The sequence below is a fragment of the Nocardia sp. NRRL S-836 genome (assembly GCF_001279525.1).
In the GTDB taxonomy this organism is placed as follows: Bacteria; Actinomycetota; Actinomycetes; order Mycobacteriales; family Pseudonocardiaceae; genus Lentzea.
Genome location: NZ_LGDY01000117.1, coordinates 1 through 57671, shown reverse-complemented (window position 1 = coordinate 57671; position 57671 = coordinate 1). Strand labels below are relative to the sequence as shown.

General features: G+C 71.9%; 24 protein-coding genes (1 of these 24 running past the window's edge). 5 read left to right on the top strand and 19 right to left on the bottom strand.

Translation table 11 applies throughout. The annotated features are described in order from the left end of the window. Window positions 1-6179, bottom strand: partial view of an SDR family oxidoreductase gene (locus ADL03_RS30380; RefSeq protein WP_053737011.1) — the 5' portion only. Its footprint begins 415 nt before the window's first position; only the first 6179 of its 6594 coding nucleotides appear in the window; the start codon lies at window positions 6177-6179; the stop codon falls past the left edge of the window. Then, the gene (locus tag ADL03_RS30375; RefSeq protein ID WP_053737010.1) at window positions 6176-7447 is read right to left on the bottom strand and encodes an acyltransferase domain-containing protein; all 1272 of its coding nucleotides are present in this window, start codon (window positions 7445-7447) and stop codon (window positions 6176-6178) included. The genes ADL03_RS30380 and ADL03_RS30375 overlap by 4 nt, the downstream gene beginning before the upstream one ends. A gap of 299 nt (window positions 7448-7746) precedes the next feature. On the opposite strand from ADL03_RS30375, the gene ADL03_RS30370 reads away from it, so the two are divergent. Then, window positions 7747-10218, top strand: coding sequence for a helix-turn-helix domain-containing protein (locus tag ADL03_RS30370; RefSeq protein WP_369809037.1), 2472 nt, complete (start codon window positions 7747-7749; stop codon window positions 10216-10218). A 46-nt stretch (window positions 10219-10264) separates the two neighbouring features. On the opposite strand, the gene ADL03_RS30365 is transcribed toward ADL03_RS30370, so the two are convergent. The 15 genes from ADL03_RS30365 to eccD form a co-directional block, all read right to left on the bottom strand. Then, complete coding sequence (locus ADL03_RS30365; RefSeq protein ID WP_053737008.1) at window positions 10265-10852, bottom strand: LPXTG cell wall anchor domain-containing protein; 588 nt, start codon at window positions 10850-10852, stop codon at window positions 10265-10267. Between the two features lie 51 nt (window positions 10853-10903). Beyond that, a complete protein-coding gene (locus ADL03_RS30360; RefSeq protein WP_053737007.1) occupies window positions 10904-11149 on the bottom strand; it encodes a hypothetical protein in 246 nt (81 codons plus the stop codon). 223 nt (window positions 11150-11372) lie between these two features. Further along, entirely contained in the window at window positions 11373-11798 is a 426-nt protein-coding gene (locus tag ADL03_RS30355; RefSeq protein WP_053737006.1) for a hypothetical protein, read from the bottom strand. Between the two features lie 42 nt (window positions 11799-11840). After that, entirely contained in the window at window positions 11841-12542 is a 702-nt protein-coding gene (locus ADL03_RS30350; protein WP_157529486.1) for a hypothetical protein, read from the bottom strand. Further along, a complete protein-coding gene (locus ADL03_RS30345; protein WP_053737004.1) occupies window positions 12542-32473 on the bottom strand; it encodes a hypothetical protein in 19932 nt (6643 codons plus the stop codon). The genes ADL03_RS30350 and ADL03_RS30345 overlap by 1 nt, the downstream gene beginning before the upstream one ends. Before the next feature lie 76 nt (window positions 32474-32549). Then, window positions 32550-33632, bottom strand: coding sequence for a hypothetical protein (locus ADL03_RS30340; protein ID WP_053737003.1), 1083 nt, complete (start codon window positions 33630-33632; stop codon window positions 32550-32552). Window positions 33633-33674: 42 nt separating this feature from the next. Continuing rightward, window positions 33675-34004 (bottom strand): hypothetical protein, encoded by a 330-nt coding sequence (locus tag ADL03_RS30335; RefSeq protein WP_053737002.1) that lies wholly within the window; start codon window positions 34002-34004, stop codon window positions 33675-33677. Window positions 34005-34014: 10 nt separating this feature from the next. Then, entirely contained in the window at window positions 34015-35997 is a 1983-nt protein-coding gene (locus ADL03_RS30330) for a hypothetical protein (protein WP_053737001.1), read from the bottom strand. A 5-nt stretch (window positions 35998-36002) separates the two neighbouring features. Continuing rightward, a complete protein-coding gene (locus ADL03_RS30325; protein WP_197288769.1) occupies window positions 36003-36413 on the bottom strand; it encodes a YbaB/EbfC family nucleoid-associated protein in 411 nt (136 codons plus the stop codon). Further along, a complete protein-coding gene (locus tag ADL03_RS30320) occupies window positions 36352-38526 on the bottom strand; it encodes a hypothetical protein (RefSeq protein WP_053737000.1) in 2175 nt (724 codons plus the stop codon). Before ADL03_RS30320 ends, ADL03_RS30325 begins: the two co-directional genes overlap by 62 nt. 5 nt (window positions 38527-38531) lie before the next feature. Further along, window positions 38532-39038, bottom strand: coding sequence for a hypothetical protein (locus tag ADL03_RS30315; RefSeq protein WP_063798751.1), 507 nt, complete (start codon window positions 39036-39038; stop codon window positions 38532-38534). A 33-nt stretch (window positions 39039-39071) separates the two neighbouring features. Then, window positions 39072-39377: a WXG100 family type VII secretion target gene (locus ADL03_RS30310; RefSeq protein WP_053736999.1), complete on the bottom strand. Its 306-nt coding sequence runs from the start codon at window positions 39375-39377 to the stop codon at window positions 39072-39074. 31 nt (window positions 39378-39408) lie between these two features. Beyond that, window positions 39409-39765, bottom strand: a complete 357-nt coding sequence (locus tag ADL03_RS30305; RefSeq protein WP_053736998.1) for a WXG100 family type VII secretion target — start codon at window positions 39763-39765, stop codon at window positions 39409-39411. Between the two features lie 129 nt (window positions 39766-39894). Continuing rightward, window positions 39895-41304, bottom strand: coding sequence for a type VII secretion protein EccB (eccB, locus tag ADL03_RS30300; RefSeq protein WP_053736997.1), 1410 nt, complete (start codon window positions 41302-41304; stop codon window positions 39895-39897). A 2-nt stretch (window positions 41305-41306) separates the two neighbouring features. After that, window positions 41307-42680: a type VII secretion integral membrane protein EccD gene (eccD, locus tag ADL03_RS30295; RefSeq protein ID WP_053736996.1), complete on the bottom strand. Its 1374-nt coding sequence runs from the start codon at window positions 42678-42680 to the stop codon at window positions 41307-41309. Between the two features lie 119 nt (window positions 42681-42799). Here eccD and eccCa point away from each other — a divergent pair, with 119 nt between their 5' ends. Beyond that, window positions 42800-46768, top strand: a complete 3969-nt coding sequence (gene eccCa / locus ADL03_RS30290; protein WP_231642479.1) for a type VII secretion protein EccCa — start codon at window positions 42800-42802, stop codon at window positions 46766-46768. A gap of 106 nt (window positions 46769-46874) precedes the next feature. Here the strand turns inward: eccCa and ADL03_RS30285 are convergent, their stop codons facing one another. Next, window positions 46875-48011 (bottom strand): S8 family serine peptidase, encoded by a 1137-nt coding sequence (locus ADL03_RS30285; RefSeq protein WP_197288768.1) that lies wholly within the window; start codon window positions 48009-48011, stop codon window positions 46875-46877. Between the two features lie 141 nt (window positions 48012-48152). Between ADL03_RS30285 and ADL03_RS30280 the strand changes: the two genes are divergently transcribed. From ADL03_RS30280 to ADL03_RS30270, 3 genes are all read left to right on the top strand, one after another. Continuing rightward, window positions 48153-51446 carry a right-handed parallel beta-helix repeat-containing protein gene (locus tag ADL03_RS30280; protein ID WP_053736995.1) on the top strand — a complete coding sequence of 1098 codons (3294 nt, stop codon included), beginning with the start codon at window positions 48153-48155 and terminating at the stop codon, window positions 51444-51446. Window positions 51447-51596: 150 nt separating this feature from the next. Beyond that, window positions 51597-54755 carry a right-handed parallel beta-helix repeat-containing protein gene (locus ADL03_RS30275; RefSeq protein ID WP_053736994.1) on the top strand — a complete coding sequence of 1053 codons (3159 nt, stop codon included), beginning with the start codon at window positions 51597-51599 and terminating at the stop codon, window positions 54753-54755. A 116-nt stretch (window positions 54756-54871) separates the two neighbouring features. Further along, on the top strand, window positions 54872-57328 hold the full coding sequence (locus ADL03_RS30270; protein ID WP_157529484.1) for a helix-turn-helix domain-containing protein: 2457 nt from the start codon (window positions 54872-54874) through the stop codon (window positions 57326-57328). On the opposite strand, the gene ADL03_RS30265 is transcribed toward ADL03_RS30270, so the two are convergent. Beyond that, a partial coding sequence (locus ADL03_RS30265) for a sigma factor-like helix-turn-helix DNA-binding protein (RefSeq protein WP_053732988.1) occupies window positions 57329-57671 on the bottom strand: 343 nt, incomplete at its 5' end. It abuts the gene before it with no gap.

The following is a 57671-nucleotide window of genomic DNA, read 5'->3' as shown; positions in this document are numbered from 1 at the left end:
AGGAACCCGGAAGCGCCGTACCGCAGGAGATCGATGACGTCGGCGCGCCCGGCGACGTACCCGCCGAACGACGCGAACGCCTTGGAGAACGTGCCCGACCACAGGTCGACCGCGTCGCGCGGCAGCCCGAAGTGCTCACCGAGCCCTCGCCCGGTGGCGCCCAGCACACCGACGCTGTGCGCCTCGTCCAGCATGACCATGACGTCGTGCCGGCGCGCGACCTCGACGAACGCCGGCAGGTCCGGGATGTCGCCGTCCATGCTGTACACGCCTTCGAGCACGAGCAACGCCCGCCGGTACTGCCCGCGGAACCTGGTGAGGAACCGTTCGAGCGCCGCCGGGTCGTTGTGCGGGAAGCTGCGAACCGCGGCACCGGACAGCACGCCACCCTGCTTGACGCTGATGTGCGCGTACGCGTCGTGGATCAGCAGATCACCATCGGAGAGCAGGGCGTCGATGGCCGTGACGTTGGTGAGGTAGCCGCCGGCCAGCACGAGGCTGTCGTCGCAGCCGAGGAAGTCCGCCAGTTCCTCCTCGAACTCCTGGTGCAGCGGCGTCTCGAGCACCAGCCTGCTCGCCGAGCACGACGTTCCGTACCGGTCGAGCGCGGCCTTGGCGGCGGCGATGACCTCCGGATCGCCCGCGAGGCCGAGGTAGTTGTAGCCGGAGAACGACGTCTGCCGCACCCCGCCGGAGGTCATCCCGTCCCGCTCCCGCTCCACCACGGGGAAGCACGGGTTCCAGCCGGTCTGGTCCCGCCACCGCGCGATCCGGTCACGCAGGGGCCCGACCTCGGGCAGAACAGCGGCCGGTGCGGTCGCAGCGGCAACGGCGGGTGCGCGCTCAGCCGGAACAGCGGGCGCGGCTGCCGGTGCCACGACAGGTGCTGCGGCGTCCGGTGCCGTGAGCAGGCCCCCGGCCATGCCTTCGAGGCGGACGAGCAGGCGACCCCGCGCGTCCACCGCCGTCACCGTGCCCGCCGCGACCGAACGTCCCTCCGCACTGCCCTTCTCGGCGAACAGCAACGCACCGTGCGCACCGGCGTCGTCGGCCGGGCCGCAGGTGATGCGAGCGATCCGCTGCGGTACCGCGACTCCGTCCGTGGCGGCGCCGAGGCCGAGCTGCACGGCGGCGTCCACCAGCAGCGCGGGGGTGACGAACCCGGCAGGCCAGGAAGCGCCCGGAGCGAAGCCGAACCTCGCCCACCGGCCGCGGGCACCCGCGCGCACGTCGTGCAGCGAGGCGAACGGCCCGGTCAGCGCGAGCGGGCCGGAACCGCCCTCAGCCGGCGGAAGCCCGTCCACGGCGGGCAGGTCGAGCGTCACGGCCTCGACATCCTCCGCGAGGTGCACGGTCACCTCCGCGTCCACCCGGTCGTGCACGAGCACCCGGCCGTCAGGCGCCACGACATCGCCGCTGACGGTGACCGTCACCTCGGTTCCGTCGAGACGACCTTCGACGCGCTTCACCGTGGTCCGGCCGTCCTGCAGGCTCATGAACCTGTGCAGCACCAGGTCCGTGAAACGCGCGATCCGCAGTCCCGGCCGCAGCGCGAGCGCGGCCTCCGCGGCCATCTCCAGGACGAACGCGCCCGGCAGCGTGGGTCGCCCGCGCACCAGGTGCCCGGACAGGTAGGCCTCGTCCGCCAGCTCGCACACGGCCGAGATCCGGCAAGCGCTCTGTGCGGTGATCTCGCGCAGGTAGAAGCCGGACCACAGGCCGGCCGCACGCCTCAGGTCGCCGAACGGAGCGGCACGGTCCGGACCGGCGAACACGGACGCCGCGGCCCGGAGGGGGTTGTCCAGCTCGGCCAGGAAGTGGCGCACACCCTCCTCTGTGGACAGTGCGGCGACACCCTGGCGGGTGAGGCGGTCGACGAGGGCGGCGGCGAAACCGGTGTCGCGCCACACGCCGAACCCGATCGTCCACTCGCCGTCGCCGTGCGCTGCCGCCGACTGCAGGAAGGCGTTCGCGCTGGCGTAGTCGCTCTCACCGAGCTGCCCGGCGTACCCGATGATCGAGCCGCAGTTGAACCAGAGCCGGGGCTGCCGGGCGCCGAACGCGCGCTTGAGGTTGAGGTAGCCGCGCACCTTGGTGTCGCGCACCGCCTCGAAGCCTTCGACGGACTTCACCGCCAGGGCGCGGGCGTCGTTGATGCCGGCGATGTTGAGCAGCAGATCGACGGTTCCCGTCTCGGCCAGCACCTGGCGCGCGACGGCCTCGACCGCGTTCTCGTCCCGCACGTCGCAGGTCAGGTACCGCACCCGCACGCCGCGGTGCGCACGCAGCCGGCGCAGGGTGTCCCCAGCCTCCGCGGCGCGCACCAGGGCGGTGTGCTCGCGGGCGGCCTCCGCCGGGCTGACGCGGTCCTGGCCACGGGTGCGGGCGCGCACGAACTCCGCGCGGTCCGGCGCCGGCTCGTCGGACGCCTCCGCCGTGCCCAGCAGGTACACCCGGCACGGGCCGCGTTCGGCGAGTGCGGCGACCAGCTCGGCGCCGACTCCGCGCGCCCCGCCCGCGGCGACGATCACCGGGTCCTCGCCCAGCACGGGACCGGCCTCGGACCGCTCGGGCGGCGGTTCGAGCACCGGCTCCCAGCGCGCACCCGCGAACCGGTAGGCGGCGGAGGTGGTCCGGTCCACCGCGGTCTCCTCGGCCAGGTCCGCGGCGACGACGGCGAGGTCGTGGCTCTCGTGCACCAGCGTGCACACCACCGCGCCGGCCAGTTCGAGCTCCACCGCGGCGGTGAAGCCGGTGAACAGACCGGCCAGCGGATGCGGTGTTCCCGACGGGTCCACCCCTCCGAGCAGCACCACCGCGAACGACTCGCACGCACCGCTCGCGGCGGCACGCGCCGCGCGGAACATCCGGGTGTGCAGGTCGAGCACCTCCGCCACCGAGGTGGTCACACCGTCGACGGCATCGATCTCCGGCAGGTCGACCACCACCCGGACGTGCCGGGACGGCTCCGAGTCGCGCAACGGCACCTCCGCGACCAGATCGGCGCGGTTGGTGAGCACGACGGCGTCCGAGGGGAACGCGGGCAACGGTTCCCGTACGGGTGCTTTCCGCGTGCGTCGCAACACGATCCGGGCCAGTGAACCGGTGTCGCCGGAAGAGGTCAGCACCGACACCGCACCCGCCAGGTTGCCCGCGCCGGGGATCACCGGCTCCCCGCCCCGCACCGGAGCGGTCAGCGCGGCCCTGACCGGAGCGAGTTCGGTGGCAGGCAGCCCGCCCGCCAGCGACCGGCGCGTCACGGCGAACAGGAACGCGCCCTCGCGCGGAGCCCGGTCCCCCACCACCGGCCGGATGTGGTCGAGCCACGAGGGAAGCGTGTTGCCGTTCGCCACGCCGACCAGCACGACGTCGAGCTCGCCCTGGTCGAGCTGGTCGGCGGCCAGCTCGAACGCCGTGGCCAGCGAGCGCGCACCGGTGTCGACGGTGCAGGCGGGGCCGTGCAGGTCGAGGTGGTGGTTCAGCCGGGCGGCGGCGATGTTCGGCATGGCACCGGGGCCCGACTCCGAGCCGACGGGTGGCATCAGCCGATCCACGCTCTCCCGCAACCGGGCCAGGTACGGCTCGGCCGCCCCGTGCGGTTCGGTCTCGCGCACCAGCCGGGCGACGCGGTCGTGGTGGATGCGGCCGCGGTGCAGCACGGCGTTGCGCGCGAGACCGACGTGCGCCACGACCACCCCGACCCGGTCGCGCCGCGCCGCGCACAGCCCGAGGACCCGTTCGTCGAGCCGGTTGGCGCATTGCAGCAACAGCAGCTGGGCGCGGTCGGTCGCCCTCGCCACCGGCGGCGGCATGCGCAGCTCGCGCAGCGGCGCGGGCGGGTACTGGTCGCCGAACGACGTCCGCGCGTCCGGTGTGGTCAGCGCCGTGAGCAGCTCGGCGGGGGAGTCGGCGTCCGGCAGCAACCCGGACCAGCCGACCACGACCGCCGGGTCCGCGGCCGGGGGACGTGCGGGCGGGCGCGGGGTGGAACGGTCGGTGAACAGCACGTGCGCGTCGGCACCGCCGAAACCGAACGCCGACACCGCGCCGGTGCGCGGGCGGTCGCCGCGGGGCCACGGCACGGGTTCCGTCGCGACCTCCAGCGCCGGGAACGCCGCTCGCCCGGCACTGAAGCGGTGCTGCGGCGGGATGCTGCCGTGCCGCAGCGCCAGCAGGAGCTGGATGACGGACACGAGACCGGCACCCCAGCCGGGGTGGCCGACGATCGACTTGTTGGAACCGACCCAGGTCGGGCCGCTGTTCGCGTGCACCTCCGCCAGCACGGCCAGCTCGGTGCTGTCCCCGATGGGCGTGCCGGTGCTGTGCGCCACGACGTAGTCCACATCGGACGGTGTCAGGCCGGCGTCGGCGTACGCGCGCTCGATGGCCCGTCGCTGGCCGTCGGCGTTCGGCGCGTGCACCGCCTTGCCCCGGCCGTCGGAGGCCAGTCCGACACCCGCCACCACACCGTGGATCCGGTCACCGTCCGCCTTCGCCCGGCGGCGGGACTTCAGCACCACCAGCGCGGCACCGTCACCGAACAGCACACCGTCGGCCGTGGCGTCGAGAGATCTGATCTCACCGGACGGCGAGAGCCCGCGCAGCTTGGCGAACAGCACGTTCTCGGTCGCGGTGAGCGCCTCGCTGCCCGCGCACACCGCGACCTCCGCCCGGCCCGCCCGGATCGCCCGCACGCCGACGTCGAGCGCGGTCAGCGCGGACGCGCACGCGGCGTCGACCACCGTGACCGGGCAGTCCGGCGGCAGCAGGCCGGCGAACGCCGACGACAGCAGCGCTTCCGCCGAGTGGGCCGCCACCGGACCGTGGTCGAGCTGAGCGCTCAACGTCTTGCGGATGCGGCTCGCCACGTCGTGCGCCAGCAGGTCCTCGCTGTCGCGCAACACTTCCAGCGCACCGGCCAGCACCACGGAGTCTTCCAGCACCGGACTGTTGTTCGAGCTGTACCCGACCGTCGCGACCACCCGGTCGGACGGGCGCAGCGAGGTGCCGTCCAACGCCTGCAGCAGGCAGTGCCGCAGCCACACCAGGTTCGGGTCGGGGGCGGTGCCGGCGTCCGCGATCTCGGCGGCCAGCACCGGATGCGGCGTGAAGCCGGTCATGAACGCGCCGCGCGTCTGGTACGAGCGGTCCGGCGCGGCAGGGTCCGTCGCGCCGAAGTCCGCCACGTGCCAGCGCTCCGGCGGCGGCTCGGTGAAGAACTCACCGCCTTCGCCGAGCAGGCGCCAGAACTCCTCGGGGCTGGACGCGCCCGGCACCGCGATTCCCATGCCCACCACGACAACGTCGTCGTCAGCACCGTCGTCAGCACCGTCGTCAGCACCGTCGTCTTCGGGTTCCGCGGCAGCCTCTTCCACCACCTCCTCCGCCACCTCGGCCACCGGCGCGCGCGTCGGCAGCGTCGCCGGCCCCAGCAGCACCCCACCGTCCGCGACCACGGACTGCCCGGTCATCCACGCGGACTCGTCGGAGGCCAGGAACAGCACCAGGTTCGCCAGGTCCTGCGGTGTGCCCAGCCGGCCCAGCGGCGTGCTCGCCCTGATCTTGGCGGCGAAGCTGTCCGGGTCGGTGAACAACCGCGCGGAGCTGTTCTCGATGAGCCCGGCCGACGCCGTGTTGACCCGGATGCGCTCACCGGCCAGCTCCACCGCCAGCGCACGGGTCAGCGACTCCAGCGCGGCCTTGGAGGCACCGGTGAGGATGTAGTCGTCGAGCACGTGCGTGGCGCCGATGGACGACACGTTCACCACGGCCGCGCCACCGGCGGCGGCGAGCAGTGGCCGGGCCGCCTGCACGCACCACAGCGGTGCCTTCACGTTGGTCGCGAGCACCCGGTCGAACGCGTCCTCGGTGACCTCGTCGAGCGTGACGAAGGCGCCGTAGGCCGCGTTGTTGACCAGCACGTCGAGCCGGCCGTACTCCTCGGCGATCGTCTCGGTCAGCTGCCGCACGTGCTCGGGTTTGGCCACCGAGCCCCTGAGCACGCGGGTGCTGTGCCCCTCCGCGGCGAGTTCGGCCGCGAACTGCTTGGTCTCCTTGAAGGAGTGGAAGCAGTTGAGCACCAGCTCGGCGCCCTCGGCGGCGAACGACCGGCAGATCGCCCGTCCCACACTGCCACCGGCGCCGGTGACGAGCACCACCCTGCCCGCGAAGCGGTTCATCGCGCCGCTCCGGCCGGCAGGCGGGTGAGCACGAAGTCGACGAGCTGCCCGAAGGTCCGCACCTGCGCGGCGGTCGGGTCGTTCTCGGCGACCCCCATCCGGTAGTGCCGGTCGAGCTTCACGAACATCTCGGACTTCTTCAGCGAGTCGACGCCGAGATCGGCTTCGAGCTCGACGTCCTCCTCGAAGACGTCCTCGGGGTACTCCAGCTCCTTGGCGTAGAACGTCCTGATCTCGGTGAGCAGGTCGTCCCGGCCGCGCGAGAGCGGCTTCCGCGCCACCACCGGTGCCGGTTCGGCACCGCGCTCGACGGGCCGGGGAGCGTCCTGCAGTCCGAGGAAGTCCAGCGTCCGGGAGAGCGAGGACAACGGCCTCAGCACGGTGGCCACGGGGCGCACCGACAGCACCGCGGTCGTGAGCGCCTTGCCGGCGCCGAGCTCCACGAAGATCGAGCCCGGCTGCCGGTCGAGCACCTCGACGGTCTCCCCGAACCACACCGGCTGCACGAGGTGCAGCGCGAGCAACGCCCCGATGTCGTCGGCATCGCGGTAGTACCGCCGCAGGATCGGCGAGTACACCGGCACCTGCGCCGCCGACCTCTCCCGCCCGGCCATCCGAGCGGCGAACTCGACCTGCGCGCCGGCCAGCGAGGGGTGGTGGAACCCGTGCGGTGACAGGAGTTCCTTCGCACCGATCCCCGCCGCCTGCGCGACCGCCACCGCGACCCGCACCGCCTCGGCCGGGCCGGACACGACCACCTGGGCCGGGCCGTTCTCCACCGCCACGACGACCGACGGGTCCACCAGCGCGAGCACGCGATCGACGGTGCCGCGCCCGGCGCCCAACGCCGCCATGACGTGCTCACGGGGCGCGGCAGCGCGCAGCACGGCCGACCGCTCAGCGACGATCTCGGCTCCCTGTGCGACGGTGAACACCCCCGCACAGGTCAAAGCCGAGATCTCGCCGAGCGAATGGCCCGCGAGAGCGGCGAAGCGCACCCCGCGGTCGACCAGCAACGCATGCGCCGCAACGGAAGTCGCGTACACAGCGAGCTGGAGGAGATCCGGGTTCTCGTGCAGCAACCGGTCTGCCGCCGGCGGTCTGTCGGCGAAGACCTGTTCGGAGACAGTGCCTCCAGCGCGTGCCGAGGCGATCTCGTCGACCGCGGCGAACACCTCGCGCACCGCGCGCTCGGCCCGCAGACCGTGCAGAGCTTCCGCCTGGAACGCACCTTGGCCAGGCAGCAGTCCGATACAACGCTCGTTCACCGGGGGTCCCCTTCCGGGGTCGTGAGGCTGGTGTCGTCACCCAGGAAGACGTTGCGCACCAGCGAAAGGGTTCGCCCGGAACCGCTGTGAGGAGATGTGGCCGTGGTCGTAATCCAGCTGCTGCCAGGTGATCTGACCGTCGAGCACGTCGTGGACCGTGTGCAGGGGAACCGACGTCAGCTCGGGGACGACGAGGTCGTCCTGGTGTGAGACGGTGCGTTCGGCGGAACGCTGCTCCCCCAGGGGTGACCGCCGCCACCCGGTGCCCGGTGATACGCCTCGTGCGTGCGCCGGGCCGGATGTGGTTAGTTTGGCGCATGCCGCCACCCGGCCTCGATCAGGCTTCCCCTGCCTTCGGCGTCCTCTTGAAGGGGTACCGCGTGCGCGCGGAGCTCACCCAGGAGCAGCTCTCCGAAGGCTCCGGTGTCAGCGTACGAGCCATCAGCGACATGGAGCGCGGGATCGCCAAGAACCCGCAGCGACGCACCGTCGAGTCGCTCGCGGCCACGCTCAGGCTGACCGAGGACGAACTCGCCTACCTGCGGAAGTCCTCGAAGCCGAGCCGTGACGTCCCGGATCCGGTCCTGCCCCCGGCACCCGCACCCGTCCGCACCGCCACCCTGCCGACCGGCGGCGGGCTGCCGCCGGACCTGCACGACCTGACCGGGCGTGCCACGGACCTGGACGCGTTGCGCGAGTTCGCCGCCGGGCTGGCCGGGAGCCGCCGGTGGTCCGGCGGTGTCGCGATCCTCAGCGGCCCGCCCGGCACCGGCAAGACCAGTCTCGCGGTGCGGGCCGCCTACGAGCTCGCCGGTCATTTCCCCGACGGGCAGCTCTTCCTCAAGTTGCGCGGGATGTCGCCCGACCCGGCAGAGCCCACCGACGTGCTGCACCTCCTGCTCCGCTCCCTCGGCATCGACTCGGCGCACGTCCCCGCGGAGCTGGACGGGCAGGCCGCCCTGTGCCGGTCGTTGCTCGCCGAGCGGGCGGTGCTGATCGTGCTCGACGACGCCGCCGACGAGGCGCAGGTACGTCCGTTGCTGGTCGGCGGACGGCGCTGCCTCACCCTCGTGAGCAGCCGGCACGTCCTGATGGGCCTCACCGGTGCCAGCCGGTTCAGCCTCGGGGTGCTCGGGCAGGACGACGCGGTCGCGCTGCTCGAGACGATCGTCGGACCGGCCCGTGTCGCGGCGGAACGCCCCGCGACGGCCGCGCTGGCCGAGCTCTGCGGGCGGCTTCCCCTCGCGTTGCGCATCGCCGGTAACCGCCTGGCCAGCCGCCCGATGTGGCCGATCGGCCGCATGATGGAGCAGCTGCGGGACGGGAGCAGGCGCCTCACCACGCTGACCGCGGGCGATCTCACCATCCGCGGCGTGTTCGACCTGTCGTACCGCCAGCTCAGCCCCTCCGCGGCCGTGCTCTTCCGCCGCCTGTCCCTCGTGCCCACCGGTGACTTCTCGGCCAGGGCGGCGATGGCGTTGCTCGACGCGGACGACGAGGACGAGGCGACCGGCCCGCTCGAGGAGCTCGTCGACGCGAGCCTGTTGCAGCCGACGCAGGACGACGGCCGCTACCAGTTCCACGACCTGCTCCGGACGTTCGCCACGGAGCTGCTCGCCAGGGAGGAGACCGAGCAGGCCGTGCGGTCGGCCGAGAACCGGCTGGTCGACTGGCTGGTCCGCACGGCGACGGCGGCGGCTCGGGAGTTCCAGCCGGCGTCGGTGCGGTCGGCCAGGCCCGCGGGCTCGCCGTTCCGGGACCACCGCGACGCGGAGCGCTGGCTTCAGCTCGAAACCTCGAACTGGCTGGTCGCGGCCGAGCGAGCCGCTGCGGACGGCGCACACCGGCAGGTGCTCGACCTGTCAGAGGCCATGCACTGGTACTCGGAGTTCGACTGCACCGCGGACACCTGGTACACGCTGTTCGACCTCGCCCGGCGATCGGCGACCGCGATCGGCAGCAAGAGGGACGAGGCGCTGCAGCGCAACTTCCTGGCGTGGGTGCTGAGCGCCCTCATGGGCCGGACGAGCGAGGCCGCGAGGATGGCGGAGGAGGCGATGGCCGCCGCGGTGGAAGCGGGTGACCTGCGTGAACGCGGCTGGGCCACGCTCTACCTGCTGAGCGCCGAGATGGGCGGCGGGAACCTGTCGCCGTCGGTGGACGCCTACGACGACGCGCTGCGGTTCTTCCAGGAGGCCGGCTACCCGCTCGGCCACTACGTCGCCCGGTGCATGCGCGCCGTCTACTGGAGCAGGACGGGACTCGTGGACGAGGCGGCGGCGGAGTTCTCCGCGTGTGTCGACTTCTTCGACACCGCCGGGTACGTCCACCCCACTCCGGTGGACGACAACAACTACGCGCACACCCTGCTGTTCTCGTCGGCCAACCTCAAGGCGCTCGGAGACCTCGACGGGGCACTGGCGCAGTCCGAGCAGGCGCTGGAGCTGTTCCGCGGCAGGGGTGCGGCCCTGGGCCTCGCCCGCGCCCTGCAGGCCTCCGGCGGCTACCTCCGCGCCAGGGGCGAGCTCGACCGGGCGCGGGAGAGGCTCGCCGAGGCTCAGGTGGTCTGCGCGCGCACCGGCCAGCGGAAGGCCGAGATCGACGCGCTGTGCGAGCTGGCGTCGCTCTCGGACGAGCTGCACGAGCCGGAAACCGCGCACGGGCACCGCATGCGCGCGCTGGCGTTGTGCGAGACGCTCGCCGACCCCGCCGTGGTGAAAAGGTTGCGGGCGGAGCTGGCACAGCACCTGGATCAGCGCAGGCAGGCCTGACGGGCTGAGGCCGGGGAGGTCCCCGCTCCCCGGCCTCGCCACGGGCTCAGGCCCGCCTGCGCCGCAGGAGGAGCAGTGTTCCGGCACCCGCGCCGACCAGGGCGAGGCCGCCGACCAGCAGCCACGTGGGCGCCGCGCCGGTGTTGGCGAGCGGCGGTGCGGTCTCCTCCTTCGGCGGCACCGGCGCGACCGTGGTGGTCGGTGCCGGCTTCGGCGCGGTGGTGCTCGTCGTGGTGGTGGGCACGGCCGTGGTGGTCGTCGTGGGCGGGGTCTTCACGCACCTCGCGAGGTCGACCTCCTTGCGGAAGGTCCAGCCGTCCTTGCCGTCGGGGTCGTCCCACGCGGTGACGTCGATCACGAACCTGTGCGCCACCTTGCCGTCCAGCGAGTCCCACTTCTTGCGGTAGGAGGTGGTGAAGTCGGCCTTGACCAGCGTCTCGCCGTTGTCGGTGACCACGATCCGGTTCGGCTTCTTGCCGTTGTACTCGTCAAGACCGACCGACAGCGTCGCGATGTCTTCCACGCAGGTCGCGGACAGCTCGGGCTCGTGGGCGCTCGCCTTCGTGACGAAGCCGAGCAGGGTCATCGAGACCAAGCCCACCACCGTCATGGTTCCGGTGATCCTGCGTGCCATCGTGGTTCTCCTGTGCTGTCTGTTCTTTGTGGACGGTGGTGCGGACGGTGGTCAGGCGACCTGGTGAGCGCTCAGCTCGTCCCAGGTGATGTGGCCGGACAGCACGTCCAGAACTGTGTGCAGCGGCTGCGGCTGGAACTCGGCGAACACCGTGGGGCGCTCGATCTGCTCGATGGCGGCGGCGATCCGGTCGCTCACCACGGCGGCGTCGTGAACCTCGTTGCGGGGAAGGCGGATGACGACGACGTCCTCGTCTTCCTGATCGCGGCGGGCGCGGCGGCTCGGGGGGAAGTCCACGACAGCTCCTCGGGTTTCGGGCGGGTCCTGCGGCCTGACCAAGTACACCGGCGGCACCTCCCGCTCACCATGAGGAACCACCGGCAGAAGCCCGGACTGCAGGTTCCTCCGCACTGCCGGTGCGCGTTCTTCCGGTTGAAGGGCACCGGCAGAAGTCACGGCCCTCCGAGGTGCCGGAGCACGAACGTGTCCCCCGTCCGGGCTCCGGCCCGGCGCCGTCGCCTCAGACCGTCTTGCGCACCGGGCTGCGGTCCCCGGCCGCCGCCCGCAGCACGAACCCGAGGGCGCGCCGGGTGGTGTCCGCGTCCACCGGCGCCGCGGTCCGGTCCTGCTCCCGCAGGTGCGCGAGCAACCGCTCCTCCGGCGCCAGACCGTGGTACCGCAGGTAGTAGGCGACGGTGTCGGTCCACACCCACGTGCCGTCGGTGCGGAAGCCGGCGGGCACCACGGCGGTGCGCGCCGGGTCGACGACGTCGTCCAGCAACGTCGGCGTGACGAGGACGGGCGTGCCGCTCTCCAGGTAGTCGAGCAGCGCCTGCCACTCGTCGCGGTCGCCGACGAGCGGGTGCTCGGGGGCGAAGCCCGGCCCGGTCTCCCGGTCGACCACGTCGAACACCCTGGCCAGCGTGAACTCCTCCGGTGCGGTCACCGATCTCCTCCGGTCGCGCGGTCGGTCGGCGCCAAGTCCACCTCACCGGCCGGGCGACCACCAGGCAGGAGGGGCGGCAGAACCGACCGGTGCGGACAGCGCGGCCAGCACCCGGTAGGCGTCGACCACCGGGACGTCCACCGGGTGGGGCCGGGCGCTGAGGTGCGCGAGGAGCTCGTCGTCCGGTGCCAGCCCGTGCCGTTCGAGGTAGTGGGTGACGGTGTCGGTCCACACCCACGTGCCGTCGGTGCGGAAGCTGCCCGGCACCACCCCGCGCGTGCCGTCGACGATGTCGTCCATTGTGGACGCTGAGCCCAGCAGCACGGTTCCGGCGCGCAGGTGGCCGAGCACGCGGTCCCGTTCCGCCCCGTGCAGCCGCGGGTGGTCCGGCGCGAACGCGGGGCCCGCCACCGGGTCCACGCTGTCGAACACCCTGGCGACCCTCACCTCCGGCGCCGGGGTGCGTGCCCACAGCAGCACACCCCCGGCGAGCAACCGGGAGTGCTCGGCGGTGAACCCGGTGCCCGCGCCGAACGCCGTCACCGGATGCTCCGGCAACCCCGCGAGCGTGAGCGCGTACCGCACGCGCGTGAGCACGTCGGCGGCGCCCGGCGCCAGCTCCACCAGGTAGGCGCGGCCCGGGGGTGACAGCGTGGTGTCCCACGACCGCCACACGCCCAGTGCCCCACCGTCGGCGACGGCACCGATGACCGCGTCGTCGAGCCCGTCCGCGTCCACTCTCATCACTCCACGTCCTGTTGTTCGCTCCGGTGCAACGACCGCAGCGACCCGTGCTCGTCCAGCAGCCACACCCTGTCGAGCGGCACGCGTCCCCGTTCGAACTGCCCGCGTGCCACCGCCGGGTCGACCCATCCCGCCAGCACCACCCTCGGCCTGCCGAGGTTGGCCGCCGGCACCGTCTCCAGCAGGGCCGCCAGCGCGTTGTACTCGTCGCGGGAGACGGCGGTGTCCGCCGCACCGAGCACGATCGTCATCCCGTCGCGGTCGGCGGTCAGGTTGAGGACCACGTGGTCGTCGGGTTCTGAACCGCGGCCGCGCACCCACAACCCCGACTGGGTGAACTGCACCAGCGTGCTCCGCGCGCCCCGCAGCGACCGGATCAAGCCGTCTCCCTGCAACGCCGGGAGCTGCACGGTCGGAGCACCGATCTCGGGCGGCCGGCCGGAGCGGTCCGGGTGCACCTCGAAATCGGAGATCAACGGCGTCCACGCGGAGCGGCCGGCCGCGTCCAGCACCGCGACGCCCAGCTGCCCGTCGGCACCGCGGGTGACCACGCCGGCTTGCGTCTCGACCGCGCGACCGAGGCGGTTCGCCAGCGCCCTGGCAGCGCCCGGTGCCCAGTCCGCGGCACCCGGCACGACCCGCACGCGGAACCTGACCCCCTGGTTCAGCGACGCGGTCTGCGCCTCCATGCCGCGGAGCATCCGGGCAACCTGCTCCTGGTCGGCGTCGGCCCGGCCGACGACCAGGACCGGCCGGTACGGGTCGGCGGGGATCTCGGTGACGACCTCGGCCGGCCTGGCCGGTCCGATGTGGACACCGGCGGGCACCCGCTGCACCACCAGGTCCGGGTCGGCGGACTTCGGCAGGGTGAGCGACACCGCCGCTTCCCAGGCCAGCGCCGGATGCCGGTAGCCGGCCGTCAGCGGTGCCGTTCCCGGGCTGAAGTACTTCCACCTGCCCGGTCCGTCCGATGTCGGTCCGACCTCCAGGATCCTCTGCCCGGTGCGCATGTCGTGTCCGGGCCGCACGTCACCGTCCGGGGCGTGGATGTACACCGCGAGCCGGTCCGCCAGCTCCTGCAACCGCTGTGCGCCGGTTCCGTGCGCGACCCGGTCGGCCGTGATCCGGTAGGAGTCCGCGGGCGGCAGGAACGCGATCAGGTCCTCCAGGTACCCGTAGAACTCGGCCGGGACCGGACCGACGCGGTCGTGCACGACCTGGAGCTCGTCCACACCGCCGTTCGTCTCCAGCACGTCCAGCAGCTCGTCCAGTTCCGCGTCCGAGCGCACCGGGCGCTGCGCGTCACCGGCCAGCACGATGCTCTCGCTGACCGCGCCGTTGCCGAAATCGCTCTGCCTGATGGCGTGGTGCCCGACCATCGTGGCCCCCGTGCGATCAGCACCGGCAGCGGCCGCCCACGCCCGCGGACCGGGGCTCGCCAGGTAGGCGCTCGTGGGTCCGTCGATCGCCACCCCGGTCGACAGCGACTGACCGGTGGCCGCGCGGAACACCCCGGCGGCGAAGGTCGTGCAGTTGAACGTGGCCAGGTTGTAGGTGTGCGTGGCGTTGTCCCACGCGTACCGCAGCACGGCGTCCAGCTCGTCCGCGCTGATCTGCTCCTCCCGCATGCCGATGCCGAGGAACCCCGGGTGGTTCTCGACCCGGACACCGCCGGGCACCAGCACACCCTGCTGGGTGGCGGGCCCGAACCCGAGCGCCACCGACCTCCCGTTCGGCAGGACGATCTCCACCCACGCGTGTCCGGTGTTCACCTCACCGACGCGGCGCACGAAGTTCAACGCACCGGGGTAGGAGTTGACCCGCAGCGTGATGTTCCGCTCGTGGCCGGCCCCGGCCTCCGCGGCCTCCGCCACGTGCGCCATCAGCGGGCCGAGCTCCGCCTGCAGGTGCGAGCTGAGCAGTTCCTCCTCCTCGCCGGTCACCCTGGGCCCCGCCCAGGCCGTCGTCTCCACCGAGGGGTCGTAGTCCGCTCCCACCGGGTACAGCGGCCCCAGAGCCTCCCGCTGCACCCCATCGTCGGTCGGCGTGAAGCGCACCATCTGCCCGTCCGGCGGGATCCTCGGCACCAACGGCCTGCCGTCCGGGCCGAACCGCAACGGCGAGGACGCCATCGCGAACGGCTGACCCGTGCCGACTCCGGCGGGACCCGCGGTCCACACGGCCGACTCCGACGCCACCACGGGCCGGTCCAGCTCGATCGCGAGCTGCTCGGCCGTCGACGTGCCGCCTCCCGCTTCGTCGCACACCACCAGCAGCACCGACGACGTCTCGAAGGACCAGCCGTCGACTTCCCTGATGTGCTCGGCGAGCTCCGCGGCGTACACCAGCCGGTTGCCGAGCCGGAGACCCTCCGGTGAACCGTGCAGCACCACGGTCACCGTGTCCGGCATGGTGGGCACCCCCGGCAGCAGGTCGTCCGCCAGGTTCGCCGGCCGGAGCACCGCACCGGACTCGACCTGTCCGGTGGCCACCAGCGCCGGTTCGTGCCGCGTCGCCCGCTCGGTCCCGTTCGCCGGGAGCGACGGCTGGGTGACGCCGTCCGCGGATCCGCGCACAGCACCGGCGGCCGGGACCGGCTCGGCGACGTGGAGTCCGGGGTGGCGGCGAGCGATCCACTGCCCCATGCTCCGTTCTCCGCCCTGGCGCAGCTCGTCCCAACCCGCGGAGTTCTCCTTCAGCAGGTCGAGCAGCCGGTCACGCCGGTGGTGCGGCTCGGCGAGCTCCTGGGTCACCTCGACCTGGAGGCGCTTCTCCTCGACGAAGTCCCTGGTGTCGAATCCGACGCCACCGAAGAGCTCCGCCTCGACGGGCAGGGGCTCAGTCCCGACCGACCTGTGTGCGGCGATCACGGAGAGCTTCCTCAGCAGGTCGGCGACGGGCAAGGTGACCGGGTTGGCCAGCGACTGCGTCAGCGACGTCTTGCCGAGGTAGCTCTGGTACAGGTGTGCGGTGTCGCCGCGCTTCTCGACGAACCAGCTGTGTGCGGCGCCCTGCACCCTGATGGCGGCATCTCCGGTCACCCCCAGCGCCTCCCGCAGCGCCGGCCAGCCGAACCCGGGCTCCACATCGCCGTCGAAGTAGATGTGGCGCAGCTGCTTGGAGGTTTCCCCGCACACGCCGGTGAAGTTGTTCTTCACCTGCTGGTACGCGTCGGTTTGGCGGAGGCGCGGATTCTCGATGCCCAGCTCCAGGACCGCTGCGGCCGGCTGGTACAGGCGCATCTCCAGCTCGGTCCCGGTGAAACCCAGTTCGCGGGCGACCTGCTCGAACAACGCGGGCAGGTCGCGCTCCGGCCGTTCCTCGGCTTCCGCGGGAGACGAGACGTCCTGCGGCCCGAGCTCGCGACCGTCGTCACCGGACCTGGACGTGGTGTCCTCGCCGGCGTCCAGCGCGTTCTTGAACAACGCGAGCAGTTCCTCGTACTTCTTCTCCTTCTCCTCGGTGTAGAGGAAACGGCGCCCGCTGTCGACGAGGACCAGCTCCCCGGTCTTCTCGTCGGCATCGAGGACACCCTTGATGGCGGTGCTGCCGAACTTCTGGACCGGCTTGTCCTCGTCGCTGATCTCGTGGACGAACACCGCGTGCGCCGTGTAGGAGGAGAAGTCCGCCTGGTAGTACTGGTGGAACTCGTGGAAGAAGTCGAGCACGTCGGCCGCCGTCGCCCGGCCGCCGTCCGGCCTCCCGGTCTTCTCCGCCAGATCCCTGATGAACTCGTAGGTCGTCTGCGCGCTCGCCCCGCCCTTGTCGCGCAGGTAGTACCCGAACGGGTCGGAGTCCACCATCGCCCGCGCGACCCTGAAGTCGCGCTCGTTGCTCCACAGGCCCTCGTGCCGGTTCATCTGGCTGACCGCACCGATGTGCTCGGGCTCGCGGTCGTGCCGGTCCTGGCCGTCGCCGTACTGGTTCTTGGAGTTCAGCTTCTCCATGTCGTGGAACAGGATCGCCTTGACCAGGGCTTCCCGCGACACGAACCGCTCGTCGTCGTCGTCCTTCTCCGTCAGCTTGAGGAACTGGTTCAGCACCATCTGCGCGTGCTCGCCGAAAGTGTTCGGGTTCGCCTTGGTGCTCTTGCGGTACGGACCCGGGTTGTTGCTGTCCGTCTTGACGATCTCGTCGAACTTGCGCGCCAGGCCGTCCGGGTCCTCGGGGCCCTCGACGCCCGCGTCGACACCGTCGATCAACGTCCGCAGCAGGTTGTACGCCGAGGTGTCCGTGCGCTTCGCGTACTCCGCGGCGATCTTCGAGTTCAGGGTGTCACCGATCGCGCGGTGCCGGTCGAACACGGCGGGGTCGTTGTGCTGCGTGTAGTTCCTGACGTGCTCGGCCTTCCAGCTGCCGTACCTGTTGAGGTAGGGCGCTTGGTCGGCCGTCCTCGTGTTGAAGTCCACCTTGTTGCGACGGTGGTCGGTCGCGATGAGCGAACCGATCTCCGCCTGCAGGGCGATCTCGGGGATCCTCCTCATGAAGGCGTCGACCTCGGCACGGGCGATCCGGGTGAACTCCACCCGCCCCAACGCCTCCGTCACCGAGGACTCGACGCTGGCGGCGATCTCCCGCGTGAGCTCCTCGCGGTAGTTCGCGTGGACGAGGTCGAGCTCCTTGGTGTCCTTCAGCTGTTTGGTGATCTTCACCTTGAACTCGGGCAGCGCATCGACGACCGCCTGCTTGACCACCTGGGGATCGATGTCCCACATCGGGGAGGATGTGATGCTCTCCAGCGACTTCGCCGCACCGGCGCGGGCCTTCGACGCCACCTCGGTGACCATCGCCTGGTGGTCGATCCGCAAGTCGAGCGAGTGGACGTCGCTTGTGAAAGCGGTGTCCTCGCCGAGTGCCGTGACCACTTCCCGGAAGAAGAGGGCGACCCGCGTCCCGGTGAACCAGGCGTCCCTGTTCCCCGTGCCCTGCTTGCCCTTCTCGACCCAGCCAGGCAGGGGGTCGTCCGGCTTCGCGTCCGCGAACTCCTCGAACTTGCGCAGTGCGACGCGCTTCAAACCCTCCCGCACCAAGGGCTCGAGCCCCGGTACCGGCTCGCCGGCGCCACCGGCCTTCGCGATCATCGCGAACCGCGGGTCCACGGCCGTCGACATCGCGGCGGAGACCATGACGTCGGCGAGCACCGCGTCGGCGAACGAACCTCGGGGACCGCCGTTCGCGATGAGGTACTTGAGACCGGCCTCGTCCACCGGTTCCGGCGATCCCTTGGCCTCGGGAGACCGGACCGCCAGGTTGATGGCGTTCGTGATGTCCTTCTTGACCCGGTCCAGCGACGCGTTCATCGCGTCCTTGATCACCTTGATCGGTTGGCCCTTGCCCAGCGGGATGACGGTGCCGGGCGCGACCGTCCGGTCCAAGATCGTCGTGACACTGGCTTCCACCACGCGGTTGATCTGGTCGAGGTTCTGCGAGGGCGGGCCGCAGGTGTTGATGAACCTGTTGAGCCCGGCCACCTTCTGGGCCTCGGTCAGTTCCTTCCTGGTGCCCGTCCTCGCCTGTCCCGGGATGGAGTCGAACGCGGGATCGGCCAGCGGCGCGGCCGCCCTGTTCTCGGGGTTCGGGTCGTCGCGGGTCCACATGACGAGGTGGCTCCTGAGATCGATCGCCAGCTGGCGCAGCACCTCCGGTTTGTTGCGGAAACCGCTGAACCGCCATTCGGTCTCGTTCTGCCCCTTCGACCACTCGAACCACGGGTCGTTGCGGTGGCCCAGCGCGACCGGGTCGAAGTCGACCGGGATCCCAAGCCTCGTGTACAGGTCGGACAGGTGCTCCTGGCGTCCGGCCCACTCCTGCAACGGGTACCCGGCGCTCCTGTCCGACGCGTAGGTCACCAACGAACCCGGACGGACGTCCCGCAGCAGCGACTTCCAGTCCCTGCCCCGGACACCGAACTGGTTGACGTCGGCGGTCTGGTCGACGTTCGTCGTCAGGTCGCCCGCCGCGGTCGCCACCGGGTCGCCCTCGATCTTCGTGTTGTCCGTCAGGGCGTAGTAGTTCTCCAGAGGAAGCAGGTAGGACCGCAGCACCGGCTTCATCTCGGGGTTGTGCGCCCATTCGCGCTGGTACTTGGCCACCCACTGGATCGCGCGGAGCGGACGCCCGGCGTTCACCCAGAACTCCGGAGCGTCGCCGCTGGTGAGGGTCACATCGCCGTTGTCGTCCTGGCGGACGTCCTTGTGCTTCGAGCCGATTGCCGCCGGGTTCGCCACCGCGGTGTACAGCCGCACGAAGTGCTCACCCGCGATCGTCTCGACCTCGAACAGACCGCGGTGTGCCAAGTGCTTGTCATTGCCCCACGTCTGGGTGGTGGGGCCGGGATAGCGGATGCCCGCCCGTCCGATCTGGACGTCCACCTCGGTGGCCAGGTACTGGGGCACGCCGTCGACCTCGCTGGCCACGATGTGCACCGGGCGCCCGGTCACCGGGCCGTGCGACGTCCACGAGCCGTTCTGGTGCAGGACGTGGATCTGGATGCCCGCTGCAGACCCGATCGCGTGGAGGTCCACGGCGACGCGGTCGCCGGTCTTGAAGGCGTCCAGCTCGCCCGCGATCCGCGCGTGCTCCCGCGGCGCCTCGGTGGGCAGGCTCGTCCTGATCGCGTCCAGCGCGTTGCCGACCGGGGTGTCGTTGCTGACCACGATCACCTTGACGCCCTGCCTGCCGAGCTGTGCGCGCTGCTGGTCGTTGAAGACCTGCCGCGGCACGACGCTGCCTCGCCGGACGTCCCGCACCGGCCGCCCGTTGACGACGTGGTCGCCGGCCTCCTCCAGCCGCAGCGGCGCGCTGAACGGGATCGCGTCCGGAATGGACTCCTTGATCAGCCTCGCGCTGGGCTTGTTCAGGACCGAGATCCCGATCAGCTCCGTGTAGCTCGGGCTCTCCGTCGCGCCGGTCACATGAGCCCTGTGCGACGTCGGCGCGGCGACGTCCGAACTGTCCGCGGCGAACGCGTAGTGCAACCAGTGCCCGTCATCGGTCACAGCGGGTGTGCCGTTGCCCCTGACACCGACCTGCTTGGCCACCACCAGGGTGGCCTTCGCGGACGGGTTCCTCCGATCCGGCATGGACCAGACGGCGGTGTCGGCCGCGTAGGCCTCGGCCCTGACACCCAGCTCCGCGTGCAGCCCGCGCAACACGGCGGGCACGTACCCGGCGGAGTGCCCGGTGCCGAGCCCGCTCGACGCGAACCGCAACGGCCTGCCCGGCGACCACTCACCCCACTTGTGCAACTGGACCAGCACAGCGGTCATCACCTCGGGGGTGATCTGCCGGCCGGCGAACTGGAGCTCACCGTTGACCGTGGCGTTGACCGCCACCGTGAAGAACCGCCTGTCCGCCGCGAGATCGCGCACCGCGGCACGCTGACGTGCCGTGGCGTCCTGGTCCTCGGCCGGGTCGACCAACCAGACACCGTCGCCGTCCCCGATCGGTTCGGTCCCGTCGAGCACCAGGACGGCCAGCTCGGTGACGTCGTCCACCGACGAGGCGGCCCCGTCCACCGACGAAGCGGCCTCGGCCTCCAGGCTGGACGTGTCCTCGGCGACCGACCCCGAGATCGAGATCGAACCCGTGCCATCGACCAGCTCGCCGTGGTCCACCACCGACACGTCCACCGTGCGACGAGTCCGGAACTCCCGCGTGCCCGGACGTTCCAGCACGCGACGGCCGGGACCTGCCGGCTCCGGCCCGCCGACGTCCACGGTTTCCCCACGGCGGACGTCCAGCTCGGCCCGGAGGTGGTCCACAACCGCCTGCACCCGCGCCCTGCCCTGCTGAAGCGCCCGCGAGTGCACCGGGTTGTTGCCGAGCCTGCCCTCGACGCGCACGTCCACGTCCCGGCCGTTGCCGTGCAGCTCGACAGCCCTGGCCACGAGTGGGGCGAGGACCGTCGTCAGCTCGGTGACCGTCGCACCCGAGGAGAACCGCACCTGCGTCGACGCCACGACCTCTCCGCCGGGCCGCACCGGGTGCGGCCCGAACGGCACCGCGTCCGGGTCGGACTCCTTGATCAGACCCGCACTCCGCGGCAGCAGAACGCCGATCCCGGACAGCTCGGTGAAGACCGGGGTCCCGGAACCGGACCGCAGGTGAGCGCTGTGCCGCGTCGGCGCGGCGACCTCCCCCGCGGCGTCGATCCGGAAGTGCAGCCAGCTCCCGTCACCGGTGATCGCCGGCGCACCGCTGGCCAGGAACCCGACCTGACCGGCCACCACCAGCGCGGCCGGTCCGGCCGGGTTCCGCCGGTCCGGCACAGACCACACCGACGTGCTCGCCGCATACGCCTCGGCCCGCACGCCCCGCGCCACGTGAACCGCACGCAGCACGGCCGGCACGTAGCTGAACGCGTTCGTCGAGCCGAGCCCGCACGACACGAACCGCAACGGCTTGCCCGGCGACCACACACCCCGGTCGTGCAACCGGACCAGCAGGGCACTCATCACCTGGGCGGTGATCGGCCGGCCGGCGAACCGCGGCTCGCCGTCCTGACCCGCGTGCGCGACCACGGTGAAGAACCGCCGGTCCGCCACCAGGCCCAGCACCGCGCTGCGCTGGCGCTCCAGCGTGAGCGCGTCCACCGCCGGATCGACCAGCCACACACCGGTCTGCTTGCCGAAGTGCTCCGCGTTGTCGAGCACCGAGGTCGCCAGATCGCTGATCTCCTGCGCGAGCGCACCCTCCGCCGCGGGGGCCGCGGTCGTCGGCACGAGCACGTCGAACACGGACAGGGCCGCCGATGTCTCCACAGTGGACCCGTGCGGTTCCTCCGCGGTCATCGGCTGTTCGCCGGCTTCGGCGACCGCGCCGGCCTGCTCGGTGTCCTCCGAGGGCATGCGCGGCGGTCGCGGCGCGTCCAGTGCCGCGGTCGCGACGTCGGCATCGCGCGCGTCGGTGAGGTGGACGGTGGTCCGGCCGGTCCAGTCGTCCGCCCGGTCGACCGAGGTCACCCGGAGGGTGGTGCCCGGAGGCAGCATCGGCACGCTGCCGGTGCCCGGACGGTCGACCAGCCGTGCCTTGCCCGTGGTGACGACGAAGCTGACGTTGCCCTCACCGCTGCCGCCGAGCAGCCCGGCGTGCTCGGTGACGAGCTGCTCGCGCACGTAGGCGTCGAGCTGCGCGGCCGACCGCCACGCCACGAACTCCACCACGGCGGGCTCGCCGGGATGCTCCGGGTGCTCGACCGGTTTCTGGAAGCCGAGCTGCCGCACCACCCGTTCGCGCGCCACCGGGAACGCGCGGGTGTCCCCCGTGGACAGGGCGGACGGCTTCTCGGCCGCGTCCGCGACCAGGTGCCGCAACGCCGCCTCGTCGTCCATCCGGTCGCCGAAGTCGGTCCTGGTGGTCAGCTGTCCGATGGGCTGGGTGAACGGTGGCGTGATCCGCGTGGGCGTCGGCTCGGCCTGGCGCAGCGTCACCCGCTTCTTGCCGCCGTCCTCCCGGACGTCGATCACGTCGAACTCGGTGAGCGGTGGGAGGACCACCTCGCGCTCGCTCCCGAACCTGGACGCCGACATGATCACCGCGCCGTCGTGCACCAGCGCGGTGACGATCACCGGCCTCGGCTCGCCGATGGTCGGGCCGCCCTGGCTGCCGCGGAAGATGCCGTGGTCGGTGTAGCGCTCGCCCACCACGAACGTGCCTTCCGGCACCGCGTTCATGGTTCGCGTCACCGTGCCGGTGTAGCGGGTCGGGATGCGGGTGATCGCGGACGACAGGAGGCGGGTCAGCGGAGCCAGGTCGGGGTGGGCACCGTTGCGCAGGTGCTCCTCGATCTTGCCGGAGTACGAGTGCGTGTAGGCGTACACGGCGGCCAGCTCCGCCTCGCCGGTCGACGCCAGGTGCGGGTGTTCCGACCTGATGGTGGCGGCCTGGTCCAGGTAGAACGCCATCTCCGGGTCAGCGCGGAAGTCCCGCACGTCCTGGTCGGTGGCGAGGAAGCCGGGGCCCGGCCGGTCGGCCCGCGCGGGCCGCGGTGCCGGCCGCGGATCCGCACCGACCAGGGCGTCCGCGCGGTCCCGCAGCAGCTGCAGGTTGCGCGGCTCCAGCACGACGTCCGCGGAGCTGCTCGCCGTCGCGGTCATCAGACCGGCACCGGTGGCGACGCGGCCCGCGCCGTCGCGGTGCTGGAAGACCGGTGCCTCGTCGCCCCGGACGAAGTACTCGTCGTACAACCCGAGGAAGTGCCCCAGCTCGTGGGCGAGCTGGACGTCCGTCGCGTCCGCCGGCCAGCGGGTCTGGTCGACGAGCGTGCCGGGGTCGGTGACGTGGACGGTGCCGTGCGCGTCCGGGCGGTCGGTGAGCTCGACGTCCACCAGCAGCTGCTCACCGGTGGGCAGGCGGTAGCCCTGGTTGAAGTACCGGTCCGCCGCCGCCCGCACGCGGTTCCCGTACTCGGTGAGGTCCGGCTGCGCGCGGCCGGCGTGCTCCAGCTGGAGCCGCACGGTGTGCAGCCGCACGGGCACGGTCGAGCCGTCTTCGCGAGTGACCTCGATCGGCCGCAGGTCGTAGCCGATCGTGCCGCGCCACGGACGTCGTGCGCGGGTGAAGCCGCTGTCCTCGGAGCTGACGACGGTCGCCGGACCGGTGCGGTGCTCCTCGCCGATGTCCCGCAACGACACCGGGTTCGCGATCCGGTGATCGGGTGCGACAGCCGGGTCGGCGGCGCGCCACCACTCGCGCCGGGCGCTGTCCGGCGCCCAGTCGCCGGCCGGCCGGGCGGTCGGCCGCGGCGTCCCGCCGACCTGCCGGAGCACCTCGGGATCGGTCGGCGCGGGAGCGTTGAGCAGCAGCAGTGCCGCCTGCTGGGCGCCGTCCGAACCCGTGTGGTCGCGCATCGCCCGCGTCCAGCGAGCCGCCAGGTCACGTGCCGCGTCCGGATCGACGTCGTGCTCCTGCCGCCACCCGGTGTCGGCGTTCTTCAGCTCAGCGGCCAGCTCGTCGGTCGTGCCGTGGGCCAGCCGGGACAGGATCGACGCGGGTGACGCCCCGGTCCTCGCCTCCACGGCCGTGACGAACGCCTGCTCGACCGCGTCCTCGGTGGTGGCGGGCACGGCGAACAGGACGTCGGCCAGCACGTCCGGCTTCGCCAGCAGGTCCTGGAACACCGGGTCCTGCCGCACCGCCACACGCACGGCGGGTGGAACGTCCAGCAGGCCGAGCTCGACCAGCCGGACGGGCAACGGGTCGGTGCGCCGGTGGCCGACGCCCATCCACGGCGACGCCTCGTCGGTGAACGGGTTCCCGCCCCTGTGCAGGACTCCCGCGACCCCGGTCAGCGCGTCGCGCAGCCGATCCGTAGTCAGCAGCCGAAGCTCCGCGCCGTTCCGGACCGGGACGAGCGAGGAGAGCAGCAGGGCGTCGTTCGCGAACGCCCGCACCTGCCTGCTCAGCTCGCGGTCGCTCGTCTCGGCGAGAGCGGCGTCCAGCAGTGCGCGCGCGTCACCCAGCTCCGGGGTCCGCGGCACGAGGTCACCCGCTCCGACCAGGTGCGAGAACTCGGCGACCGCGGTGCGGAACTCGGCGTCGGACAGGCGAAGCCGGTCCAGTCCCGCCGTGTCCCGGTGGTAGGCGCCGAGGAGGTCGGGGAACCGCAACGGCGAATCGCGGCGAGGCGGAGCGGCCGCGTCCGCCTCGGCCGGGAAGCGCGGTGCCGCGGCCGTCCGGAGGTGCGCGCTGGCACCGGCGACCGCCTCCGGGTGCTGGAGCACGCTTGCGGCATCGGGGTCGGGCGTGCCGCCGGCCGACGCCGGCGGGGTGAGGCCGATCAGGTCCGCGGGCACCTCAGCGAGGATCCGCCCGTCGACGGGGTGGTCCGTGAGGTCGCCGTCCAGGCGAACGGTGAACTCGACGTCCAGTTCGGCCGAATGCGAAGCCCCGGCGGTGCCCGGCTGAGTGGTGATCTTGCCGCCGCGCACCTGAGCCCGGACCTCGACGTCACGCCACCGCTGCCCGTCGAGCACGGCGAAGTGCTGCCCGCTCAGGGCGGACTCGACGTCGTCGCGCAGCGCCCGCTCGATCGCGTCGAGCCGGTCAGCGCCGGCGCCCGGCAGCAGCCTGCCCAGCTCCCCTCGCACGGCGGCGGTTCCTCCGACCCGGGTCACCCGCGCCGAGCCGAGAGCCGTGCCCTGCGCGAGGAACGGCGGAAGGTCCAGCACCGACACCATGTCCTGCTCGGCACCGCCGAACAACCGGGGCCGCCCCGACGCGGACCGCGTGCGCCGCCCGGCAAGCTCGTCGCCCAGCCGCTGCGGGTCGTCGCCGCCCCCGTTCCGCAGGTCTGCTTCCGCTCCGGCGACCAGGTCCTGCGCCGAACCGAGCCGCTCGCCGGCAGGTTCGGTGGGCACCGCGGCAGGAGCGTTGTCCGGCAACGGGTCCGCGTACACGAGGCGCGGAGGCTGGCCGGGGTCGAACCGGACCAGCGGCTCGGCGTCCTCGGCGTCCGCCTGGTGCCGGCGCACGATGTCCGTGAAGATCTTGTGCTGGAACGCGCCCTCCGGCGTCCAGTACAGGTGTGCTCCGTGCTGAACACCCGTCCCGCGCCTGAGGAGCATGTCCAGGACGGCGTTGTAGTCGGCCTCGTCCAACGGCTCGCCGTCGTCGATGTGCCTGATGTGGAAGATGTCGTGGTCGCCGGTCACCGGCTTGAACTCGCCGTCGGACCAGGCCCGCACGACTCCGCCACGCACCTGGTAGCGGCCCTGGCGCTCCAGCTCCGCCATCTCGTCCGCGAGGACGGTGAACTCCTCGCGCCTGTTGTGGAACCTCGCGGTCACCTTGCGCTGGTCCGACTCGGACAGCTCGGCGAGGTCGGCCGGGAGCGTCGGGTCGAAGAAGCCCACCAGGCCGATGTCGTCCCGCGCGGCGCCGAGGTGCACGTCGACGGCGCTGATGGACTTCGCCTTGATGTCCTTCGGCTTCGGCACGGCCCCGTTCTCGAGCCACCGCACCGAGTCCGGGTTCGTGGGCCGCACGTCCAGCACCACGTTCAGCCAGTCCGCCAGCCACTGGAGCCGGCGCTGGTTCTCCACCGGGATCCCGAGCTCGTCGCTGATCTGCTCACGGGTGAGCGGCAGTCCGTCGGCGGGCGCGGGCGAGGTCCACTCCCCGTCACGCAGGTGCGGCGGCCGGGGCGCGAGGGTGACGCCCTGCTCCAGCGCCTCGAACAGGCCGTGCCCGAACGGCTTTCCGAGGTCGGGGCCGTCGACGACCGGGGTGGGTCGCGTCTCGGACCCGCCGCGCGGCGTTCCGGGTGCCGGCGGTGCCGGGCGCGTCCGCACGTCCGTGGCGGCGTCCGGTCCCACGGTGCGGGTGTCCACGCCGGTGCGCTGCCGCGCTTCCTGGACCTCCCGCGTGAAGTTCCGCAGCGCCTCGAGGTGCGCGATGTCGTGCCCGCCCGCCCGCGCGTGCCGGATCTGCTGGTCGAGGTGGTTCCGCACGGCCGTGATGTCGGCGTCGCCGAACTGCCTCCAGCCGTAGGAGTCCGGGTCCGCGGGCTGCTGCAACGCGTACGCGGTCAGCGAGGCCTCGCGGTCGTTCGTGAGCTGCTCGACCCGCTTCCGGTGCCACTGGATGTCGCGCCGGGCCTGCTCGCGGCGGACCTCCTGCTCGTGCAGCATCGACGCCGTCTTGAGCGCGTCGGACACCAGGTTCGAGGCTTCCCAGCGGCCGTTGGCGGCTTCGGCGTCGGCGAGCCCCTGCCGGGCCGACCGCAGCAGGGCGTCGTAGGCCTGAGGACCGCCGATGGCGTGGCGGGAGATGTCGAGCGCGTGCTGGATCGCGGCCACGCGCTCCCGGTTGCCGCCGTAGGACGGGTCCTGCCGCATCTCCCGCAGCGTCGCGATGTCGAGGCCGTAGAGCGATGCCGCGAACGCCTGCGGCGGCGTGCCCTCCTTGAGGGGACCGAAGCCACCGGGGACGACGAGGTCCACGTCCGGCACGGCGGGACGGGACGCCGGATCCTGCATGAACGGGCCACGTGGCCGTTCGGGCACCGCGGCCTGCGGGTCCTGCCGGCCGGCCGCCTGGGCGTCGGGCTGGGACTGCTCCGGCTGAACCTCGCCGGCCGCCTCGCCGTCCGCCTCGGAGAGGGCCGGCGCGGCGGCGTCGTCGGGCCGATGCGGCTGGACCTCGCCCGTGTCGAGCAGCCGGATCCGTTGGATCCTCTCGTACAGGGCCTCCAGCTCCGGGGTCGGCTGACCGGCCGCACGCGCGTTGTCGACCAGGTCGGCGACGTGGCGTTCGAGGTTCTCGACGTCCTGTGGCGACACCTGCCGCCAGCCCGGCGCGTCCGGGTCGGACGGCAGGTTCAGCGCGTACGCGGTGAGCGCGTCGTTCCGGTCGTGCTGCAGGCTCCGCAGCTCGGTGGTGAGCCGCATCCCCTCCGTCCGGAGGTTTTCCTGCTCCCGCCGGCGCTGCGCCTGCTCGGTGCGCATCAGCTCGGTCTTGAACGCGTCCGGCAGTGCGTCGCTGATGTGCTTCAGGTCGTTGATCTGGCTCTGGATCCTCTGGATGTCGCCCTGGAGGTCCTGGAGGTGCCGGCCGACGCCGCCTTCCTTCCGGGCGATCTCCTGGTTGCGCAGCATCTGCTCGATCTCGAACGAGCGGTCCCCGTCGTCGTGGTACTGCTCGGCGAGGTCGCGCAGCTCGGCGTCGGACTTGCCGAACAGCGACGCCTTGAACGCCGTGTGCTCCTGGACCTCGCGCCGCAGCTGGGCGTCACGAGCGTCCTGCTCCTGCCGCGCCTGGGCCCGAGCCGCCGCTTCGCGCTCCTCGTTCCGGGCTTTGGCCGCCTCGCCGCGCTGCAGGAGCCCGTCCAGCCGCTGCTGGATGGCGTGCACGTTCAGTGCTTTCTCGACGCGGTTGCGGTAGGCGGGGTCGTTCGCGATCTCCAGGTGGAGCCTCGACTGCTTCACCAACGCCTCGGCGTCGGCGATCTGCCCGGTGAAGTCGAAGTCGCGGTAGTCCTCGCCGCTGCCGAACAAGCGGTTCATGAGGCCGTTGAAACCGGTGTGATCGTCCTTGCCCGCTCGGTAGTCCCGCAAGATCTGTTCGGCTTTGCCCACCTGGGTGGTCAGCCCCTCCAGACCGTTCCGGCTGATCTGGGCCATCGCGGTGCGCGCGTCGGTCTCGTTCAGCAGCCGCGTCCGCAGGTCCTCCATGCGGGTGGTGTCGAACCCGGCGTTCCCCGCCGCCGCGATCTGCGCGGCCACGTGCTCCTCGAGCTGCCTGCGGGCGTCCTGCCCGAGGGTCGGGAGCCCGTCCGCGGTCGGACCGCCGACGCGGGTCTCGAGTGCGTGGATCAGGCCGATGGCCGGGGCTGCCTGGAGGGTGCCGATCTGGCTGTCGATGTTGCCGAGGAGATCGATGTCGCGCTTGACGTCCTCCGCGATCCGGGCCTCGTTCTCGCGGTCCGTCTTGAACCGCAGCACCTCGGGCTTCCAGGTGGACCTGGACCTCGTGTCCTCGATCCGCTGCTCGAGCTTCACCCGCTGGTCCAGCAGGTCCTTCAGGTAACCCTGGGGACCGCCGGGGTGCTCCGTCGCCCGCTTGACGAGCAGCATGTTCTGCGCCACGGCGAGCAGTTCCGGGTTCTGGCCGCCCCTGCCCAGGTCGACGACGACCTGGTTGACCTCCTCGGCGGACCTGGCGCTGAGCCAGGCATCGAAGCCGGTCCTGACCTCCTGCGGCGTCGTGCCACCGAGCGCGCTGAACGTGCCGTTGTGAGAGCTGATCCGCACCCGCGGTGAGAACGGGCTGCCGTGGAAGATCTGCACGCCGTCGTTCTCGACGACGAGCTGCACGTCCAACGCGCGGGCGACGGTGTCGGGCAGGTGCCGGCCGACCTGGGAGTCGTTCCAGGACGGCGTTTCGACGCCCTTGGCGATGAGGTCGGCCGAAGTCGGCATCGCGCCGTTCTCCTTCACCGACCGCGTGACGTGGTCGAGGACCTCGACGTCGCCCGCTGTCATGCCGTTCGCGTCCAGGCCCGCGTTGACGACGTCCCAGCGCCTCGACGAGCCGTTCGCGAGGTCGTTGGCGAGGTTGTCCCGCCACTGCCGGACCTTGGCGTCGGTGCTGGGAGCGCCGGGGTCCGGCTCCAGGTCCAGGTGGAACTTCGCGAGCGTGTCGGCGTCCACCCTGCTCGCCACCCAGGCGGACAGGGCGTTCGGGTTCAGACCGGCGTGGTCGTGGTTCTGCGGGTTCTGCCGAACGTCGGCCAGAATCCTGTCCACAGTGGACTTCACCGCGTCGGAACCGACGACCGGTGCCGCGTGCGGGACCGGCGTGCGCTGGAAAGCCGCGCTTCGCAGCACCGACTCGACCAGGCCGACGCCGTCGAGGTTGGGCCTGTGGGCCTGCGGTGGGCGGAGGCCTGCGTGGACGCTCTCACCGGTGGGGAAGACACCGGGCATGGTCGAGGCCGGCGTCGGGCGGGCAGCGCCCTCGACCTCCCCGTCGGACCACGGCTGCGCGGGCTGGGTGTCCGGTGCGGTGCTCGCCGACGGGGTCCAGCCGGGCGGGGGCGGCACGGTGGCCGGGCCGGGCGGTTCGAGCCTGGTGTCCGGCACCATGACCTGGCTGTGGGCGGTGCGTTCGACCAGCCACAGGTGACGCGGCCGCAGTCCCGGCTCGGAGCCGTGCAGGTCGTCACCCATCATGCCGCCGTCGTCGAGGTGCACGCCGGAGCTGGTCGCGTGCCGCTGGAACACGCGCAGCGAGTCCTGGTGCTCGTCGGGAGCACCGAGGTAGTGCAGCACCTCGTGCGCCAGCTCCTCGGGGCTGGCGGCCGGGTTCCAGTGCAGCTGGTCGGTGGCCCCCGCGGCGACCTCGACGCTGGTGTGCGCCTCCGCGGGATCGGTGGTGAACTCCAGGCTCACGTGGAACTGGTCCCCGCTGGGCAACCGGAAACCCCTGTTGAGCAACGAGCTCACACCAGCGGTTGCGTTGCGCGCCACCTGCTCGGCCGCACCCGGCTCGACGCCGCTGCCGGACCGCAGGTGCACCTTGATCGTGTAGTCCTGCACGAACCTGTGCTGAGCCACCTCGATGCGCCGCAGGTCGTACCTGATCAAGCCGGTGTACGACTCGATCTTCGTCAGCGCGCTCCTCGTCATGACATCGGCAACAGCCGTGTTCACCACGCGCACGTGCGCATGCGCACGGCGGTCCTGCCACGCCTCGGGAGCCACCGGATCGCTCGGCGCGAACCAGTCGGCCGTCCTCGCCGGGTCGTGCCGCCAGGACTCATCGGTGCTGACGTCCTTGCCCCGATGCGACTCCGGCGTCGGCGGGGTCAGCGGCGGGGGTGCGCCGTTGCCGCGCACCGCGGCCTGCGTGCTCGTGCCGGGGACTTCGGCCGCGGTGGTCGGCTGCTCAGCCGGTCCGTCGGCCGCGACCGTGCGCAGCGGCGCGGGGCGGGTGCGCAGGCGTTCGTCGTCGGACCGGGACGCGGTCGTGCCCTGGCCGAGCACGGTCACCGTGAACCTGAGGTCCTGCTCCACCGCCGGCGCGGGCTCGGCTTCGGGGCCGCGACTCGGCCGCACCTCGACCTGCCGGGCGCCGCGTGGCGTGCGGACGGTGAAGGTCTTGCCGCGCAACGAGCTGCTCGCCGAAGTGGCCGTGAGCACGTCCCTGGCCGCGAGCACGTCAGCGGCCGCGTTCTCGATCTCGGCCAGGTTCTCCGGGTTGACGCCGGGCAACGCCTGGACGAGGTCGTCGTGCAGCTGCTCCAGAGCCGGCCGCACGGCGTGGGGGACGTCGGGGCGCCGGACCGGGCCGACGTCGAGGTACTGCAGCTCGGTCTCGTCGACCTCGCTGTCATCGGCGAGCCGGTCGTCCTGCCACACCGCGGCGGTGACCGGCGGCGCGGCGGCGGCTTCCTCACCGGAGACGGGATCCTGCCCGGTCACGGGACCGGCTTCCGGTTCGCCGGAGGCGGTGCGCACCGGTGCCGGAGACGGCGCGGAGTCCCGTGAGTCCCCGTCCACGTCGAGGTACTGCGACTCGCCGTCGCCGGAGACGGTGCTGACCGCTTCCGGGACCCTCGTCGTCTCGGACGCACCGGTGGTCGCCGTCGTGTCCGAGGTCTCCGCCGGCTGCGCCGCAACCGGCGGTTGAGCGCTGGACACGGTCTTCACCGGGGGCGGCGTGGATCCGGTCGCGGGCTTGCTCTCGGGCGTCGTACCGCCACCGACGGTCTTCTGACCCTCGCCACCCTTGGCCGGCACACCCGCCTTCGAGTCCGAGGTGGACTTGTTCTCGGTGGGCGACGGCCTGCTCTCCGACGGGGACTTCTGGTCCGCGGGAGGAGTCGTCTTGCTGTCCGGGGCGGGCCTGCCATCGGCGGGAACCTTGCCGTCGGCGGGAACCTTGCCGTCGGTGGGAGCTTTGCCGTCCGGAGTGGGCTTGGTCTCGGTGCCGGCGGGGTTGTACGCCGGCGGCGGAGCCGAGTCGGAGAACGCCGGCGGCGCAACGGTGGCGCCGGTCGGACCGGCGAGGTCGGGCATGTGCCCGAACACGTTGCCGAGCTTGTCCTTCATCGAGGTGACGGCGGCGTCGAGCCCCATCTCCCCGATCCCTTCGAGACGTTCGCTGACGGCGCCGCCGATCACGCCGGCGACGAAGCCCATGGCGTACTCCTCGGCGCTGGTGGACTCACCGCTGATGCCGTCGAGGATGGGCTGGGTCATCGAGCCGGACGCGCCTTCGAACAGGAACGTGGTGCCGAACGCGACGGCCTCGGCGGTGCGGTTGCCCCCCAGGTGGTCGTTCACGTTGCGGAGCAACACGTCCGGCAGGTCGTCGGTGAGCGTGCGCGCGACGTTGTCGCCGAGCCCGTCGGCGTGCGGGGCGAGCACCGACCGCAGCTCGTTCTTGAACAGGTCCGGGTCGGTCAGCCCGTGTCGTGACCAGTTCTCGGCGAACGAGCGCGCGTAGGTCTCGCCGAGCTCGCGGGCGACGTCCTTGCCGAGCGAGTCGCCGAAGGCGGTCTCGAACCTGTCGGCGACGTCCCTGGTGAAGTTCTGGGTCAGCTGCCTGGTGAACGCCCAGTCCGGATCACGCAGCTGGGTGCCGGCCCGATCGGTGAGGAGCCGGCCCACGTCGTTCAGCCACCTGTCGGACATCTCGTCCGAGATGCCGCCGGGCAGCTTCATGTCCTTGACGGACCTGAGCAGGTCGTCGGTGGCGATCTTGCCGAAGTCCTTGCCCAGCAGGCCACCCAGCTTGCGGCCGAGGTTCTCGCCCAGCTCTCCGACACCGCCGCCGATCACGCCGCCGATGAGACTCGAGATCAGCGTGCTCTTGGTGGTCTCGTGGTCCCACTCGTCCTTCTCCTGCTGGATCCGCTGCACGACGGCGTCGATGATCATGCCGCCGCTGGTGCCGATGCTCACTTCGAAGACGATCGCCCGCACCAGCATCTTGAACAGGATGGTCAGGTAGTTGCGGGTGGCGGCGTACTGCCAGGTCAGGTTCGCCAGCGACGCGCCGCCGGTGAACGCCGCCATCGCGTACTCCATCGCGACCTCGTACGCCAGCAGGAACAGCTGGCCCAAGGCCGAGAACTTCGCGTACTCGGTCTGACGCGCCATCGTGCGGAGGTTCTCGCCGATGCCGTTCGAGGTGGCGATCATCTTGTCGACCACGCTCGAGTCGCCACCGACGAGCGACGACATGCTGGAGCGGAACCCCTCGGAGGCTCCCGGCATGCCGAGGTTCCGGTCGATCCCCCTCGCGACGTTCTCGACCTCGTCCGGCAGCTTGGTGAGCTGCCGGGTCACCAGGTCGTACTCGTCGGCCAGCCTGCGGAACTTGTGCTGGTTCGCCGCGGGCCAGGACACGCCCAGGACTTCGAGCAGCGTGCGCGCCCACGGGGGCAGATCACCGAAGTCGCCGCGATCGACCTTGATGGGCACGTTTCCTCCACACCGATAACCGTTACACCCCCGCCAACGCAGCGCGCGGGCTCAGCGGTTCGCAGCCGGGGCTACCTCATGCCTGGCACTTCGCCTTCACCGCTCCCGCGGCGTGGTGGGCGTACGTCCGCTTCGACCCGTCCCAGTCGCGCCCCCTGGTGAGCAGCTGAACGGCGAGCTTGGCCCCGTTCACCTTGAAGGAGCCCACGGTCACCCACCCTCCGCGGTTCGCGACCTGGCTGACCTGGAAGCTCCCGACCGGGGTTCCCTTGGCGACCTCGAACCTGTCGAAGACGCGGTAGTACGTGGGACTGCCGCCCACCGCGGTGATGTCGCCGTTGGGCACGAACACCGAGACCGTGCACGTTCCGGCGGTCACCGGACCCGTGTTGAACGTCCACAGGCCGTACGCGCTCGGGTCGTCCTTCGCGGCGTCACCGGACATCGGGATCGAGGTGAACGCGCTGCCGCAGCCGCCGCCGTGGTCGACCCAGCCCTCCTTGCCATCGCGGTACATCCCGACGCCGTCGAACCGGGTGCCGCTGCCACAGCCGGGGCCGGCCGTCGCCTCGTACGTCACCGGCTTCGCAGGCGGTGGCGCCTGGGGGTTTCCCTGCTGGTTCTGGTTCTGCGCGGGTGGGGGCTGCTGACCGGGTACCACCGGCTGTCCGGGCGTGCCGGGCGGGCCGGGGACGGTCTGCCCGGCGAGGTCACCGGACGCGGTGCCGTCGCCGTTCTTGCCGGGGACGGAACCGTTGGGCGGCGTCACGCCCTCGTTGCCGTTCTCCGTCTGGGGTGCCGCCAAACCGGGCACGAACCCGCCGTCGGGCGAGGGCACCTGGGCGTAGCCCGCGTTGTTCGGGCCGCTGCCCGGTCCGCTGTCACCCGACAACGTGCCGAACGCCACCGGCAACACCACCAGCACGGCACCGGCGACCGCCGCCGCGACGACCATCGGCCTGGACACCCGGCCGGTCTTCTCCTCACCGGTCGCCGTGCTCGTCTCGACCACCACCGGTGCGGCACCGGCCGCGAGCTTCCTGGTGACCGGCGCCGCGGCCGCGGCCTCGGCCGGTGCCACGGGGATGACCGGCGACTCCGGCTCCACCACCGCGGCGGCTACCGCGACGCCCGCTGGCTGCTGAGGCTCCGTGGACATGCTTGCTCCTGCTTTCTGTGCCGGCCGCTTGGAACGCGCGGCCTAGACCGAGTGCCGCCTGGTGTTGTTGATGACGTTGGAGGTGTTGTCGTGCTCCGCGTTCTGGATCTTGGCCGCCATGCCCTTCGCGACCATCTCCTGGTTCGCCACGACCTCACCCGTTCCGATGAGAGCGCTCTCATACTTCTGCACCACGGGTTCGAGGTTCTGCCGGATCTCCTCGCCCATCGTGTCGTCACCGCACGCCTCGACCAGCAGGGTTCTCCGGTCCAGGCTGAGCTTCGTCATGGTGCCGATGAAGCCACCGACGATCTCGAACCCCTCGGCGACGGCGGCGATCACCCTCGGATCGGCGCTGTAGTCGTTTGCCATCTCTTCCGTCCTATCCCGTGGTGGTGGTCGTGCCCTGGCCCCGGCTCCGGTGCCGGCCCCGGTTCCCGCCGAGCACCTCCGTGCCGCCGAGGACCACCGGGCCCTGGACCTCCACGCTGTCGCTCATGATCACGATCGACGGGCGCGTCGCCGGGCGGCCGCGCCTGCCGAGAACCCCTGGCGCCACCGACGAATCCGTGCCCCACGTCCGCTCGTCCTCGGCGATCCACGTGTCGCGCTCGCGGTCGTTCCCCCGTGCCCCGGCACCGAGCGCCGACGGGCCGAGCGGCCCGCCGACCATCCCCTTCGGACCATCGGCCGGTGCTCCGCCCACCACGGGCACCGCGGGCTTGCCGGTGGGGCCGAACGGTGACGGCGGCACGTTCGACGACATCTCGATCCGGCTCCCGCCCTCGACCTTCAGGCCGGTGCCGTGGAGGTTCGCCAGGTCGCTCTTGGCCAGCAACTGGTGCTGCGATCCCTGCGGTGCCTGCGAAGGCGGGGTGCGCAACGACCTGAGGTGCCGTTCCAGCGGTGACTCCCCACCGCTCGCGCCGATCTTCGGCGGCGGCTCGTAGGGGTTGCGGACGCGGTCCTTCTGCTCCAGCCGGCCGGCGCCCCTCGGTCCGATGATCTCGCCGTTCGCGTTCACCCTCGACCCCGGTGGCACGATGATCGGCCTGCCGTCGCGCCCCAGCACGACCTTGCCGTTGGGGCCGATGACGGTGCCGTTCGGGGCCACGTAGGAGCCTCCCGGCACCTTGAGCACCAGGTTCGGGCCACCGAGGACCGGACTGCCGCCGCCCGGTCCGCTCACGACCACTGTGGACGGTGGCGGTGGCGGTGATGGCGCCGCGTACGCGGTGACGTTGCCGTCGTCAGGAGATCCCTGACCACCACCCGAACCGGGTCCGGTCCCGCCTGGGTCGTCCGCCCCGCCAGGCCCGGAGAACGTCGGTCCGGCCGGCTGCACGATCGACGGCAGGTACCTCATCGCCACCCGGTAGGCGGTGTCCAGCAGTCCGGCGGCACTCGCGCCGGGGCCGTCCAGCAGCCCCATCTGGTGGTCCAGCCAGACCTTCTTCGCCGCGCTCTCCAGCGTGAGCCACGTGGCCGCGCTGTTGACGCCGCCACCGAGCCGTTCGCTGGCCGGGTAGTTCTCCGCGCCGGGCGTGGCGTCCACCTGCCGGCTCTTGAAGTCCTGCTGCAGCTCGGGCGCGTTCCAGATCGCCGCGAGCACTCCCGCGGGCCACGCCAGCGCCGAACCGGGACCGGAGACCCTGAACCCCAGCCCGGTGTCGTAGCTGAACGTCTCACCGCCGGTCCAGCGCAGGTATCCGTTGTCGAGCAGGCCTCCCGCGTGCTGGAGCAGGCCCTTGGCTTCGAGCAGCGCGTCCCACGCCGTGCGTTCCCTGCTGAGCTGCGTCACCAGATCAGCGCACCGGTCGGCGAGACCGTCGAGAGCAGTCCGGAAAGCGCCGGCGCCCCGGCCCTGGAAGTCGTCGCCGGGAGCACCGACCCGGTCCCGCCACCGGTGCAGCGGATCGACCTGAGCGGTCAGGCAGGCGGCGGCCTCCCGCAACGCGGTGGCCGCCCGGTCGAAGCTCGCCCAGCTCGCCACCGGGTTGGGGTTGGCGCCGGAGTTCCCGCTGGGGCTCATGGACTTCAGGATCTTGTCCATGTTCCCGAAGAACGGCGCGATCGCCGAGCTCAGGCCGGGGTCGACGTTGGCACCACCGTAGAACGTCCGGGTGGAACCGCCGTTCGGCACGGTGACCACGGCCGAGAAGTGGTCCGACGTCGACGGCGGCCGGTCCCCTTCGACCACCCCGGCGGACCACGTCAGCCACCGGGGCGCGGTGACGCTGGTGGGGTCCGGTACCTCGGGGTAGTCCCCGCCGTTGCTGAAGATGTTCAGCGTCTGGTGCCATCGCCACGTGCGCGTGTCCGGCCCGCCCAGCGACGCCGGACCCGGTGGTGCCTCGTTCGGCATCCTGGTCAGCTCCTCCGGCGGCCGAAGGCGTCCGAAGGCGCCTCGTCCCAGATCGCGGCGAACGCGGCGTCGAGCTCGCCGCCGCCCGCCATGGCCGCGCGCAGGTCGGTGCGCTCGTCCACGAGAGGGCCGAACACCTCCACCGCGGCATCGGCCATCTGCGCACGGGCCCGGCCGAGCACGTCCACCAGCACGTGCGCGAGCTGCTCCGGGTGCATGTCGCGGTACTTCGAGGTGTTGAACTTCAGGCCCACCACCGCGTTGTTCGCGTCCACCGTCACCGAGACCATCCGGTCCGCGGAGGTCACGGTCGCGCGGCGCGCGGCGAGCTCGGCCTTGGCCGACTCGATCCGGTCACGCTGATCCCTCAGCGTAACCATGGCCTGGTGCAGCTGTTCCTCCAGCCAGTCGGCCATCGCTTCCTCCGTGTCCGTAGTTGTGGGAGCCGGGTCCTGCCTGCGATCCGACGCGGCCTCGCCTGCGCCGCCCGCCGAGCACCGACGGCGGGAGCTTCGGGTCGGTGCCCCAGGTCTCCTCGTCCTCGGACAGCCAGGTGTCCCGGTCGCGTTCGCCCTTGTTCTGGTCACCGGCGCCGGCACCGGCGCCCATGCCACCCGCGGTCGGCGGGTAGAACGGCACACCGCCCATGCCGTTCGAGCCGGCCGGAGCACCCTGCGGGTTCTTGTTGAGCGACGACCCGCCTTCCGTCGCAACCGGCTTCGGCGCGGGCGGGAGGTCGGTCAGCTGCGGCCCGCTGCCGGGCAGCCCGTTGGAACCGAAGGAGGTCACCGCGCTCTTGCCCCCGAGGCCCAGCGACCTGCCGGACAGGTCCGGCAGCGACCGCGCGTCCGGGCCCGGCAACGCCGTCGGCAACGACACCGGCCGGTCGCGCAACGACTTCAGGTACCTGTCCAGCTCGGACTCCTGAGCGGGGTCCCGCTTGCTCAGGTCCGGCCGCGCGACCCGGTCCTTCTCCACGAGCTTCTTGCCGTTGGGACCGACGATCTCGCCGTCCGGGTTGATCCGGGAACCCGGCGGCACGATCACCGGCCGGCCGAGCTTGTCGACCATCGGCTTGCCGTCCGGGCCGCGCACCGTCCCGTCCGGATCGATCTTCGACCCGGTCGGCACCTTGAGCACCGAGTTCGGGTCCGGCGGTTTGGGACCGGTGTTCGGCCCCAGGTTTCCCTTGTCGCCGCCCTTGTTCGACCCGCCCGGTCCGGAGCCGCCACCGAGCTGCGGCGGCGGTGGAGGAGTTTTCGGCCCGCCGTCCTTCTTGAGGTCGGGCTTGCCCGGCCCGTTCTCACCGGTACCCGGAGGCGGCGGTGGACCCTGCGGACCGCCTTGCGGCCCGCCCTGCGGACCCGTCTTGGGCTGGAAGAGGTTCAGCTTCCTCGGCGTCACGATGCTGGGCAGGTGCAGCGTGGCGGTCTGGTAGACCTTGGTGAGCTCGGCGATGGCGTGCTTGGCGAACACGTCCACTGTGGCCTCGAGGTGCTGCTCCCAGCAGCTCTTGGCCGCGGCCTCGATGCTCGCCCAGAACGCACCCTCGTTGACCCCGGCCTTGATCGCGTTGTTGTACGGGAACCAGTCCAGGGTCTCGCCGGCCTTCTGCCACAGGTCGAGCTCCGTGGCGTAGACGTCCTTGGCCGGCAGCATCGCGCCCTGGAACCACTCCTGCCGCCAGACAGCGGCGAGCGCGCCCGCGGGGGTGGCGAAGTCCGCGGCCGTGCCGGAGATCAACCGGTGCGAGCCGTTCATCACGACCGGGTAGGTCTTCGAACCCGAGGAGTTCCACTCGGTGTAACCGTCGGCGAGGACGTTGACCGCCCAGTCGAGACCCGCGCGCCCCTCGTTGACGCCCCAGTTCACCGTCGGGTCCGCGAACTGGGGCCGGTCCCAGGTCATCTTGTCGGTCCCCGAACCGGTGGCGTAGTTCAGCGAGTCCCACGCGAACTCGGGGTTCTCGCTCTGGCCCAGGTGCACGCCCATCTGCCGCACGATGTGCTCGCGCTGGAACACCATCCCGTCCAGCGCGTTCCAGAACGCCCCGGCGCCGGCGCCCTGGAAGTCGTCCCCCTTGTGCCCCACCTTGTCGCGCCACGCCTTCAACACCCCGGCCTGGTCGTTCAGCACGTTCGTGGCCGAGGTCAGCGCTTCCGCGGCGCGGTAGAAGGAACCCCGCTGGGCCACCGGGTTCTCGCTCGTCATCAACGAGTCGACGATGGCACGGGCGTTGCCGAGGAAACCTTCCATCGGCTCCTTCAAGCCGTCCTGGTTGATCCGGCCCACGCCCCAGTACGTCGTCGCGTTCGTGTTGGTGTAGATCTTGAAGTCGGCGACCGGTTCCTTGCCGCCCGCTCTGGGTTGCCGCCAGTGGTCGGCGGACAGCCACGACACCGCTGTGACGGTGTCGCGGTTCTGCACCTGCTTGCACTCGATCTTGGCGTTCTTGCCGTGGAACGCGTTGAGCGCCTGCTCCCACGTCCAGCCGGCCCCGTCCTCGCCGCCGATCAGGCTGTCCACCATCGAGCTCAGCTCCCGCCGGTGCCGGATCCGCCGTTGCCACCGGTGCCGTTGCCACCGGTGCCGTTCCCGCCGGTGCCGTTTCCGCCGGTGCCGTTTCCGCCGGTGCCCGCGCCGGTCGTGGGCCGGAAGATCTCGCTCAACTGGTTCGTGTTCAGCTCGGTGGTCATGCTGAGCGCTTCCTCCTCACCGGTTTCCGCGATGCGCACGACCTCGTTGATGTTGTCGTTCAGGTCCTTGATGTAGGTCCGCATGCTTTCGATCTGGGCGTACAACGTGGGAGCGGTTCCGCTCGCACCCTGGTACTTGTCGCCCAGCTGCTTCGCCGCGAGCCACATCTCGTTGCCGGGCAGCAGTCTGCGGTTCTCGCCGGACACTCCGCCCTTGGTGAGCGCCAGCTCGGCGATGCCGTGGTTCCCCTCCAGCTCGCCGAGCATCTTCTCCAGCTCGACCTGGAACGTCCTGAGAAACGCCGGTGTGATCTTGATGTCACCGCTGTTCGGCTCGCCAGCCACGGCTGCCCTCCTCGTCCTCGGCGCGGTTCGCGGTCAGCGGCCCTCGAACTTGCCCTTGATCTGCAGATCGGTGACCGTGTAGTTCTCGTAGGCCATCGACAGGGTCATGTGCGCCTTGTCGAAGCTGTTCGCCATCGCCCCGAGGGTGAGGTTCCAGTTCCGCTGGCAGTCGTCGTAGGCGTTGGAACCGGTACCGACCCACGAGTCCCTCATCGGCCTGAGCGAGTCCCAGAGGGTGTCCAGCTCCTTCTGGAGGTCCCTGGTGTGCTGCTTCATCTGGTCGGCCAGGTGCGGGATGTTCCTGCTGGCCGAGAAGGACCCGTCGTTGGGCTGCGTCATGGCCGTTCTCCTTCGTGTGCTCTGAGTGGGGTCAGGCGCCGGTGACGCGCTTGAAGATGTTGTCGCTCACGTCGCCGAACGCGCTGACGGCGAGCACCGTGGCGTCGTCGTCGGTCGTGGTCATCTGCGTGTCGCTGGCCTGCACGAGGTCGCGGATCTTGCCGAGCTCCTGCAGCACCTTCCAGTAGCTCTCGAGCCAGCCGTCCATGCTGCGGACGAACGTGGCACCCGCCCCGCCCGTCCAGTCGCCGCCGTGCAGCTGGTCGCGGATCTGCTGCGCCTTCGCGCGGATCTTCTCGCAATCGACCATGCTGTTCTCGATCGCCGAGACACCGGAGGACATCCCGGCGGTGCTCTTCTGGATCGACGGAACGAGCGTCTCGCTCATCGGTCGTTGTCCTTCCTGTCGGCTGCGCGGAAGCCGTCGTCTGCGCGGCGTTCCAGGAGAAGGACACCAACCTTCGAGCCGCGGGACCATGCGGAACCACTGGCAGAAGTTGACCTCAGGTTCCTCCGGTCAGGTTCCGCAGGTGCTCGCCGCGGGCAGGACCGCACCGCCGTTGCGCAGCGTCATCGGGTCGAGCGGCGCCCCGGTCGGCAGCAGCGCCAGCAGGGTCGTGGGCAGACCGATCGCGACCGCGGAGTCGTAGCCGAGCGCCTTCGCACCCTCCGGCGGCACCGGGTACTTCACCCCGGTGTCGGTCACGAGGTACAGCGCGTCACCGACCCGGCCGGACGCGGCGGCGGCCTTCACGAGAGCACCGGTGCCGGGCCGCACCGCGATCCGGTCGACCTTCGTGCACGGCGCCGTGACACCGGGCTGGCTGAACGGGGGCTGCCCGTCCTCGGTGACGCGGTCGGTCAGCGCGATCTGGGTCCGCGCCGTGCCACCGTCCGGCAGGACCACCGCGCAGAGGCCCTGTCCCGTGTGGACGGCCACCGCGCGCGGTGGCCGCACGGGCGATGGTGCCTCGTTCTTGGACAGGTGCTCGCCGATCACCCGGCCGGGCAGCTGGGTCACCGTGACCTCGCCGCCGCCGTACGCTGCCGCGCGCACCTGCGGGTCCGCGGTGAGCAACCGCACGTCGAGCTGGGAGATCGGGGTGAAGCCCGAGGTCGTGAGGACGTAGGTCTCCGCCGGTCCGCCGGCCACCGAGTAGATGCGGCCGATCTTGGACTCCACCGCGCCGAGGCGGGGTCCTGGCGTGCCCAGGCCGGCGATGGCCCTCGGTCCGAAGTCGGGGCCCGCGGGCAACGCGTCCAGCAGCGCCGACGGCACCTCCGCGGGCTGGAGCACGCCGTCCAGCGCGTCGAGCGCGCCCCGGTCCGTCAGCACCCGGTGGCGTTTTCCACGCCACAGCAGGGAGGTCGCACCATCCTTGGTTCGCACGACGGCGGCCTCGTCCTCGCCGAGCGGCTTGGCGTTGCCGTCACCACCGACGCGCAACGAGGTCGGCCCGGCCTGGTCGCGGCCGATCGACGCGCACACCTGCCACGGGTCGGAGGCCAGCGCGGGCAACGCGTCCGGAGCGCCGATGATGCCCAGCGGATCACCGCGCGGCACGTCGCGGAGCGACTTCTCGTCGAGGTGCTTCACCTTGAGCTGGCCGCCCGCCTTGAGCTTCGCGGAGGCGAAGTTCAGCACCGGCAGCAGCTTGCCGCCCGCGTACAGGAACCTCGCCCCCGTCGTGTCCACCACGACCAGCGTGCCGTCGACCTTCCACGTCTTGTTCGCACCCGGCGAGACCAGGCCGAACAGCAGCATGGCGAGGCAGACGACGGTGGCGATGAGCCCGCCGATCGTGCTGCCCCGGTAGGTCCGGTGCAGCGGGCTCTCCGGTGCGTCGGGGTCGATGCGCAGCAGCGCTGACGTCAGCCTGCCGAGCATGAACCGGTGCGCCTGGACCTGGTCGGTCTTGGAGTTCACGATCAGCCCCCGATCCCGCGCATGAACCCGAACAGACCGAGCAGCCACAACGCGAGCGGCAGCAGCGACAGCGCGGCGAGGCTCTCGGCGATGTCACCGAGCCGTCCCCACTGCGGCAGCAGCCTGCGGCCCGGCACCGTCGCCCTGGCCACGACCAGCAGCGACACCACCGCGAAGAGCGCGCCGGCCAGCACCAGCGGACGAGGTGACTCCAGGTGCCAGGCCAGCAGCAGCCGCACCAGGCCGTACACCCCCGGCACGATCACCGACAGGCGCTGCCACAGGCTGCCGAGCGCACGTCCGTGCACCAGCAGCAGACCACTCAGCACCGAGGTGAACGTCACCGCCTGCCAGGACGTGTCGCGCAGCACGAACTCGGCCGAGACGGCGCAGGCGAGTCCGATCGCGACGAACAACGCGGTCACGTAGGCGTCGGCCACCCGTCCCTTGCCGACGACCTCGGCGCCCGCGTGCGGTTCGATGTCCTCCTGCAGCTCCTCCGCGCTGGTGGGCAACGCGGGCAGGCGCAACCCGGCGAGCCGGAAGGCGATCCTCGGCACGAACGCGCCGAGGAGGACCGCGGCCACCGCGACGATCGTCGCCGCACCGGACGCGCTCGCGCCGGTGACCATCATCACCAGCGCCCCGGAGGCGCAGAGCAACCCGAACGCCGCCACCGAGACGAACACCGGCGCGGCACCGGCCACGGCGGCCAGCCCGAGCGCGCCGGCCCCCGCACCGGCCACGCAGGCCGCCAGCAGCCGGGCGCCGGTCAGCACCGGTCCCTCGGGTCCACTCGGGACGATGAACCCGGCCAGCCCGACGAACGGCACCGCGGCGAGCGCCAGTGCGAGCGCCGCTGCCGAGTCACCCATCGCGCGGGCCAGGGTCGCCGCGCACACCAGCAGGAACACCCCCGCGAGCGCGGCACCGAGCAGCGTCGGCCACGTCGCCGGTGCCGCGGCCAGCAACCCGAACCCGACCAGGGCGGCCACCAGGGAGCAGCCGAGCAGCGTCCACCGGCTGGCGTCCGGGCTCCACGAGTCGGACCGGGCCCGCGCCTCGGTGGAGAGACCGTCGATGATGTCGTCGAAGTGCACCGGTGGCAGCTGTGCGCGCCGGGGCAGCAGGTGCAGCGTCTCGCCGTCGCGCAGCTTCAGCGCGTCGACGGTGGCCTCCTGCTCCAGCGGTGACCCGCCGAGCCGCTGGAGCACCCAGCCGTCGTGGTCCAGCCCTTCCTCGCCGAGGTTCTCCCCGGCGTAGCCGAGGATCGTCGGCATCAGGTCGATCAGGGGGATGTCCACCGGCACGGCCAGCTCGAAGCTGGTGGAAGGGGCCCGCACCCGGAGTTTGCACAGCCCGGAAATGGTCGCCATGGCACACGCTTTCGGTCGGCGACCTACGCCTGGCTCACGAGTGAACCATCGCGCGGTCGGATTTCGTCACCTCATGCGGAGCTGCCACCACAGCACGTCCAGAGGGAAGGAATCCGGGCTTGAGTGTAATCATGTTCCGCAAGGGGCCGCGACGTCCCGGACCGGAGATGCCCGAAGGCGAGCTGAGCGTCCAGGAACCGCCCACCCTGCCGGAGATCCAGCGCAGCGCGGGCGCGATCATGATGTACCTGCCGATGGCGCTGTCCTCGACGGCCACGGTGCTGCTGTTCGTGCGGCCGGGCGAGAACGGCACGTTCAGCTACCTGGCCGCGGGCCTGATGACGGTCTCGTCGATGGCCATGCTGGTCGGCCAGCTCGGCCGCAGCGCGGGCGAGCGCAAGCAGAAGCTCAACGACTCGCGGCGCGACTACCTGCGCTACCTCGCGCAGACCCGGCGCAAGGTGCGCGAAGTCGTGGTGCGCCAACGAGAAGCGCTGGCCTGGCGGCACCCCGATCCGGTGTCGCTGTGGTCGTTGCCCGGCACGTCGCGGATGTGGGAGCGCGACGCGCAGGACGACGACTTCGGCGAGGTCCGCATCGCGCTGGGCCCGCAACGGCTGGCCTGGCGGCTCAACCCGCTGACCACCAAGCCGGTGGACGACCTGGAACCGCTGTCCGCGCACGCGCTGCGCAGGTTCATCCACGCCTACGGCACCGTGGCCGACCAGCCGGTGGCCGTATTCCTCCCGTCGTTCGCCCGCATCCTCGTGCGCACCGACGACGCGGCGCAGGAGCAGGTCAGGGCACTCGCCCGCGCGGTCGTCGCGCACCTGGCGGTCTTCCACTCCCCCGCCGAGCTGAAGATCGTCGTCCTCACCTCGCCGGAGGCACGGGCGCGGTGGGAGTGGGTGAAGTGGTTGCCGCACAACCTTCACCCGAAGGAGACCGACAACGCGGGTGAGGCCCGGCTGGTGATCGAGTCGATGGCCGAGCTGGAGAACGCGCTGGGCGACGAGTTCGCCGAGCGGCCGGGGTTCGACCCGGACTCGATGCCCGACGTGCACGAGCCGTGCGTGATGCTGTTCGTGGACGGCGTCAACGTGCCACCCACCTCCCGGCTGGCCGGTGACGGCTACCGCAACACGACGGTGATCGACCTGTCGCACGCGCTGTCCGATCGGGACGACCCGCAGACGCTGCGGATGCGGGTGGAGAACGGGAAGCTGAAGCTGATCACGGTCGACCAGCACAACAAGGAGGTCGCGGGCGACCTCGGCAGGCCGGACGGCATGGGGCTCAACACGGCCACCGCGCTGGCGATGCGGCTGGCGCCGTACCGGATCGGCACGCCGCAGCGGTCCGCCGAACCGATGGCCGCGAACTTCGACCTGACGGCGTTGCTGAACATCAAGGACATCCAGACGCACGACGTGGCGGCCGGCTGGGCGGCGAAGCGGGCGGGCGGCAGGTTGCGCGTGCCGCTGGGCATCGGCCCGAACGGCTCGCCCGTCGACCTGGACATCAAGGAGTCGGCGCAGGGCGGCATGGGCCCGCACGGCATGCTGATCGGCGCCACCGGTTCCGGCAAGTCGGAGCTGCTGCGCACGATGGTGCTGGCACTGGCGCTCACGCACTCGTCGGAGATCCTCAACTTCGTGTTGGTGGACTTCAAGGGCGGCGCGACGTTCCTCGGCCTGGACGAGCTCCCGCACACCTCGGCGGTGATCACGAACCTGGCGGACGAGGCGGCGCTGGTGGACCGCATGCGCGACGCGCTGAACGGCGAGATGACGCGCCGTCAGGAGTTGCTGCGCAAGGCGGGCAACTACAGCTCGTTGCTCGACTACGAACGCGCTCGCGCGAACGGCGCCGCGCTCGACCCGTTGCCGACCCTGTTCGTGGTGGTGGACGAGTTCAGCGAGCTGCTGACGGCGCACCGCGACTTCATGGACCTGTTCATCGCGATCGGCCGGCTCGGCCGGTCGCTGGGCGTGCACCTGCTGCTCGCGTCGCAACGGCTCGACGAGGGCCGCATCCACCAGCTGGAGTCGCACCTGTCGTACCGGATCGGCCTGCGCACGTTCTCCGCGATGGAAAGCCGTGGCGTGCTGGGGGTTCCGGACGCCTACCAGCTGCCGTCCGATCCGGGCAACGGTTTCCTCAAGAGCGGTATCGGCGAGCTGGCCCGGTTCAAGGCCGCGTACGTGTCCGGCCCGCACCGGGTCGCCCGGCGCAACGTGGAGCGAGCGGTGGTGGAACGGCAGATCGCGCCGTTCACCGCGAAGTTCGCCGTCCAGCGCGAGCCCGAACCCGCACCGATGCCCGAGGTCGAGGAGCAGCAGCAGTCGGCGGCGAGCCTGCTGGAGCTCGCCGTGGACCGCCTGCGCGACAGCGGCCCCGCCGCGCACCAGGTGTGGCTGCCGCCGTTGGACGCGCCCGACTCGCTCGACGTGCTGCTGCCGCCGCTGGAGCTCACCGCGCAGCACGGCCTGTCGGCGGTGACGTGGCACGGGCGGGGCAAGCTCGTCGTGCCGGTCGGCGTGATCGACCGGCCGTTCGAGCAGACGCGCGACCCGTTGCTGGTCGACCTGTCCGGCGCGGGCGGCCACGTCGCCGTCGCCGGCGGTCCGCAGAGCGGCAAGAGCACCGCGCTGCGCACCATGATCACCGCGCTCGCGCTCACGCACAGCCCGGCCGAGGTGCAGTTCTACTGCCTCGACTTCGGTGGTGGCGCGCTGTCGAGCCTGCAGCGGTTGCCGCACGTGGGCGGGGTGACCGGCAGGCTCGACGTCGAGCGCATCCACCGCACCATCGGAGAGGTCACGGCGCTGCTGACCCGCCGCGAACGGCTGTTCGCCGACGAGGGCATCGACTCGATGGCCACGTTCCGGCGCCGCCGGGCGGCCGGTGAGCTCTCCGGCGAGCGGCACGGCGACGTGTTCCTCGTGGTCGACGGCTGGGGCACCATCCGCCAGGACTTCATGGACATGCTGCCGGTGTTCACCGAGCTGGCCGCACGCGGCCTCAACTACGGCATCCACCTGATGATCGGATCGAGCCGGTGGAGCGAGATCCTGAGCGGGGTGCGCGACCTGATCGGCACGCAGCTGGAGCTGCGCCTCGGCGACCCGGTCGACTCGGTGATCAACATGCGTGCCGCCGCGGGCGTGCCGAAGATCCCCGGCCGCGGCCTGACCGCACAGCACCTGCACTTCCTGACCGCGCTGCCCTCGATCGACGGCGTTGCCGGTGACGTCGCCGACCACGTCGCGACGCTCGTCGACCGGGTCGCCACGGCCTGGTCCGGTCCGCCCGCGCCACCGGTGCGGATGCTGCCCACCGTGCTGGACCGCGCCGAGCTCCCCGCGCCGGAGGCGGACGTGCGGATCGCGCTGGGGCTCGACGACCAGCGGCTGGAACCGTTGTGGCACGACTTCGAGGACAACCCGCACCTGCTCGTGGTGGGTGACGTGGAGAGCGGCAAGACGAACCTGCTGCGGCTCCTGGTCGACGGCATCACCACGCGCTACACCCCGCAGGAAGCGCGGATCATCACGGTGGACTACCGCCGGGGCCTGTACGACGCCGTGCCGGAGGAGTACCAGCTCGGCTACGCGGTGTCGGCGGACTCGGTGCTGGAGATGATCGACGGCGTCGCCCGCGCGGTCCAGACCCGGCTCCCCGGCGCGGACATCACGCCGGCGCGGCTGCGGTTGCGCGACTGGTGGCAGGGCCCGCAGGTGTTCGTCGTGGTCGACGACTACGACATGGTCTCGTCCGCGGGAACCACCCTGTTCCACCAGCTGTTCGACCCGCTGGCGCACGGCAACGCGGTGGGCCTGCACCTGGTCGTGGCGCGCGGCGCCAACGGTGTCGGCCGCGGCTCGAACGATCCGCTGCTGCGGCGCATGGTCGAGGTGAACACCCCGATGGCGGTGCTGTCCTGCCCGCTGTCGGAGGGCATGGTGTTCGGCGAGGTGAAGCCGCGGGTACTCGTCCCCGGCCGGGCGCAGTACGTCACCCGGCGCGGTGCGACGGTGGTGCAGACCGCCCTCTCGGCACACGAGGCGGCACTCACCGCGAAGTGACCCGCGGGTCTGGCCGGAAACCGGAGAACCCCGGTCCACTGTGGACCGGGGTTCTGCCGTGCGGCCGTGGTGTCGCGGAGCGCCGGAGCTCCGTCGTGCGCCCGGCTCAGCTCTCCACGGGTCCCGCGCGCCACCCACGCCGGCGTCCGCGCGGCAGCACCACCGCCAGCGCGCCCAGCAGGCACACGACCAGCGCCACCCCTCCGGTCACCGCCCACGCGGCGCCACGGGTGGCCGTGAAGTCAGGCAGAGGTGTGATAACCAGCGGTTCCCTGCGCGCGGCCGCGGCGTTGTCGGCGGTGCCGGCCATCATCGCCGCGAGCGGGTCGATCACGTCGGCACCGGCCTGCGGGTACGCCGTGCCCCGCAGCCGCCGGGTGATCTCGGCGGCCGACGACTTCGGCCGGTAGGACTTGACCAGGGCCGCGGCAGCAGCGACCTGTGCGGCGGCGAACGCCGGGCCGACGCCCACCACCTGGCCGCCACCGGGGCCGGTTCCCATGACCAGAAGACCTGGCGCCGCAAGCGTTCCGTCCACCACCTTGATCTCAGGCTTGTCCGAGGTCCTGCCGTCCGGGCCGATGGCGGTCACCGGCAGCACACCGGGCAACGCCGCCGGGAAGTACGGTCCGGCGGGAACGTTGCGGGCCGACGTGACGTCCGGACCGGCCGCGGCGATGACGAGTGCGCCCGCCGCGATCGCGCGTTCCACCGCCTCGCGCAGCACCGGGGCGCCGTCCGTGGTGACCGCGCCGACGCAGATGATCCGTGCGCCCGCGCCGACCGCGGCGTCGATCCCGGCGGCGATGCTCGCAGCGGTGGCCGCTCCGGTCCTGTCCGTGCCGCGCACCGCGAGCACCCGCGCGCCGGGCGCGAGACCGGACAACCCGCCGTCCTTCGCGGACCTGTAGGCGATCAGGCTCGCCAGCACGGTGCCGTGGCCGACGCAGTCCGCACCGGCCTCACCGGACACGTCGCCGGGCACGACCGACTGGTCCACGCCGGTGTCCACCACCGCGACCAGCACGCCGTTGCCGCGGGAGAGCGGCCACACCCGGTCCGCCCCGAGGTACGGCAGCTGCCACGGCGCCTCGGTCACGGTCTTGCCGGACGTGGCCGTGCACTGCTGCCCGGCCCGCAGCGCCTGCGGGATCTGGGGCAGGTCGTTGTCCTGGGCGGCTGCCACGCCGCCGTTCGCCGCGAGCGTGAGCACCACGCACGCGGCCGCCAGCTGTCGCCTCACCGGGTCAGTCCACCACGCGGCCCGCCGCCGCGAACACGAAGAACCACCGGCAGGAATCCGGGGTGAACCCAATCGGGGGTCCGGTGCGTTGGCCGGTGCGGAGCCGCGTGCTCCACCGGACGAACGACGGAGGGAGCGCCCGTGTCACGGCACGTGCTCACAGTGGACCGCGACAACGGCTACCGCACCATTTCCGCTGCACTGCAGGACGCGCGCAACGGATCGGTGATCTCCGTCCGGCCCGGCCGCTACGACGAGTCGCTCGTGGTGACGAAGGTCGTCACGATCGCGGCGAGCGATCCGCGGGGCAGCGTGGAGATCGTGGCGCGGCAGGGCAGCGTGGTGCGGCTCAACGCCGAGGCCGTGAAGCTGACCGGGCTGGTGCTGCGCGGCCAGCACGAGGAGCTGCCCGCGCTGGACGTGGCGCGCGGCCAGGCGGCCGTGGAGGACTGCGAGATCATCGGTGCCGCGTGGACCGCCGTGATGGCCCACAGCTCCGGGTCGCTCGCGATGCGCGGCTGCCGGGTGACGAACCCCGCCGGCGCGGGGGTCGTCGTGACCTCGGCGGCGGCGAGCACGATCGAGGACTGCGTCATCGAGCACGTCGAGACCTCCGCGCTGGTGATCGCCGACCGCGGCAACCCGGTGGTGCGCGACTGCACCCTGCGGCACGCCAAGGGGAACGGCGTCTGCGCGAACGGCCGGGCGCAGGGCACCATCCAGCACTGCGACATCTCCTCCACCGAACGGTCCGGCATCGCGCTGGAGGAGGACAGTTCCACCCGGGTCATCGACACCACCGTGCGCGACACCGCGAGCGGCGTGTTCGTGAGCACCCACGCCTCGCCCGTGCTGGAGGAGTGCCGGATCACGAACACCGCGGGCGACGGGATCACGGTCGCCGACGGCGCGGACCCCGTGGTGCGCCGGTGCCGCACCACGAAGACCGGTGGCGCCGGCGTGCGGGTCACCCGGCGGGCGCGCGGGTCGTTCGAGGAGTGCGAGATCTCCGACGCGACCGAGGCCGGCATCCACGTCGACGAGGCGAGCGGTCCCACGTTCACCCGCACCTCGGTGCGCGGCGGGTCGTCGGTGGGCCTGCTCGTCACCGACGGCGCGACGGCGGAGTTCGACCGGCTGGAGGTGCGCGACGTCGCGGGCGACGGCGTGCGCGTCGAGGCGGCGGCGAACCCGTTGCTGCGCAGGGCGACGCTCGACGGCTGCAAGGGCCACGGCATCGAGGTCACCGGCAACGGCCGCGGCCGGATCGAGGACTGCGAGGTGCGCGAGGCGGCGAAGTCCGGGCTCAGCGTCTCGGAGGGCGGCAGCCCGTACGTCAGCGCGTTGCGGGTGCACCGCTCCGGTGAGGCCGGCGTGCTGATCGGCCCCGGCGGCATCGGTTCCCTGCGGGACTGCGAGATCACCGAGACGGCCGCGCACGGCGTGGTGGTCGGCGACGGCGGCGAGCTGATGTTCTCCCGCTCCAGGGTGCGCCGGGCCGCCGGGCACGGACTGCTGGTCGAGGCGGGCGCGCGGGCGAAGCTGACCGCGGACGAGCTCGCCGGCAACGACCGCGACGGCGTGCACGTCGACTCCACCGACGCGGTGAGCCTGGTGGACTGCACGACGTCGGACAACGGGGGCAGCGGCCTGCGGGTGACCGTGCCCAGCGCGCGGATCTCGGTGGAGAACCTGACGAGCAACGGCAACGGCGCCACGGACACCGACGGCAGCACGGCGAGCGCGCAAGCCGTTCCCGAGCACACCTCCTCCGACCCGGCGCACGCCGAGGAGGAGGGCGGCGAGCAGGCCCCGCTCGCGAAGCTGGAGGCGCTGGTCGGTCTCACCGCGGTGAAGCACCAGGTGAAGACCCTGGTGAACCTGAACAAGATGGCCCGCAGGCGGCAGGAGGCGGGCATGGTCGCGCCGCCGACCAGCCGCCACCTGATCTTCGCCGGGCCACCCGGCACCGGCAAGACCACCGTCGCCCGCCTCTACGGCAGCATCCTCGCCGAGCTGGGCGTGCTGCGCGACGGTCACCTCGTCGAGGTCGCGCGCGCCGACCTGGTCGCGCAGATCGTCGGCGGCACCGCGATCAAGACCACCGAGACGTTCACCAGGGCGCTCGGCGGCGTGCTGTTCATCGACGAGGCCTACACGCTGTCCAACCAGGGCAAGGGCGCCGGGCACGACTTCGGCCGCGAGGCCATCGACACCCTCGTCAAGCTGATGGAGGACCACCGCGACGAGGCGGTGGTGATCGTCGCGGGCTACTCGCAGGAGATGGCGGCGTTCCTGCAGTCCAACCCCGGTCTCGCGTCGCGCTTCACCCGCACGATCGAGTTCGAGAACTACTCGACCGACGAGCTCGTGACCATCGTCGAGAAGATGTGCACCGCCCACCAGTACCACGTGCCGGAGGACACCAGGAACGCCCTGTCCGTCCACTTCGGACAGATGCAGCGCGGCGACGACTTCGGCAACGGCCGCACCGCCCGCAAGGTGTTCGAGGAGATGGTGGACCGCCAGGCGTTCCGGCTCGCCAACGTCGCCGACGCCGACGACCAGAGCCTGTCGCTGCTGCTGGCCGTGGACGTGCCGGGCGGGGCAGACCTCACCCAGCCCGACGAGACCGTCCTCACGGCCCTGCGCACGCGGCTGGACCAGATGATCGGCCTGGGCGGCGTGAAGGAGGCGATCAACGACCTGGTGAACCTGATCGGCACCGCGCGGCAGCGGCGCCAGGCCGGGCTCCCCGTGCCGACCATCAGCAACCACCTGGTGTTCGCCGGCGCCCCCGGTACCGGCAAGACCACCGTGGCCCGCCTCTACGGCGAGCTGCTCGCGGCGTTGGGCGTGCTGCAGAAGGGACATCTGGTCGAGGTGGCGCGCGCGGACCTGGTCGGCCGGTACATCGGCCACACCGCGCACCTGACCACCGAGGCGTTCGAGAGCGCACGCGGCGGCGTGCTGTTCATCGACGAGGCGTACGCGCTCACCCCGAGCGGCGGCAACGGCGGCGACTTCGGCCAGGAGGCCGTCGACACCCTGGTCAAGCTGATGGAGGACCACCGCGACGACACGGTCGTGATCGTCGCCGGCTACTCGGAGGAGATGCGGAAGTTCCTGCGGTCGAACCCCGGCCTCGAGTCCCGGTTCTCCCGGCACATCGAGTTCGAGAACTACGACACCGACGACCTCGTGACGATCGTGCACCGGATGGCGTCGGCCAACGGCTACGAGTGCGCGCCGCAGACCGTGGCGGCACTGCGCGAGCACTTCGCCGGGGTGCGGCGCGACGCCACGTTCGGCAACGCCCGTTACGCCAGGCAGGTGATGGAGAAGATGATGACCCGCCAGGCCGGCCGCCTGAGCAAGATCGGCGCACCGACCGTCCACGACCTGCGCCTGCTGGCACCGGAGGACCTCCCCTGACGCACACCGGTCGAACGCGCTCACCTCCGCTGACCTGCGGGTTCAGTCACGGAGAGTGTTCATACGGGCAGCACATGCCACACGGGTGAACCCTTTCGGAGATCCGCCGCGTCTGCCGGGTTGAGGCCGAATGACCACGGGGGAGGATTTGTGCCACGGCATGTGCTGACGGTGGACCACGACCAGGGGTACCGCACGATCACGGACGCGCTGCGGGACGCGCGCGACGGCTCGGTGATCTCGGTGAGCCCCGGCCGCTACGCGGAGTCGCTGGACGTGACCGGGTCCGTCACCATCGCCGCGTCGGGCACCGGCGGTGTCGTGGAGGTGATCCCGCCGGCCGGCTCCGCGGTGCGGGCGAGCGCCGGACGGGTCCAGCTGATCGGCCTCGTGCTGCGTGGCGGCGACGCGGAGACACCCGCGCTGGAGGTGGCGGGCGGCCGGGCGGTGGTGGAGGACTGCGAGATCGCCGGCGGCGCGTGGACGGCGGTGCTCGTCAGCGACCCCGGCGCGCTCACGCTGCGCGGCTGCCTCGTGACCAACCCCGGCGGCGCGGGCGTCGTGGTGACGTCGCCGTCCGCCAGCACGATCGAGGACTGCGTGGTCGAGCACGTCGGCACGTCGGCGGTCGTGATCGCCGAACGCGGCGACCCGCTGGTGCGCGACTGCACGCTGCGCGACGCCAAGGGCAACGGCGTCCGTGCGACCGGCACCGCGCGAGGCGTGGTGGAGCGCTGCGACATCTCCGCCACCGGACGCCACGGCATCGCGCTGGAAGAAGGCAGTTCGACCACGATCCGCGACACGGCCGTGCGCGGCACGGCCGGCGGCGTGCTGCTGAGCACGAACGCCTTCCCCGTGCTGGAGGAGTGCCACGTCGGCGACACCGCCGGGACCGGCGTCACGGTGTCCGGCGGTGCTACGCCGGTGCTGCGCCGGTGCCGGGTCGTGCGGACGGCCGGCGCGGGGATCCGGGTCACCGGGCGGTCGCGCGGCGTTTTCGAGGAGTGCGAGGTCCACGACGCGGACGGAGCGGGCATCCACGTCGACGAGGCGAGCTGCCCGGTGTTCACGCGGACCTCCGTGCACCGCGGCACCGGACCCGGCCTGCTGGTCACCGACGGGGCGGCGCCCGAGTTCGACGACGTCGACGTCCGCGATGTCACCGGCGCCGGGGTGCGCGTCGAGACGACGGCGAACCCGTTGCTGCGCAAGGCGGTGCTCGCACGCTGCGGCGGCAGCGGTGTCGAGGTGGCCTCGGACGGCCGCGGCGTGCTGGAGGACTGCGAGATCCGCGACACCGGGCAGAACGGCCTGCGCGTCAGCGACGGCGGGCGTCCACTGGCGACCTCGTCACAGGTGCGCTCGGCAGGCGCCGCCGGGGTCAGCGTGGCACCGGGCGGCATCGTCTCGTTGCGGCACTGCGAGGTGAGCGGAGCCGGCGAGGACGGGGTCGTGGTGCACGACGGCGGTGAGCTGGTGCTCGCGCAGTCCGTGGTGCGCGACTCGAAGAGGCACGGCGTGCTCGTGCAGACCGGTGGGCGCGCGGTGCTGACCGGCGACCGGCTCACCGGCAACGGCAGGGACGGCGTCCACGTCGACTCCGCGGCCGCGGTCAGCGTCGTGAACTGCGGGATGTCGGGCAACTCCGGCAGCGGCCTGCGCGTCACCGAGCGCGGCAACAGGACCTCGGTGCAGAACCTCACCAGCACCGCCAACGGCGACCCGGACGAACTGCCGGTCGGCCGCGACCACACCGAGCCCGACGACGGCGAGGCCCTGCGGAGGCTGGCGTCACTGGCGGGGCTCACCGACGTCAAGCGCCAGGTGAAGACCTTGGTGCAGCTCAACAGGAGGGCTCACCGGTACGGGCTGCACGCACCGCCGGACGGGCGGTACCTGATCTTCACCGGACCACCCGGCACGGGCAAGACCGCCGTCGCGCGGGTCTACGGCAGCATCCTCGCCGAGCTCGGCGTCCTGCGCTCCGGGCACCTCGTCGAAGTCACCAGGGCCGACCTGGTCGCCGAGGCGTTCGACCAGGCGCTGGGCGGCGTGCTGGTCGTCGACGCTCATGCGCTCGACGGTCAGCACGAGGCGGTGCGCACCCTGGTCGAGTTCGTGGAGCGCCACCGGGACGACATCGTCGTCATCATCGCCGGCCCGGCGCCGGAGACGGCGGAGTTCGTCGCGGCCAGCCGCGATCTCGCGGCGTGGTTCACCCGCACCGTCGAGTTCGCGGACTGCGACACCGCCGACCTGGCCTCGATCGTGGAGAACATGGCCGCCGCGCACCAATGCGCGGTCGTGGAGGAGACGCGCGCCGCTCTCCGCACCCACTTCGGACAGCTGCAGCTCAGCGCCCGCTTCGGCAACGGCCACACGGCCCGCAAGGTGTTCGGCGAGATGCTGGAGCGCCGGGCACGCCGGCTCGCGGACGACCCCGCGGCCGACCGCGACCTGCTCCCCGCCGACGTGCCCGGCGGTACCCCGGCGGACGGCGACGCGCACGCGCACGCGGCCGCGCAGGCGAAGCTCAACGCCATGATCGGGCTGAACCCGGCGAAGGAGGCGATCACCGGCCTGGTCGCCTCGGCACGGCGCCGGCGTGCGGCGGGGCAGCCGGTGTCCCCTGCCGGTCACCACCTGGTGTTCGACGGCCCGCCCGGCACCGGCAAGACGGCGGTGGCCCGGCTGTACGGCGAACTGCTCGCCGCGATCGGCGTGCTGCGAGAAGGACATCTCGTCGAAATCGGCTGCGAAAGCCTCCTCGGCCACTACGCGGGACATTCCGCTCAACTGATCGAAGACGCGTTCGAACGGGCGCGCGGTGGCGTCTTGCTCATCGACGAGACGACCGGCACGACACCCGCCAGCGAAGACTCCCGTCAGGAATCCGTTGCGGCGCTGGTGCGGCTGCTGGGCGACCACAGCGACGACACGGTGGTCGTCATCGCCAGCCGTTCCGCCGCGATGAGGCGGTTCCTGCGCACGACTCCCGGCCTCGCCGCGCATTTCCCCCGGCGCGTCGAGTTCACGGACTACCCGACCGCCGACCTGGTGACGATCGTGCACCGGATGGCCGTCTCCAACGGCTACGAGTGCGCCCCCGACACCGTCGCCGCTCTGCACGGGCACTTCAGCGCCCTGCCACGAGGGAAGAGCTCCGGCAACGCCCGCGACGCCGGGCGGGTGCTCGAACTGATGATGAGCAGGCAGGCCGCTCGCCTGACGAACGTGGCGAATCCCACCGTGCAGGACCTCCGGCTGCTCCTTCCGGGTGACCTGGCCGCTCCTGCCCTACCCTGAACGGAGGTGGAAATTCGGTCGACTGCGCTCACCGGATGTGCATTCGGACGTCCGGCGCTCCGCCAGCCGATTGACGCTACTCCGTATGCGCCAACACGCATGGCAGGATGGGGCGAGTGAGCACGACTGCTTTCGGCGACTTCCTGCGCTTCTTCCGGTTGCGCACCCTGATGACGCAGGAGGACTTGGCGAAACGCACCGGTGTCAGCGTGCGCGCCATCAGCGACATGGAGCGCGGCCGGGCTCTCACCCCGCAACGCCGGACGGTCGAACTGCTCGTCGACGGACTCGGCCTGAACAGCGAGGAAGCGGCGGACTTCATCGCACGGTCACGGTCGAAGCGCCAGGCCACCGCCCACCCCGCCGTGCCGGCGGCCAGGAGCGGCGACGACCAGCGGGACTCACCGCGGCCGACGACTCCCACGACGACAACGGCAGCGGCGGTTCCCGGCACCGCCTGCCCGCTGCCGCCGATGCTCATCGAGCTCACCGGCCGCGAGGCCGAGCAGGCGGCACTGGACGGGTTCGTCCGCGACAGCGAGGCCTCGTCGGTGCTGCAGGTCGCGGTCGTGCACGGGCCGCCGGGAGGCGGGAAGACCGCGCTCGCCGTCGACGCCGGCTACCGGCTCGGCCGCAGGTTCCGCGACGGGTGCCTGTTCCTCGACCTGCGCGGCCTGGGCGACCGGCCGCTGACTGCGGACGACGCGGTCCACCGGTTGCTGCGCGGGTTCGGGGTGAACGACCGGCAGATCCCGACCAACGCGGAGGACAAGCTCTCGCTGTACCACTCGCTGCTGCGCGACCGCACGGTGCTGCTCGTGCTGGACAACGCGCTCAACGAGGCGCAGGTGCGCCCGCTGATCGGCACCAGCCCCGGCTCCATGGTGCTCATCACCAGCCGGAGCACACTCACCGGCCTGGACGTCCGCCACCGCCTGACGCTGGACCTGCTGCGGCTGGACCGGGCCGTCGCCCTGCTCCGCGCCGTCGCCGGCGAGCGGCGGCTCGCTTCCGAGCCCGAGGCGGCCGGGCGGGTGGCGGCGCTGTGCGGGGGTGTGCCGCTCGCGTTGCTCATCGCGGGCAACCGCCTGGCCAGCCGGCCGCAGTGGACCGTCTCGCACTTCGCTGACCAGCTGGAGGACGAACGGCGCCGGCTGTCCGTGCTCACCGCGGGCGACCTGCAGGTCCGCTCGGCGTTCGAGCTCTCGTACCAGAACCTGTCCCCCGCCACCGCGATGACGTTCCGCAGGCTCGCGCTGATCCAGGGCTCGGACACCGGCGTCGAACACGCCGCGGTGCTCACTGGGCAGCCGGAGCACGTCGCGGAGCAGGCGCTCGACGAGCTCGCCGACGCGAGCCTGCTCGGTCTCGGCCGGGCGCCCGGCCGCTACACCCGCCACGACCTGCTGCACGTGTTCGCCCTCGAACGGCTGGAGCTCGACGAGGACCCGGCCGTCCTGGCCGAGGTGCGCGACCGGGTGCGGCACTGGCTGCTCGCCGTCGCCACCAAGGCGGCTCAGTACTTCGACCACGACCGCGGCCCGTCGCACGACGGGCTCGACGGACCGGACCCGGTGCGGGACCGGAAGTCCGCGGATCGCTGGCTCGGACTGGAGCAGGAGCACGTGCAAGCCGCACTGCGCTCCGCCGCCGAGCTGGGTGAGCACGAGGAGGTGCTCGCGCTGGCCCAGGCGATGCACTGGTACTCGGACCTGCGCGGCACCGGTGAGCTGTGGCGCGAGGTCTTCCGGCTGGGGGCGGACGCGGCACGGGAGCTCGGCGACGTGCGGGCGGAGGCCGAGCAGCTCAACTACCTCTCCTGGGCCCTGTTCAGCCTGTGCAGCGAGCTCCAGGAAGCACTGGCGGTGCACAAGTCGGCCGCCGCGAAGGCGCTGGAGTCCGGAGACCTCGTCACCCAGGGGTGGAGCGCCTACTACGGTGCGGCCATCCTGTGGCGGCTCGGCGAGCCCGAGGGCTACAACGCCAACATCCGCCGGTGCGTCGAGCTGTTCGAGCGAACGAACTACGAGACGGGGCTGTACCTGGGGCTGGTGCTGCTCGGCACCTACCTGCAACGGCAGGGCCAGTACGACGAGGCGATCGCGGTGCACCAGCGGTGCGTCGCGCACCACCGGGCCAAGACGCCGACGCCGGGTGCCGACGAACTGCTGGCGATGACGCTGACCAAGCTCGCCGAGACGCTCACCGCGGCGGGTGCCCCGGCGCGGTCGCTCGGCCTGCTGGACGAGGCGGAGTCGTTGTTCCGCAAGCACAGTGCGGTGTTGGCGGTGTCACGGGTGCAGCGCCTGCGCGGCATCGCACTGCTGCGGCTGGGCCGCTGGCAGGAGGCCGAGGAGCAGTTGCAGCACGGGCTCGACGCGTCACGCGCGATCGAGGACAAGATCGAGAGCCTGGCGTGGCTCGCGGAGCTGGCCGATGAGCGTGAGGACGCCGCATTGGCCCGTGAGCACAGGGTTCGTGCGTTGGCGGAGTGCGCGGGCTTCAACACCCCGATGGTGCGCAGCATGGCGGCGAAGATCGCCACCAGCCTGGGCGTCTCGCTTCCTGCCTGATCACCAGCCGGCGGCGGTGACGCCGTGGCCAGCGAGTGCTTCGGTCATGGCGATGGTCGCGTTGTGCACCCGTGACTTCATGGTGCCCACCGGTACCCCGATGACGGCGGCCGCGCCCTGCCGGGTGCGGTCGAGCCGGTAGACCTGCTCCAGCGCCTGCCGCTGCGTGGGGGTGAGCCGCGCGAGCCCCTCGTCGACGACGCACCGGCTGACCACCTCGTCGGCGAAGTCGGCGCCACGTCCGGGCAGCAGGTCGAAGTCGTCGTCGCCGAAGATCACCGGACGGGCCCTGTCGCGGCGGATCCAGTCGACGATCAGGTTGCGCGCCACCGTGAACAGCCAC

Coding starts and splice junctions, on each gene's coding strand:
- ADL03_RS30370 (WP_369809037.1), top strand. CDS start 7,747: ATGTGGTTAGTTTGGCGCATGCCGCCACCCGGCCTCGATCAGGCTTCC.
- ADL03_RS30365 (WP_053737008.1), bottom strand. CDS start 10,852: ATGGCACGCAGGATCACCGGAACCATGACGGTGGTGGGCTTGGTCTCG.
- ADL03_RS30350 (WP_157529486.1), bottom strand. CDS start 12,542: ATGAGAGTGGACGCGGACGGGCTCGACGACGCGGTCATCGGTGCCGTC.
- ADL03_RS30340 (WP_053737003.1), bottom strand. CDS start 33,632: ATGTCCACGGAGCCTCAGCAGCCAGCGGGCGTCGCGGTAGCCGCCGCG.
- ADL03_RS30335 (WP_053737002.1), bottom strand. CDS start 34,004: ATGGCAAACGACTACAGCGCCGATCCGAGGGTGATCGCCGCCGTCGCC.
- ADL03_RS30330 (WP_053737001.1), bottom strand. CDS start 35,997: ATGCCGAACGAGGCACCACCGGGTCCGGCGTCGCTGGGCGGGCCGGAC.
- ADL03_RS30325 (WP_197288769.1), bottom strand. CDS start 36,413: ATGGCCGACTGGCTGGAGGAACAGCTGCACCAGGCCATGGTTACGCTG.
- ADL03_RS30320 (WP_053737000.1), bottom strand. CDS start 38,526: ATGGTGGACAGCCTGATCGGCGGCGAGGACGGGGCCGGCTGGACGTGG.
- ADL03_RS30310 (WP_053736999.1), bottom strand. CDS start 39,377: ATGACGCAGCCCAACGACGGGTCCTTCTCGGCCAGCAGGAACATCCCG.
- ADL03_RS30305 (WP_053736998.1), bottom strand. CDS start 39,765: ATGAGCGAGACGCTCGTTCCGTCGATCCAGAAGAGCACCGCCGGGATG.
- eccD (WP_053736996.1), bottom strand. CDS start 42,680: ATGGCGACCATTTCCGGGCTGTGCAAACTCCGGGTGCGGGCCCCTTCC.